At 68.9% G+C, this 56,993-nt stretch carries 50 protein-coding genes and 2 pseudogenes (1 of these 52 cut by a window edge); 26 read left to right on the top strand and 26 right to left on the bottom strand.

Annotation, left to right across the window (positions count from 1 at the left end; translation table 11 throughout):
* Window positions 1-666, bottom strand: partial view of a hypothetical protein gene (locus tag ACIBQ8_RS17950; protein WP_397192472.1) — the 5' portion only. 534 nt of this gene lie to the left of the window's left edge; only the first 666 of its 1,200 coding nucleotides appear in the window; the start codon lies at window positions 664-666; its stop codon lies off the left edge, out of view.
* A gap of 142 nt (window positions 667-808) precedes the next feature.
* Between ACIBQ8_RS17950 and ACIBQ8_RS17945 the strand changes: the two genes are divergently transcribed.
* Together ACIBQ8_RS17945 and ACIBQ8_RS17940 are read left to right on the top strand one after the other, a co-directional pair.
* Entirely contained in the window at window positions 809-2,620 is a 1,812-nt protein-coding gene (locus ACIBQ8_RS17945; protein WP_397192471.1) for an ABC transporter ATP-binding protein, read from the top strand.
* A complete protein-coding gene (locus tag ACIBQ8_RS17940; protein WP_397192470.1) occupies window positions 2,620-4,443 on the top strand; it encodes an ABC transporter ATP-binding protein in 1,824 nt (607 codons plus the stop codon). Before ACIBQ8_RS17945 ends, ACIBQ8_RS17940 begins: the two co-directional genes overlap by 1 nt.
* Before the next feature lie 5 nt (window positions 4,444-4,448).
* Here the strand turns inward: ACIBQ8_RS17940 and ACIBQ8_RS17935 are convergent, their stop codons facing one another.
* The 4 genes from ACIBQ8_RS17935 to ACIBQ8_RS17920 form a co-directional block, all read right to left on the bottom strand.
* On the bottom strand, window positions 4,449-5,660 hold the full coding sequence (locus tag ACIBQ8_RS17935; protein ID WP_397179518.1) for a PP2C family protein-serine/threonine phosphatase: 1,212 nt from the start codon (window positions 5,658-5,660) through the stop codon (window positions 4,449-4,451).
* 100 nt (window positions 5,661-5,760) lie between these two features.
* Entirely contained in the window at window positions 5,761-5,955 is a 195-nt protein-coding gene (locus ACIBQ8_RS17930) for a hypothetical protein (RefSeq protein WP_397179519.1), read from the bottom strand.
* Window positions 5,956-5,969: 14 nt separating this feature from the next.
* Entirely contained in the window at window positions 5,970-6,578 is a 609-nt protein-coding gene (locus ACIBQ8_RS17925; protein ID WP_397192469.1) for a hypothetical protein, read from the bottom strand.
* Between the two features lie 56 nt (window positions 6,579-6,634).
* The gene (locus tag ACIBQ8_RS17920; RefSeq protein WP_397179521.1) at window positions 6,635-7,759 is read right to left on the bottom strand and encodes a hypothetical protein; all 1,125 of its coding nucleotides are present in this window, start codon (window positions 7,757-7,759) and stop codon (window positions 6,635-6,637) included.
* Between the two features lie 431 nt (window positions 7,760-8,190).
* Between ACIBQ8_RS17920 and ACIBQ8_RS17915 the strand changes: the two genes are divergently transcribed.
* Both ACIBQ8_RS17915 and ACIBQ8_RS17910 read left to right on the top strand, forming a co-directional pair.
* The gene (locus tag ACIBQ8_RS17915; RefSeq protein WP_397192468.1) at window positions 8,191-8,487 is read left to right on the top strand and encodes a hypothetical protein; all 297 of its coding nucleotides are present in this window, start codon (window positions 8,191-8,193) and stop codon (window positions 8,485-8,487) included.
* A 169-nt stretch (window positions 8,488-8,656) separates the two neighbouring features.
* Entirely contained in the window at window positions 8,657-8,971 is a 315-nt protein-coding gene (locus tag ACIBQ8_RS17910; protein WP_397179523.1) for a hypothetical protein, read from the top strand.
* 16 nt (window positions 8,972-8,987) lie between these two features.
* Here ACIBQ8_RS17910 and ACIBQ8_RS17905 read toward each other — a convergent pair whose 3' ends face one another.
* Window positions 8,988-9,851 carry a helix-turn-helix transcriptional regulator gene (locus ACIBQ8_RS17905; RefSeq protein ID WP_397192467.1) on the bottom strand — a complete coding sequence of 288 codons (864 nt, stop codon included), beginning with the start codon at window positions 9,849-9,851 and terminating at the stop codon, window positions 8,988-8,990.
* A gap of 158 nt (window positions 9,852-10,009) precedes the next feature.
* Between ACIBQ8_RS17905 and ACIBQ8_RS17900 the strand changes: the two genes are divergently transcribed.
* Both ACIBQ8_RS17900 and ACIBQ8_RS17895 read left to right on the top strand, forming a co-directional pair.
* Window positions 10,010-11,071, top strand: coding sequence for an aldo/keto reductase (locus ACIBQ8_RS17900; RefSeq protein WP_397192466.1), 1,062 nt, complete (start codon window positions 10,010-10,012; stop codon window positions 11,069-11,071).
* The gene (locus ACIBQ8_RS17895; protein WP_397192465.1) at window positions 11,068-11,406 is read left to right on the top strand and encodes a putative quinol monooxygenase; all 339 of its coding nucleotides are present in this window, start codon (window positions 11,068-11,070) and stop codon (window positions 11,404-11,406) included. Before ACIBQ8_RS17900 ends, ACIBQ8_RS17895 begins: the two co-directional genes overlap by 4 nt.
* On the opposite strand, the gene ACIBQ8_RS17890 is transcribed toward ACIBQ8_RS17895, so the two are convergent.
* A complete protein-coding gene (locus ACIBQ8_RS17890; RefSeq protein WP_397179527.1) occupies window positions 11,387-11,668 on the bottom strand; it encodes a hypothetical protein in 282 nt (93 codons plus the stop codon). The genes ACIBQ8_RS17895 and ACIBQ8_RS17890 overlap by 20 nt on opposite strands.
* 237 nt (window positions 11,669-11,905) lie before the next feature.
* Here ACIBQ8_RS17890 and ACIBQ8_RS17885 point away from each other — a divergent pair, with 237 nt between their 5' ends.
* The 5 genes from ACIBQ8_RS17885 to ACIBQ8_RS17865 all read left to right on the top strand — a co-directional run bounded on the left by ACIBQ8_RS17885 (window position 11,906) and on the right by ACIBQ8_RS17865 (window position 16,784).
* Window positions 11,906-12,718: a S1C family serine protease gene (locus ACIBQ8_RS17885; RefSeq protein ID WP_397192464.1), complete on the top strand. Its 813-nt coding sequence runs from the start codon at window positions 11,906-11,908 to the stop codon at window positions 12,716-12,718.
* A gap of 35 nt (window positions 12,719-12,753) precedes the next feature.
* Window positions 12,754-13,731 (top strand): AAA family ATPase, encoded by a 978-nt coding sequence (locus ACIBQ8_RS17880; protein ID WP_397192463.1) that lies wholly within the window; start codon window positions 12,754-12,756, stop codon window positions 13,729-13,731.
* Between the two features lie 6 nt (window positions 13,732-13,737).
* A complete protein-coding gene (locus tag ACIBQ8_RS17875; RefSeq protein ID WP_397179530.1) occupies window positions 13,738-14,658 on the top strand; it encodes a DUF58 domain-containing protein in 921 nt (306 codons plus the stop codon).
* 68 nt (window positions 14,659-14,726) lie between these two features.
* A complete protein-coding gene (locus ACIBQ8_RS17870) occupies window positions 14,727-15,737 on the top strand; it encodes a VWA domain-containing protein (protein ID WP_397192462.1) in 1,011 nt (336 codons plus the stop codon).
* Window positions 15,738-16,784 carry a VWA domain-containing protein gene (locus tag ACIBQ8_RS17865; RefSeq protein WP_397179532.1) on the top strand — a complete coding sequence of 349 codons (1,047 nt, stop codon included), beginning with the start codon at window positions 15,738-15,740 and terminating at the stop codon, window positions 16,782-16,784. It abuts the gene before it with no gap.
* A 16-nt stretch (window positions 16,785-16,800) separates the two neighbouring features.
* Here the strand turns inward: ACIBQ8_RS17865 and ACIBQ8_RS17860 are convergent, their stop codons facing one another.
* Complete coding sequence (locus ACIBQ8_RS17860; protein WP_397179533.1) at window positions 16,801-17,226, bottom strand: DNA-binding protein; 426 nt, start codon at window positions 17,224-17,226, stop codon at window positions 16,801-16,803.
* A gap of 153 nt (window positions 17,227-17,379) precedes the next feature.
* On the opposite strand from ACIBQ8_RS17860, the gene ACIBQ8_RS17855 reads away from it, so the two are divergent.
* Window positions 17,380-18,546, top strand: a complete 1,167-nt coding sequence (locus tag ACIBQ8_RS17855; protein WP_397192461.1) for an erythromycin esterase family protein — start codon at window positions 17,380-17,382, stop codon at window positions 18,544-18,546.
* Between the two features lie 79 nt (window positions 18,547-18,625).
* Here the strand turns inward: ACIBQ8_RS17855 and ACIBQ8_RS17850 are convergent, their stop codons facing one another.
* The 3 genes from ACIBQ8_RS17850 to ACIBQ8_RS17840 all read right to left on the bottom strand — a co-directional run bounded on the left by ACIBQ8_RS17850 (window position 18,626) and on the right by ACIBQ8_RS17840 (window position 24,093).
* A complete protein-coding gene (locus tag ACIBQ8_RS17850) occupies window positions 18,626-21,028 on the bottom strand; it encodes a hypothetical protein (RefSeq protein ID WP_397192460.1) in 2,403 nt (800 codons plus the stop codon).
* A gap of 216 nt (window positions 21,029-21,244) precedes the next feature.
* A complete protein-coding gene (locus ACIBQ8_RS17845; RefSeq protein ID WP_397192459.1) occupies window positions 21,245-22,852 on the bottom strand; it encodes a beta-N-acetylhexosaminidase in 1,608 nt (535 codons plus the stop codon).
* Window positions 22,849-24,093: a Gfo/Idh/MocA family protein gene (locus ACIBQ8_RS17840; protein WP_397192458.1), complete on the bottom strand. Its 1,245-nt coding sequence runs from the start codon at window positions 24,091-24,093 to the stop codon at window positions 22,849-22,851. Before ACIBQ8_RS17840 ends, ACIBQ8_RS17845 begins: the two co-directional genes overlap by 4 nt.
* A 141-nt stretch (window positions 24,094-24,234) precedes the next feature.
* Here ACIBQ8_RS17840 and ACIBQ8_RS17835 point away from each other — a divergent pair, with 141 nt between their 5' ends.
* Window positions 24,235-25,407, top strand: coding sequence for an ROK family protein (locus ACIBQ8_RS17835; RefSeq protein WP_397192457.1), 1,173 nt, complete (start codon window positions 24,235-24,237; stop codon window positions 25,405-25,407).
* A 205-nt stretch (window positions 25,408-25,612) separates the two neighbouring features.
* Complete coding sequence (locus ACIBQ8_RS17830; RefSeq protein ID WP_397179539.1) at window positions 25,613-26,125, top strand: RICIN domain-containing protein; 513 nt, start codon at window positions 25,613-25,615, stop codon at window positions 26,123-26,125.
* Window positions 26,126-26,391: 266 nt separating this feature from the next.
* On the opposite strand, the gene ACIBQ8_RS17825 is transcribed toward ACIBQ8_RS17830, so the two are convergent.
* Window positions 26,392-26,739, bottom strand: coding sequence for a hypothetical protein (locus ACIBQ8_RS17825; protein WP_397179540.1), 348 nt, complete (start codon window positions 26,737-26,739; stop codon window positions 26,392-26,394).
* An 87-nt stretch (window positions 26,740-26,826) separates the two neighbouring features.
* On the opposite strand from ACIBQ8_RS17825, the gene ACIBQ8_RS17820 reads away from it, so the two are divergent.
* Window positions 26,827-27,114 (top strand): sterol carrier protein domain-containing protein, encoded by a 288-nt coding sequence (locus ACIBQ8_RS17820; protein ID WP_397192456.1) that lies wholly within the window; start codon window positions 26,827-26,829, stop codon window positions 27,112-27,114.
* A 44-nt stretch (window positions 27,115-27,158) separates the two neighbouring features.
* On the opposite strand, the gene ACIBQ8_RS17815 is transcribed toward ACIBQ8_RS17820, so the two are convergent.
* Window positions 27,159-27,803 carry a DUF305 domain-containing protein gene (locus ACIBQ8_RS17815; RefSeq protein ID WP_397192455.1) on the bottom strand — a complete coding sequence of 215 codons (645 nt, stop codon included), beginning with the start codon at window positions 27,801-27,803 and terminating at the stop codon, window positions 27,159-27,161.
* A gap of 297 nt (window positions 27,804-28,100) precedes the next feature.
* Between ACIBQ8_RS17815 and ACIBQ8_RS17810 the strand changes: the two genes are divergently transcribed.
* Both ACIBQ8_RS17810 and ACIBQ8_RS17805 read left to right on the top strand, forming a co-directional pair.
* Complete coding sequence (locus tag ACIBQ8_RS17810) at window positions 28,101-28,643, top strand: hypothetical protein (protein WP_397179543.1); 543 nt, start codon at window positions 28,101-28,103, stop codon at window positions 28,641-28,643.
* Between the two features lie 123 nt (window positions 28,644-28,766).
* On the top strand, window positions 28,767-29,234 hold the full coding sequence (locus ACIBQ8_RS17805) for a hypothetical protein (protein WP_397192454.1): 468 nt from the start codon (window positions 28,767-28,769) through the stop codon (window positions 29,232-29,234).
* A gap of 84 nt (window positions 29,235-29,318) precedes the next feature.
* On the opposite strand, the gene ACIBQ8_RS17800 is transcribed toward ACIBQ8_RS17805, so the two are convergent.
* The 6 genes from ACIBQ8_RS17800 to ACIBQ8_RS17775 form a co-directional block, all read right to left on the bottom strand.
* Window positions 29,319-30,473 carry an RNA ligase RtcB family protein gene (locus ACIBQ8_RS17800; protein WP_397179545.1) on the bottom strand — a complete coding sequence of 385 codons (1,155 nt, stop codon included), beginning with the start codon at window positions 30,471-30,473 and terminating at the stop codon, window positions 29,319-29,321.
* A 366-nt stretch (window positions 30,474-30,839) separates the two neighbouring features.
* A complete protein-coding gene (locus ACIBQ8_RS17795) occupies window positions 30,840-31,292 on the bottom strand; it encodes an RNA-binding S4 domain-containing protein (RefSeq protein WP_397192453.1) in 453 nt (150 codons plus the stop codon).
* Window positions 31,293-31,331: 39 nt separating this feature from the next.
* Complete coding sequence (locus ACIBQ8_RS17790; RefSeq protein WP_397192452.1) at window positions 31,332-31,865, bottom strand: hypothetical protein; 534 nt, start codon at window positions 31,863-31,865, stop codon at window positions 31,332-31,334.
* Window positions 31,866-31,908: 43 nt separating this feature from the next.
* The gene (locus ACIBQ8_RS17785; RefSeq protein ID WP_397192451.1) at window positions 31,909-33,966 is read right to left on the bottom strand and encodes a hypothetical protein; all 2,058 of its coding nucleotides are present in this window, start codon (window positions 33,964-33,966) and stop codon (window positions 31,909-31,911) included.
* On the bottom strand, window positions 33,966-34,328 hold the full coding sequence (locus ACIBQ8_RS17780; protein ID WP_397179548.1) for a hypothetical protein: 363 nt from the start codon (window positions 34,326-34,328) through the stop codon (window positions 33,966-33,968). Before ACIBQ8_RS17780 ends, ACIBQ8_RS17785 begins: the two co-directional genes overlap by 1 nt.
* Before the next feature lie 585 nt (window positions 34,329-34,913).
* A complete protein-coding gene (locus ACIBQ8_RS17775) occupies window positions 34,914-36,167 on the bottom strand; it encodes a S1C family serine protease (protein WP_397192450.1) in 1,254 nt (417 codons plus the stop codon).
* A gap of 464 nt (window positions 36,168-36,631) precedes the next feature.
* Between ACIBQ8_RS17775 and ACIBQ8_RS17770 the strand changes: the two genes are divergently transcribed.
* Window positions 36,632-37,045 carry a DUF3105 domain-containing protein gene (locus ACIBQ8_RS17770; RefSeq protein ID WP_397192449.1) on the top strand — a complete coding sequence of 138 codons (414 nt, stop codon included), beginning with the start codon at window positions 36,632-36,634 and terminating at the stop codon, window positions 37,043-37,045.
* 9 nt (window positions 37,046-37,054) lie between these two features.
* On the opposite strand, the gene ACIBQ8_RS17765 is transcribed toward ACIBQ8_RS17770, so the two are convergent.
* Together ACIBQ8_RS17765 and ACIBQ8_RS17760 are read right to left on the bottom strand one after the other, a co-directional pair.
* Window positions 37,055-37,954 (bottom strand): cation diffusion facilitator family transporter, encoded by a 900-nt coding sequence (locus ACIBQ8_RS17765; RefSeq protein WP_397192448.1) that lies wholly within the window; start codon window positions 37,952-37,954, stop codon window positions 37,055-37,057.
* Complete coding sequence (locus tag ACIBQ8_RS17760) at window positions 37,954-38,337, bottom strand: metalloregulator ArsR/SmtB family transcription factor (RefSeq protein ID WP_352361466.1); 384 nt, start codon at window positions 38,335-38,337, stop codon at window positions 37,954-37,956. The genes ACIBQ8_RS17765 and ACIBQ8_RS17760 overlap by 1 nt, the downstream gene beginning before the upstream one ends.
* A 580-nt stretch (window positions 38,338-38,917) precedes the next feature.
* Between ACIBQ8_RS17760 and ACIBQ8_RS17755 the strand changes: the two genes are divergently transcribed.
* Window positions 38,918-39,217, top strand: a complete 300-nt coding sequence (locus tag ACIBQ8_RS17755; protein ID WP_397192447.1) for a hypothetical protein — start codon at window positions 38,918-38,920, stop codon at window positions 39,215-39,217.
* A 248-nt stretch (window positions 39,218-39,465) separates the two neighbouring features.
* Here ACIBQ8_RS17755 and ACIBQ8_RS17750 read toward each other — a convergent pair whose 3' ends face one another.
* The 3 genes from ACIBQ8_RS17750 to ACIBQ8_RS17740 all read right to left on the bottom strand — a co-directional run bounded on the left by ACIBQ8_RS17750 (window position 39,466) and on the right by ACIBQ8_RS17740 (window position 41,597).
* Window positions 39,466-40,320 carry a hypothetical protein gene (locus ACIBQ8_RS17750; RefSeq protein WP_397192446.1) on the bottom strand — a complete coding sequence of 285 codons (855 nt, stop codon included), beginning with the start codon at window positions 40,318-40,320 and terminating at the stop codon, window positions 39,466-39,468.
* Window positions 40,321-40,948: 628 nt separating this feature from the next.
* The gene (locus ACIBQ8_RS17745; protein WP_397192445.1) at window positions 40,949-41,410 is read right to left on the bottom strand and encodes a hypothetical protein; all 462 of its coding nucleotides are present in this window, start codon (window positions 41,408-41,410) and stop codon (window positions 40,949-40,951) included.
* A gap of 7 nt (window positions 41,411-41,417) precedes the next feature.
* Window positions 41,418-41,597, bottom strand: coding sequence for a hypothetical protein (locus ACIBQ8_RS17740; protein ID WP_397179555.1), 180 nt, complete (start codon window positions 41,595-41,597; stop codon window positions 41,418-41,420).
* A 307-nt stretch (window positions 41,598-41,904) separates the two neighbouring features.
* Here ACIBQ8_RS17740 and ACIBQ8_RS17735 point away from each other — a divergent pair, with 307 nt between their 5' ends.
* The 6 genes and pseudogenes from ACIBQ8_RS17735 to ACIBQ8_RS17710 all read left to right on the top strand — a co-directional run bounded on the left by ACIBQ8_RS17735 (window position 41,905) and on the right by ACIBQ8_RS17710 (window position 50,475).
* Window positions 41,905-42,882 (top strand): helix-turn-helix transcriptional regulator, encoded by a 978-nt coding sequence (locus ACIBQ8_RS17735; RefSeq protein WP_397179556.1) that lies wholly within the window; start codon window positions 41,905-41,907, stop codon window positions 42,880-42,882.
* A gap of 1,476 nt (window positions 42,883-44,358) precedes the next feature.
* Window positions 44,359-45,411, top strand: coding sequence for an AAA domain-containing protein (locus ACIBQ8_RS17730; protein ID WP_397192444.1), 1,053 nt, complete (start codon window positions 44,359-44,361; stop codon window positions 45,409-45,411).
* 351 nt (window positions 45,412-45,762) lie between these two features.
* On the top strand, window positions 45,763-46,302 hold the full coding sequence (locus ACIBQ8_RS17725) for a hypothetical protein (protein WP_397192443.1): 540 nt from the start codon (window positions 45,763-45,765) through the stop codon (window positions 46,300-46,302).
* A complete protein-coding gene (locus tag ACIBQ8_RS17720) occupies window positions 46,286-49,315 on the top strand; it encodes a tetratricopeptide repeat protein (protein WP_397192442.1) in 3,030 nt (1,009 codons plus the stop codon). Before ACIBQ8_RS17725 ends, ACIBQ8_RS17720 begins: the two co-directional genes overlap by 17 nt.
* A 277-nt stretch (window positions 49,316-49,592) precedes the next feature.
* Window positions 49,593-50,012 (top strand): annotated as a pseudogene (locus ACIBQ8_RS17715) (transposase family protein); the annotation flags it as partial.
* Between the two features lie 37 nt (window positions 50,013-50,049).
* Window positions 50,050-50,475, top strand: a complete 426-nt coding sequence (locus ACIBQ8_RS17710; RefSeq protein WP_397192441.1) for an NUDIX domain-containing protein — start codon at window positions 50,050-50,052, stop codon at window positions 50,473-50,475.
* Here ACIBQ8_RS17710 and ACIBQ8_RS17705 read toward each other — a convergent pair.
* The gene (locus tag ACIBQ8_RS17705; protein WP_397192440.1) at window positions 50,450-51,277 is read right to left on the bottom strand and encodes a hypothetical protein; all 828 of its coding nucleotides are present in this window, start codon (window positions 51,275-51,277) and stop codon (window positions 50,450-50,452) included. The genes ACIBQ8_RS17710 and ACIBQ8_RS17705 overlap by 26 nt on opposite strands.
* Window positions 51,278-51,562: 285 nt before the next feature.
* Window positions 51,563-52,891, bottom strand: coding sequence for an esterase/lipase family protein (locus ACIBQ8_RS17700; protein ID WP_397192439.1), 1,329 nt, complete (start codon window positions 52,889-52,891; stop codon window positions 51,563-51,565).
* Between the two features lie 109 nt (window positions 52,892-53,000).
* On the opposite strand from ACIBQ8_RS17700, the pseudogene ACIBQ8_RS17695 reads away from it, so the two are divergent.
* Window positions 53,001-56,993: pseudogene (locus tag ACIBQ8_RS17695) on the top strand (hypothetical protein); the annotation flags it as partial.

Here is a 56,993-nt window from a genome sequence, read left to right as displayed (position 1 = left end):
ATCGCGCCCGCCCAGCCAGACGCGCACCTCCTCGGCGCGTTCGTCGTCGTCGTAGGTGCGCAGGGCCCGCAGCAGCGCGGGGGCGTCGGCGCCGGCCGTGCCGCCGTGGACCGGGATGTCCTGGCCGATGAGGGTCTTGAAGAGGTCGAGCGCGCTCCAGGTGCCGAGCGGGGTCAGCGACACCGACGAGCCCTCGCGCCGGATCAGCCGCAACCAGGCCAGCTCGTCGGCCGCCTCGTCGGTCAGCTCGGGGATCTCCGCCACCGGCAGGGCGTCGCGGTGGCTGAGCAGCATCAGCAGGGTGCTCGTGCCCGCGTCGAGCGCGGCGGCGTCGGCCTCGGGGGAGAACAGCGAGTAGAGGATGTCGCCCCACGTGTCCAGCACGTCGTCGGCCGGACCCGACGTCAGCGTCTCGACCGCCGGGCCGGTCGTGGCGGCCCCGTCGCGCACGTCGATGAGCCGGCTGTCCTCGGCCACGCCCCACAGCCGCCCCTGCTCCGGCCGCGCCGCCCCCGGCTCACCGGCGGCGGAGGCCAGGCGGAGCAGGTCGTGGACGACCGGCGTCGCCCGGACCACGGCCGCGAGGTCGTCGGCCGGGAGGAGGCGCACCGGCGGCTGGAGGGTCACGAGCGGCAGCAGGTCCGCTTGATGGAGGAAAGGGTCCACGGTGGGTAAGGTTACTGTCTCATTGCGTGACGCTGCCCGCTCTTTGCCTTCATGCGCGGCCGGAAAACCCCTCGGATTCTGTCGGTGCCCGGTGATACAAACGGGTCCGACGTTCGCCCGCCCTCGGCCAAGGGGTTTCACCGTGACCAGCGGCAGTTCGGAGTTCTCCGTCGAAGGCCCGCGCTACGACCGGCGCGGGCCCGTCCGCTGGCTCTGGTCCCACCTGCGCCGCCACCCGCTCCCCCTGACGGGCTTCCTCGGCGGCTCGCTGGTGATGGTGGTGCTCAACGCGCTGGTCCCCCAGCTCATCGGCTCGGCCTTCGACGCGGTGCTGGGCGGGCGGGGCGCGCCCGCCGCGCTCGGCCTGGTCGCCCTGGTGCTGCTGGCGGTGGTGTCGGCCCGCGGCCTGTTCGACCTCCTCGCCCGGCTGAGCAGCGAGATGCTGGCCAAGCGGCTCGAACGCGACGCCCGCGACGAGCTCTACGCCGGCCTGCTCGGCAAGAGCCAGACCTTCCACAACCGGCAGCGGGTGGGCGACCTGATGGCGCGGGCGGCCAACGACATCCGCCAGCTCTCCATCATGATCAGTCCGGGCGTCGACCTGATCGTCGACTCCGGGCTCACCGGCCTGGTGCCCCTGGTCTTCATCGCCGCGATCGACCCGCGGCTGCTGCTGGTGCCGGTGGTGTTCGGGGTGCTGTTCGCGTTCGCGCTGCGCCACTACATGGGGCAGCTCAACCCGGTGGCCACCCGCATGCGCGACGAGTTCGGCGACCTCAACGCCGGGCTGAGCCAGGCGGTGCGCGGCATCGAGGTCATCAAGGTGACCGCGCAGGAGGAGCAGGAGCGGCTGCGCTTCCGCGCCAACGCCCGGCGCTACCGCGACTCGTTCGTGCGCAACGGCCTCGTCCAGGCCCGCTACCTGCCCACGTTGCTGTTCGCGTGCGCCATGGCGGGGGCGCTGTGGCACGCCCTCCTCCTGCACGCCGCCGGCGCGATCACGATCGGCGACCTGGTGGCCTTCATGGGGCTGATGGGCATGCTCGGCTTCCCGACCCAGATCTCGATCTTCACGTTCTCGCTGGTCCAGATCGGCATCGTGTCCTCCCGCCGGATCCTCGACATCGTGGGCGCCGAGACCGAGCTGGAGCAGCCGGCCGCCGGCCACGTCGCGCCCATCGGGGGCGAGATCGTCTTCGACGACGTCACGTTCGGCTACGGCGAGGGCGAGCCCGTCCTGCGGGGGGTGACGTTCACCGTGCGGCCGGGGGAGACGGTGGCGATCGTCGGCGAGACCGGGGCGGGCAAGAGCTCGCTGACGAAGCTGGTGCCCCGCATCTACGACGTCACCTCGGGCCGGATCCTGGTCGACGGCGTCGACGTCCGCGACTGGGACCTCGACTCGCTGCGCTCCCAGATCTCCACCATCGAGCAGGACGTCGTGCTGTTCTCGCGGTCCGTGGCCGAGAACATCGCCTTCGGCCTCGGCCAGCGGGCCGACCGCGCCGCCGTGGTCAGAGCGGCGGAGGACGCGCAGGCGGCCGAGTTCGTGGCCGAGCTCGACGACGGCTATGACACCGTCATCGGCGAGCGCGGCCTCACGCTGTCCGGCGGCCAGCGCCAGCGGCTGGCCATCGCGCGGGCGCTGCTGACCGACCCGGCGATCCTGGTCCTCGACGACTCCACCAGCGCCATCGACTCCGCCACCGAAGACCGCATCCAGCAGGCCATCGAGCGCATCCAGGAAGGCCGCACGACCCTGATGATCACCCACCGGCTCTCCCAGATCCGCTGGGCCGACAAGGTCCTGCTGCTGCGGCGCGGCGAGGTGGCCGGCTTCGGCACCCACGACGAGCTGATCGCCGGCAGCCCCCTCTACCGCCGCATCTTCGCCCACTACGACGAGGTCCCGGCCGACCAGGGCGCGCTCGACGAGCAGGAAAGGGTCCACTGATGGGCTTCATCATGGACGGCCTCGACGCCGAGGACTACGACCGCACCTACTCCGACCGTGACCTGACGCGCCGGATCCTCGCCTACTTCCGTCCCAAGCTGGGCGCGATGTTCCTGGTGGCGGCCATGATCGTGCTGGTCTCGGCGGCGCAGGCGGCCCTGCCGCTGCTGGCCAGCCAGGGCGTCGACGCCATCCAGGACGGCACGATCGCCGGCGTCGGCCCGCTGCTCGCCGCCGGCATCCTGCTCGCCGGCGCGCTGAGCTGGGCCTTCAACTTCGTCCGCCAGTGGTACAGCGCGCGGGTGACCGGCGACGTCGTGCTGCGCCTGCGCGAGGACGCCTTCGACGCCGTGCTCGAACGCGACCTGTCGTTCTACGACGAGACCCCGTCGGGCCGCATCGTCAGCCGCGTCACCTCCGACACCGACGACTTCGCCACCGTCTCCACCCTGACGATGGACCTGATCAGCCAGGTGCTGATGGTGGGGTTCGTCACCGTCCTGCTGTTCCTGCGCAGCGTCGAGCTGGCGCTGCTGACCCTGCTGGTGGCGCCGGTCGTGATGGGCATGGCGCTGCTGTTCCGGCGGCTGGCCCGCTCCAGCACGCGGCGGGCCCAGCGGTCGCTGAGCCGGGTCAACGCCAACCTGCAGGAGACCATGGGCGGCATCGCCGTGGCCAAGAACTTCCGCCAGGAGCAGCAGGTCTACGACGAGTTCCGGCCGGTCAACGAGCAGAGCTACCGGGTGACGCTGCGCCAGGGCTTCGTCTTCTCGGCCATCTTCCCCCTGCTGTTCCTCGTGGCGGGGCTCGCGACGGTCGCGCTGGTCCGGCTCGGCGGCGCCGAGGTGCTCGGCGGCGACCTGTCGGCGGGCGACTGGTACCTGTTCCTGCAGGGCGTGTCGCTGTTCTGGATGCCGCTCACCTCCATCGCCGCCTTCTGGTCGCAGTTCCAGCAGGGCCTGTCGGCCTCCGAGCGGGTCTTCGCCCTGATCGACGCCCCGCCCCGGGTCGTCCAGACCGGCTCGGCCGACCCGGGCAGGCTCGCCGGGCGCATCGAGTTCGACGACGTCACCTTCGGCTACGACGCGGACCACCCCGTGCTCCGCCGCTTCGACCTGGTCGTCGAGGCGGGCGAGACCGTCGCGCTGGTCGGCCACACCGGCGCCGGCAAGTCCACGCTGGGCAAGCTGATCACCCGCTTCTACGAGTTCCAGGAAGGCCGCCTGCTGATCGACGGCCACGACATCCGCTCGCTCGACCTCGGCGCGTACCGGCGGCAGATCGGCGCGGTGCCGCAGGCGCCGTTCCTGTTCAGCGGCACGGTCGCCGACAACATCCGCTACCCGCGTCCCGACGCGGGCGACGACGAGGTGCTGGCCGCGGCGGCCGCGGTCGGCGGCGGCGACTGGATCGAGGCCCTGCCCCACGGCCTGGCCACCGACGTGGGCGAGCACGGGCGGGCCCTGTCGATGGGCCAGCGGCAGCTCGTCGCGCTGGCCCGCCTGCTCATCCAGGACCCGGCGATCGTCGTCCTCGACGAGGCCACCGCCAGCGTCGACCCGCTGACCGAGGCCCAGATCCAGGAGGGGCTCGACGTGGTGCTGGCCGGCCGCACCTCGATCGTCATCGCCCACCGGCTGTCCACGATCGAGCACGTCGACCGCATCATCGTGCTCGACCACGGCCGGATCGTGGAGGAGGGCGACCACGCCTCGCTGCTGGCCCGCGGCGGCCGCTACTGCCAGGTCTACAACACCTACTTCCGCCACCAGTCGCCCGACTACCGGCCCGACAGTGGGTTCGTCGCTGTCGGCGAGACCTGACGGGCTCACATGACGAGCCGCTGCTGCATGCTGCTGCGCCATTCCACCATCAGCACGGTCGCGTCGTCCTGGAGCCGTCCGTGCTGGTGCTCCATGATGGCCTGCACCAGCCGGCGCAGCGTCTCGGGCGCCGACAGGCCGTCGGCCTCCTGGCGGAGGATGAAGTCGATGAAGCGCTCCAGGCCGAACAGCTCGCCGTCCGGGCTCTGCGCCTCGATGATCCCGTCGGTGTAGAACAACAGCCGGTCGCCGGGCTGGAGCTGGTAGCGCAGCTCCCCGGTGTACGGCCGCAGCAGGAAGCCCATCGGCGGGTCGGGCTCGCTGGACAGCGTGGCCACCTGCTGGCCCTCGCGGATCACCAGCGGCGGATGGTGCCCCCGGTTCACCCAGGTAAGCCAGCCGGTGCTCAGGTCGAGGCAGGCCAGGATGCCGGTGGTGAAGCGGCCGGTGAACTGCTCGGCAATGGCCTCGTCGATCGCCTCGCCCGTGCCGACGAGATCGGCGCCCTGCCGCCGGCTGTTCCGGTTGGCCCCGACGGCGATGGTGGCCGTCAGCCCGGCGGAGGTGTCGTGGCCCATCGAGTCGAAGATCGACACGTGCAGCGTCTCGCCGTCGATGGCGTAGTCGAAGGCGTCCCCGCCCACCTCGTACGCCGGTTCGAGCACGGCGCTGACCACCACGTCGTCGTCGGCGAACGTCCCCGGCGGCAGCAGCGGCACCAGCACCTCGGCCGACAGCGTCATCGGCCGGGCGCGGATCAAGCGCGAGTAGGAGTCGCTGTGCGGCCGCTTGCTGATCACCAGCAGCGCGACCAGCGACGCGAGTTGCTTGGCCCGCCACTCGGCGACCTCGTCGTCCAGCGGCACCGTCACCCCGAGCACGCCGACCCGCTCGGTGCCGTCCAGGAGCGGCAGCCACAGCCGCCGAGCCGTGGCGTCGGGCCCGCCCGGCACGTGCACGACCTCCACGTTACGGAAGGCGATCCCGGCGAGCGTGCCGTCGATCCGCAGGGCAGTCAGCGCCTCGCCGGACGGGCCACGCTGCTCCGGAAGCGGGATGAGCTCCTGCTGCTGCAGGTCGGTGACGTAGATCGCGGTCTCGGCGAAGCCCACCAGCGCGGCGTGCCCGGCGACCACGTGCGGCAGGTCCTCCATCGCGGTCAGGTGATTGGCGGACAGCATGCCGCCCAGCATCAGCTCTCCGCCACTCCGCCGCATCGGCACCCCTTCCTGAGATCTGCCGGGGAACCTACCCACTCGAGTGGCGCTTCCTGCCCGGTCGGCTGCCGCCGACGTCTCCGTACGGGCCGGGCCGCCCTCACTCGGCGGCAGGCGGTCCTTCCGGGTGCTCCGGCTCCGGCGCCCGCCACCGAGCCGCGTCCTGGTAAGCCTTCGTCACCGCGACGATCATGGCTGCCTGGGCGCCGGCCACCGCCGGCCAGAGCATCATGCCGCCGCCTGCGAAGACGCAGAGCACCGGCAGCGCGGCGGACGTGAAGACCCATCCGCTCACCGATCCAGGAATCCTCAAAATCGGCTCTCCCATACGTACCAGGGGCCTTCGAGATGCGTGTAACCCGTGTGGGACTCCTCGGGCGGCTCGCCTCCGGGGCTCCACGCGAAGCCGTACTGGTCGAACAGGCCGGTGTCGCTCACCAGGAACCGCGCTCCGCCCGGCATCCGCTGGATCACCGTCAGCGGGTAGAGGCCCACCCACTGGTCTTCGTGCTCGACGGCCCTGGTGTCCGCGGCCACCGTACGGGCGAACCGCTCCAGCGCCGACTCCGACAGCGCGAACCGGACCTCGGACGGCACCCCGGTGAGCACCAGCGCGGTCACGGTCACGCCCATCAGCGGCGCGGCCGTCCAGCGGACCCAGTGGCGGCGCAGCCCGGGACGTCCGTCGGCGCGCAGCAGGCCCACCGCGAACCGGGCGACCCAGACGACCACGGTGACGACGGCGAGCACGAGACCCGCCAGCAGCAGTGTGAACGAGCCTCCGCCCGGCATGCTCGTGTAGTCGAGCATGATCAGCCCCACCACGGCGACCAGCGGCAGCAGCACCTTGCCGGGCGGCCCGACCAGGGCCCGGGTGAGCGCCGGTAAGGGAGGTCGCTCGGCGACGTTTTCCGACATGCCCGAGAGTACCGTGATCATGGGACCCTCGGCGGAGAAGGGGCCGGGCAGACCCGCTACAGCAGCCGGGAACGGTCCAGCGCCGCCCTCTTCCGCACCTCGGCCAGGAAGACCTCCGTGTGGCGGTGGTGGCGGCGCGGACGGCCGGGCTCGCGGCCGGGCGGGGTGTCGGCGTGCTGGGAGAAGGTCAGCCAGCAGCTGCGGATGCCGTAGAGGAGGTTCTCCAGCAGGTCGAGGGCCGGGCGGGCGGGGTTGAGCGGGGTGATGGGCAGGTAGACGGTGCTGGGGCCGAGGCCGAGCTCGGGATGGTCGGTGCGGGCCTGGGCGATCAGCTCCTCGGCCACGCCGATGCGGTGCTTCGCCTCGGTGACGCCGTACAGGTGGCCCTCGGCGACGTGCAGCGCGTTGCGGATCATCGGCATGACCGCGGCCCTGGGCGAGCCGCCGCCGCTCATCGCGGAGAGCACCTCGGTGAGGCTCTCCTGGGCGGGGGCCTTGATGTTGTCGACCTCGGAGATGGTCTGCATCGGATGCAGGCCGGTGTGCCGGGCGCTGATGGTGGCGGCGGCGTGGAGCCAGTGGGCCGCCGCTATCGCGGCCGCGGTGGGGTCGATCTTGGTGAACAGCGCCTCCGTGCCGAACGGATGCTGGTGCAGCAGGCTGTCGGCCTGGGCGACCTGGAGGGGCGAGGCGTCCTCGCGGCTGAGCATGACGGCCTGCTGGGCGCGCGCGGTCAGGTCGCCGAGCTCGGCGTTCTCGATGGCGGCCAGCTCGGCGGTGACGTCGGTGGCCACGCTGCCGGCCAGCGGGGCGTGGTTGATCGTGTGCAGCGTACGGCCGACGCGGTGGGCGACCTCCTCCACCCGCGTGGAGTAGAGGGTCAAGGCGCCGTTGGCCGGCCGGACGGGCGCCAGCAGGGCCGGGATGACCGAGGCGAACGCGTCGCGCTCGGCCTGCCGCTGCCAGCCGACGCTGTTGGGGCCGTGCTGGTCGGCGGCGCTGGACGGGTGGGTGTAGCAGCGCCAGCAGGCATAGGACAGCTCCGTGAGGCTGGTGGCCAGGCGGAGCACGTCGGGGCTCGAAGGCACCTGTTCCGCCACGGTGGTGGCGATGTCGCCGATCCCCGTACCCCAGGTGGCGATGAGCGCGCGGCGTGAGTGGTCGACGGCGAACCGGGTCACGGAGGCTCCTTACAACGGGGGGTGGGGGAGCGTGATGACATGCTCAGGATGCTTGATCCGGAGTGGTCGCGGAGGGGAATTCGCAGGGTTGCCGGTCCCTGATCTGCGGATTTGCCGTGATATGCGCCAGAAGATTTTTCCAGAGGACGGCCGGTCCCCACGGCCCTGCCACCGGCCGGTACGCGCCCGTCGCGGCGGGCCGCCGTCTCTGCCGTCCTTCCTCCGGCCTGGCCCGGTTTCGGTCCGTCACTTTCGGCGGCAATATCCGCTGGCAGAAAAGAAACTTGGGCGCCGGTGTAATGGAACCCCACCCGGCGATTTCTTGATCATCCCCACGCGGGCGGCCGATGTGTCACCGTTTTCTCAATCCCGGGGCGCCCGCCCGCTCGTCCGGAGCGGGCCCCCGTCCAGCTGCGCAAAGGCAGGAATGTGTGGACCTAGAGACACGGATCCTCAGGCTGCTGTCGCGCCTGCGGAAGCTCAGAGCAGGCAGGCCGACCGGCGACACCACGGCGACCACGACCGGCATCACCCGGATGCAGGCCGACATCGCCGACATCCGTACGGAGATGCGACAGGACTTCGCCGCGCTCGGCGACGAGCTGGCGGCCCTGCGCCACCACATGAACGCCCACTTCACCTCCAGCCGGCCGCGCTGCTGCAAGGAGGCGGCGCCCGGCTGCCCGCAGAGGACGCCTGCGTACGACCCGGACCCGATCAACAACTGACCTGCCGCGCCCGGCTCGGCCTGAGCCCTCCGCGGCCCCGCACCCGTTGCTTGCCGGCGGTCGTGTCGGGTATACACGGGTTGCCACCATGTGCTTACAGCAAGTGGGACCCGGCCGCCCTCCACCACTGGGCCGGTTCCCTACCGACTACCGGCAAAGGTAGGAGTAAGTGGATGTAGAGGCGGAGATCCTGGACATCAGGCTTCGGGTCCAGGCGCTGGAGGCGACACTGTGCGCCGAGGCCGACTGCTCCGAGGCGGTGCTCGGCGTCGCCGAGATGCGCGCCGACCTCGCCGAGACCCGCAGCGAGTCGGGCCAGGACGTCACGACCCTGACCGACGAGCTGCTCGGCCTGCGCGGGCAGACCGACGAACACTTCCAGGCGATCCGGTCGAAGATCCGCCGCCGGCTCGACCTGCTGCGCTGCGAGACCCTCGATCTGGCCATCAGGCTCGACCGCCTGCTGGAGAAGGACGACTCCTAGCGGGCCCCGCCGGAGGTCAGGAGGCGGCGTGGGCCTGGCGGGTCCAGGCGGACAGCAGGCGGAGAGCGGTCTGGGAGGGTGAGCCCTCCTCGGGGGTGTGGGCGATCAACGCCTGGTCGGGGTCGTCGGGCAGGCGGAGGGTCTCGAAGCCGAGGTCGAGCCTGCCGACCACCGGGTGCAGGTAGACGTAGCGTCCGTGGGTCTTGTCCTTGAGCCGGTGCTCGGCCCACAGCTCGCGGAACTCCGGGCTGGCCGCCGACAGCTCCTCGACCAGTTCCGGCGTCCGGGTGTCCTCGGGATGGCGGCCGGCGTCGAGGCGCAGGTAGGCGGCCACGTCGGCGGCCTTGGCGGGCCAGTCGGCGTACAGGTCGCGCATGCCCTCGTCCAGGAACACCAGGCGGGCCAGGTTGCGCTGCTCGGGCGGCAGCGCGCCGAAGTCGGTGATCAGCGCCGCCGCGAGGTGGTTCCAGGCCAGTACGTCGGTGTTGCGGCCGACGACATAGGCCGGCACGTCGGCCGACGCGTCCAGCAGGCGCTGGAGGCCGGGCCGGACGCGTTGCAGCGGGGGCGCGGCCTGCCCGCGGTCGCCGTCGTTCCAGGGGCGGGCCAGGCGGTGGAGGTGCGCGCGCTCGACGTCGTCCAGGCGCAGGGCGCGGGCGACGGCGTCCAGGACCGCTTCGGAGAAGTGCAGGGTACGGCCCTGCTCCAGCCGGACGTAATGGTCCACGCTCACCCCGGCGAGCTGGGCCAGCTCCTCCCTGCGCAGGCCGGGCACGCGTCTGCGGCTGCCGTACTCGGGCAGGCCGAGCTCCTCCGGACGCAGCCGGGCGCGGCGGGATCGGAGGAATTCGCCCAGTTCTGCGCGTCTGTCCAGTGCCATGCGACCAGTATCGCCGTCCGGCGCCGGCACGAGCCTGGTCATGCCGTGCCTAGGCAGCGGCGGGCACTGGGTGGGCCGCGGGCGGCGCGCCAGAGTGGGGCGCACCGGACATCCGTACGGGATGCCCGGCCCCTCGATCCCACAGGGAGCAACGCGACATGAGCACCACCCACCTGCCCACCCGGCCTCTGGGCAGCACCGGCATGGACGTCACCCGCCTCGGCTTCGGCTCCTGGGCGGTGTCGGGAGCCGGCTGGAAGTTCGGCTGGGGCGCGACCGACGACGCCGAGTCGATCGCCGCGATCCGGCGCGCCGTCGCCGGCGGCGTCAACTGGATCGACACCGCGGCCGTGTACGGGCTCGGCCACTCCGAGGAACTGGTCGGCAAGGCCATCGCCGACCTGCCCGACGCCGACCGCCCGTACGTCTTCACCAAAGCGGGCCTGGTCTGGGACCCCGACGACCCGCAGGCGGCCCCGCGCCGGATCATGAAGCCGGCAAGCGTCCGGCGCGAGCTGGAGGACTCGCTGCGCCGCCTGAACGTCGAGCGCGTGGACCTGTACCAGGTGCACTACCCCGACACCGGCGAGTCGCTGGAGTACGCCGGCGGCGGATTCGGCGCGGTGTCGCCCAACGCCACGCCGCTGGAGGAGTACTGGCAGGTCATGGCCGACCTGAAGGCCGAGGGCAAGGTCCGCGCGATCGGCCTGTCCAACCACTCGCCCGAGGAGCTGGCGGCCGCGGAGCGCGTCGCCCACGTGGACGTCGTCCAGCCGCCGTTCTCGGCGATCAACCGGTCGTCGGCGGCCGAGATCGCGTGGGCGCACGCCCACGGCACCGGCGTGATCGCGTACTCGCCGCTGCAGTCGGGCCTGCTCACCGGGACGTTCTCCGCCGAGCGCGTCGCGGGCCTGCCCGCCGGCGACTGGCGGACCGCCCACCACGACTTCACCACCGGGCTGGCGGCCAACCTGCGGCTGGCGGAGGCGCTGCGCCCGGTCGCCGCCCGGCACGGCGTCGGCGTCGCCGAGGTGGCCATCGCGTGGGTCCTGGCCTGGCCGGGCGTCACCGGGGCCATCGTCGGCGCCCGGCGGCCGGAGCAGGTGGACGGCTGGATCGGCGCCGCCGCGGTGGACCTGACGCCGGCCGACCTGGCGGAGATCGCCGCCGCGATCACCGCCTCCGGCGCCGGGACCGGCCCCGCCCGGCCCCTCGCGTGACGGCGCCGGAGACGTCCCTCGTCGTGCTGGCCGAGTACGTGGCCGCGGCCGGGCAGGAGGACCGGCTGCGGACCGCGCTCGAAGCCATGATCGAACCGTCCCTGGACGAGCCCGGCTGCCTGGCCTACCGCGCCTACGGCGATCCGAACCACCCGGCGAGCATGGTGGTGATCGAGGAGTGGGCCGGCGCCGGGGCGCGGGAGCGGCACCTGACCACCCCGCATCACCGTCATGCGGCGCAGGTGCTGGACCTCGTCCTGGCCGAGCCGATGGTCGTGCGCACGCTGGTGACCGCCTCCGGCGCGGGCGGAGCGGTCAGCAACGCTGCCCGTTGACGTAGTCGATCGCCGGGCTGTGCGTCACCGTCTGGCAGAAGTAGCTGCCGGACGGGATGGTGATCGTGCCGTAGGTGCCGCTGCCCGATCCGGTGCAGCCGCTCGCGACGATGACGTACCCGACCAGGTCGGAGATGAGGATGCGTGAGCCGCTGGTGCAGACGTAGGAGGCGTCCATGGCCGCGGCCGGCGCGACGGTCGCCGCCGTCACCAGGGCGGCGGAGGCGGCGACGGTGACCACGCGCTTGAGCAGGGATCTCACGACGTGCCCCTTCCTGCGGGAGGTGCGGACGCCTGCACCTGTACCCGAGCCGCGCCGGGCCCGATCTGGCCGGGGGTGTCCGCAAGAGGCCAATGCGGGGGAGCCGTCAGTGCACGGCGGCGGGGAATCGGTCCTGCCGTATGGGTTGCGGCCCGGCCTGGACGCGTCCGGAGGCGCCGGGCATTTGTGCGTCCTTCTTTATGGTGCTTTTCGGTGCGATTGCTGAGTATGAGGAGCATGGAGCGCGTGCCGCAGGAGGACGGTGCGGCCGGGGCTCGGGAAGCCGGGCGGGCCAGGGCCGGAAGGGTTCGGCGAGCCGCCGCCGGAGGCGGGGTGCTGGTCGTCGTGGCGGCGCTGGCGTACTGGCTGGGCGGCGGCGGCAGCGGCGGCGACGACAGGGCCGGGGGAGGGCCGGGCGGCACGCCGACGCCCACCGCGACCCTCACGGTGCCGGACGTCTTCCGGCGGGTCGGGCCGTCGGTCGTGGTCATCCAGGCGGGCAGGTCGCTCGGCACGGGGGTGATCGCGGCCGAGGACGGGACGATCCTGACCGCCCATCACGTGGTCAAGTCCGCGAAGGACATCGACCTCACGTTCGCGGACGGGACCAGGGCCAAGGCCGTCGTCGCCACCGCGAACCCCAAGCGGGACGTCGCCGTGCTCAAGCCGGTGAGGCTGCCGGAGATCGTCGTGCCCGCGACGCTCGGCGGCGCCGTGGCCGTGGGGGCGCCGGTCGTGGCGATCGGCAATCCGCTGGGCCTGACCTACAGCGTCTCCACCGGGGTGGTGTCCGGCCTCGACCGGACCACCGGCCGGACCGGCAAGGACGCCGGCCTGAACGGGCTGATCCAGTTCGACGCCTCCGTCAACCCGGGCAGCTCCGGCGGCCCCCTGCTGGACGCCCGCGGGCTGGTCGTCGGGATCGTCGTCTCGATCGCCGACCCCGGGGGCGACGACGCGTTCGCCGGCATCGCGTTCGCGGTGCCGATCGGCGCGGCCCTGGGCGGCGACGACGGCGACGGCCCGCCGGGCGACGGACCCCAGATCTGACCGGCACCCCCCGAAGCGCCTACAGAAGGGACATCATGCCCCCGGCCCAGGCTCATCCGCTCGAACAGGTCCTCTTCGAGGTCAAACGCACCATCGTCGGTCAGGACGTGCTGCTCGAACGCATGGCCGTCGCGCTGATCGCCGACGGTCACCTGCTGGTGGAAGGCGTGCCGGGCCTGGCCAAGACCCTGGCCGTCCGGTCGCTGGCCGCGGCGATCACCGGCGGCTTCCAGCGCGTGCAGTTCACCCCCGACCTGGTCCCCGCCGACCTCGTCGGCACGCGGGTCTACCACCAGCACTCCGGCGAGTTCCGGACGGAGCTCGGCCCGGTGTTCACGAACCTGCTGCTCGCCGACGAGATCAACCGCGCCCCCGCCAAGGTGCAGAGCGCCCTGCTGGAGGTGATGCAGGAGCACCAGGTGACGATCGGCCGCGAGACGTTCCAGGTGCCGGAGCCGTTCCTGGTGATGGCGACGGAGAACCCGATCGAGTCCGAAGGCACGTACCCGCTGCCCGAGGCGCAGGTGGACCGGTTCATGATGAAGGTGGTCGTCGGCTATCCCGCCCGGAACGAGGAGCAGGCGATCGTCGAGCGCGCGCTGCGCCCGCCGGACCCGCCGCAGCCGACGGTCACGACCGCCGAGCTGATGGAGATGCGGGCCCGCGCCCGGCAGGTGTACGTCGATCCGTCGATCGTCGACTACGCCGTCCGCGTGGTCGCCGTGACCCGCTCGCCGGGCACGGCCGGGCTGGGGGAGCTGGAGCGGTACGTCACGTACGGGGCCAGCCCGCGCGCGTCCATCGCGCTCGTCACGGGCGCCCGCGCGCTGGCGTTCCTGCGCGGTCGCGACTACGTCCTGCCGGACGACCTGTCCGAACTCGCGCTCGACGTGCTGCGCCACCGTCTCGTGCTGTCCTACGAGGCCCTGGCGGACGACGTCGACGCCGACACGATCATCAGCAGGGTGCTCGGGGCCGTCCGGACGCCCGACGTCGTCCTGCGGAACCGCTGAGCCGTCATGGCCACCGCCCCCGAAAGACTCCTGCTCCGCCTGGAGTGGAAGGTCGTCCGCAGGCTGGACGGCCGCCTCCAGGGCGCCCACCGCACCGCGCACCGCGGCTCCGGCGTCGACTTCACCGGCCTGCGCCGCTACGCCGACGGCGACGACGCCCGGCACATCGACTGGAACGTCACCGCCCGCCTGGACGAGCCCCATCTGCGCGTGTTCACCGAGGACCGCGAGCTGACGGTGTGGCTGGTGCTCGACCGGTCGGCCTCGATGACGGCCGGGCGGCCGGGGCGCGGCAAGCACGACGTCCTGGCCGAGCTGGCGCTCGTCCTCGCCCGGCTGTTCGGGCGGGGCGGCGACCGGGTCGGGGCGCTGCTGTTCGACACCGGGGTGGTTCGGGTCGTGCCGCCGGGCACGTCCCGGCGGCACGCGCTGCGGATCGGCGCCGAGCTGGAGCGCACCGCCGGCCCGCGCGCCGGCGCCACCACCGACCTGGCCCTGATGCTCGACGCGGCCGGACGGCTGGCGCGCCGCCGCGCGCTCGTCGTCGTCCTGTCGGACTTCATCGGCGAGGGCGACTGGGAACGCTCGCTCCAGCGCCTGGCCCGGCGGCACGAGGTCGTCGCCCTGCGCGTCGTGGACGCGGCCGACGACGCGCTGCCCGAGGCCGGGCTGATCGTGGTCGAGGACGCCGAGACCGGCGAGCAGCTCGTCGTCGACTCCGCCGACCCGCTGCTGCGGGTCCGCTTCCGCGAGGCCGTGGACGCCCGCGACGCCCGGCTCGCGGCGGGCATGCGCCGGGCGGGGGTGCCGGTCCACCGCGTCGCCACCGACCACGACCTGACCGACACGCTCGTCGAGATCACGGCCCGCACGGGAAAGCGGTCGTCACGAGCGGGTTCGGGACCGCGCGGGGAGTGGTCGCCGTGATCGGGGTCGGTCCGGGTCTACGGTCGGCCGCCATGAACGGGGTCGGTCCGGGTCTCCGATCGGTCGCCATGATCGGGGTCGGTCCCCGTTTCCGGTCGGTCGCCGTGAGCGGGGTCGCCGGGGATCGGTTGACGCTGTCGTCCCCGCTGGTGCTGGCCGTGGGGCTGCTCGTGACGGCGGCGCTGGCCTGGGCGGTCGTCGTCTCGGCCCGCCGCCGGAGGTCGGCGCTGGCCGCGGCCGGGGTCGCCGGGCCGGGCGGGCGCGGCGCGTACCTCGGGACCGGCCTGACGATCGCCGGGGTCGGCGTGCTCGCGGTCGCCGCCGCGGGACCGGCGGCGATGCTGCCGGTGCCGCGGACCGCGGGCACGGTCATCCTCGCCGTCGACGTCTCCAACAGCATGGGCGCCGGCGACGTCGCGCCGACCAGGCTGGCCGCCGCGCAGCGGGCGGCCCGCGCGTTCGTGGCGGCGCAGCCCGACAGCGTGGACATCGGGGTCGTCGCGTTCGAACGCGGCGCGCTCACCACCGCCCGGCCCGACGCCGACCACTCCGTCGCGCTCAGGGCCATCGACCGCCTGAGGATCACCGGCGGCACCTCGCTCGCGGCGGCCATCACGGCCTCGCTGACGGCCATCACCGGCAGGCAGGTGGTCATCGGCCGCGACGGGACGCCGCCCGACCTCGGCTACTGGCCGTCGGCCACGATCGTGATGTTCTCCGACGGCCAGAACCAGGGCGGCGACGTCGGACGGGCCGCCGCCGCGGCCCAGAAGGCGGGCGTGCGCGTCCACACCGTGGGGGTCGGCACCGCGGCCGGGGCGGCGGTGCAGGTCGACGGCTACCACCTGCAGACCTCGCTCGACGAGGACACCCTCACCACGATCGCGCGGACCACCGGCGGCGCCTACCACCCGGCCGCCGACGCCGCGCGGCTCGACGACGTCGCCGACGCGATCGACCTGCGGCTCACGGTCTCCGACGAGCCGCTGCCGCTCGCCGGCGGGCTGATCGGGCTCGCCCTCGTGCTGCTCGCCGCGGGCGCGGCGGTCACCGTGTTCCGGTCGGGGCGGGTGATCTGAATGTCGTTGTCCTGGCCGTGGGCGCTGCTGTCCGCGCTGGTCATCCCGTTGATCTTCGCGATCCGCTGGTGGGCGGGCCGCCGGCGGCGGCGGGTGGTCGTGCGCGTCACCTCGATCGCGCTCGTACGGGCCGCCCTTCCCGGGCGTACGCGCTGGACGCGGCGCATCCCCGTGGCGCTCTTCGTCGCCGGGCTGGCGCTGCTCGCGGCGGGGGCGGCGCGGCCGCAGGCGTCGGTGCCGGTGCCGATGCGGTCGGCGACGATCCTGCTCGCGCTCGACACCTCCGGCTCCATGTGCTCCACCGACGTCGATCCCAACCGCCTCACCGCCGCCAGGAAGGCCGCCGCCGGCTTCATCGAGTCGCAGCGCGGCGGGCCGCGCATCGGCCTGGTCACCTTCGCCGGCACCGCGGGCCTGCTCGTCCCGCCCACCGACGACACCGACGCCCTGATCGAGGCCCTGGACGGGCTCACCGTCGCCCGCGGCACCGCGATCGGCCAGGCCATGCTGACCTCGATCGACGCGATCGCCGAGGTGGACCCCTCGGTCGCCGCCACCGCCGCCACGCCGCCCGCCGCGACCTCCGGGTACGCCGGCGCCGCGATCGTCGTGCTCACCGACGGCGCCAACACCCAGGGCGTCGACCCGCAGCGGGCCGCCCAGGAGGCGGCGTTGCGCCGCGTACGCGTGTTCACCATCGGCTTCGGCACCACGAACGTGGTCCCGATGGTGTGCGACAACTCCCAGTTCGACGGCCGCGGCTTCGGCAACTGGGGCGGCGGGTCCGGCGGCGGCTTCGACCGGGGCCGCAACCCCCGGGTCATCGACGAGCCGGCGCTCCGGCAGATCGCCCGGACGACCGGCGGCTCCTACCACCGGGCCGAGAACGCCGACCAGCTCGCGACCGCCCTCGACGCCCTTCCCGGCACCTTCACGGTCGTCCGCGAACGGGTGGACACGGCCGCCGCCTTCGCCGGGGCCGGCGCCCTGCTGGTGGTCGCGGCGCTGTCGCTCTCCCTCTGGTGGAACCGCCCGCGCCGCGCCTGACCCCCTGGCCGGCGGCCTAGTCGAGGGTCGTCGCCGACCGTTCGGCGAGCCGTTCGTGGCGCTGCCGGGCGGCCTGCGCGGTGCCCAGGCCGAGCCCGAAGGCGATCTCCTGCCAGGTCATGCCGCGCCCCCGGGCCATCGCCAGCAGCCCGGCCTCCAGCGCGTCGAGCTCTCCGCGAACCAGCGGGACGAGGCTCAACGCCGCCGTGATGTCGGCCTGGTCGACCTCCGGCTCGCCGTCGTCGAGCTGCGCGGCCCCGCTGAGCAGGAACGACACCAGCCGGACGGCCTCGTGCGGCCCGATGACCGACGGGTGGGCCTGCCTGAGCCGCTGCTCGCCGGTGGCCGCGTGCCGCTCGGCGATCCGGAACAGGGACGCGTGCACCCGCCGGGCGCGCGCCTGCTCGGGGTCCGGCGGGGAGAAGGGGTGATCGATGGACATGCAGGCAACGATGTCGCGGGAACCTTTTGATGTCAACAGCTTGTTTTGAACAAACCGTTCAAAGCGTGGAGCGCCGGTTGAAGGTTTGCGGGAGATCAGTGAGGGATTCGGCGGCAAAGGCTACACCGAAAGTTCAACGATAGCGTTGAAGGCATGGATATGAAGGACATCGCCTGGCCGGTCGATGGCGCGGGTCTCTCGGCGTTCCTGGGGACGCTTCCCGCCAGGCCGCTGCTGCTCGGCCTCGGTGAGGCCCGGCACTTCGTGGGGGAACTGGGCGAGCTGCGCAACGAGATCTTCCGGCACCTCGTCGAGAACGAGGGCTACCGGTCGTTCGCCATCGAGAGCGACTGCCTCAAGGGCCTCCTGGTGGACGACTACGTCACGACCGGCGCCGGCACCCTCGACGACGTCATGGACCGCGGCTTCAGCCACGGTTTCGGCGCCCTGCCGGCCAACCGCGAGCTCGTCCGATGGATGCGCGCCCACAACGAGGAGCACGACGAGAAGCTGCGCTTCTTCGGGGTCGACGGCCCGCTGGAGTACTGGGCGGCGAGCCCGCGCGAGGCGCTCACCGGCCTGTACGACCTGCTCGACGGCCCGCTCCCCGCCGCGGTGGTGACCAGGGACACCCTCGACGCGCTGCTCGGCCAGGACGACCGGTGGTCCGACGAGGCCACGGCCATGGACCCGGCGAAGTCGATCGGCCAGTCCGCCGACGCCCAGCGGCTCCGGGTGATCGCCGACGACCTGGCGGCGCTGCTCGACACGCAGTCGCCGCAGCTCGGCGCCCGGGACAGGGAACGCGCGCACCTGTACGCGCGCACCGCCACCGGCCTGCTGCGCTACCACCACTGGATGGCCGACGCCTCCCCGGCGCGCTGGACCCGGCTGTCGGCCCTGCGGGACGCGATGATGGCGGCCAACCTGCGTGCCGTCGCCGAGCACGGCCCGGCCCTGGTCTTCTCCTCCAACCTGCACCTCCAGCGCGACAGGACGGTCATGTCGTTCGGCGACCAGCGGCTGGAGTGGTGGAGCGCGGGGGCGATCGCCGCCGCCCGCCTGGGCGACCGGTACGCCTACCTGGCCTCCGCCTTCGGCACGACCGGCGACGACGCCCCGCCGGAGGACACCGTCGAGGGCGCGTTGTCCGCGCTCCCGTGGGAGCACTCGGTGATCGACGCCCGCCGCCTGGCCGAGGCCGTCGCCGGCCCGGCGAAGCGCGTGTCCCAGGATTTCGCCTACTTCCCGCTGGAGCCGTCCCACCTGGGCGCGATCGACGGCGTCGTCTTCCTCAAGCGGGTCGGCGCCTGGGGGTGAGCGTCCGGGGGCGGGCAGCACGATGGTCCCTCCCCGCGGGGAGGGACCATCAGGTTGACGCGGATGGGAAGAGGGCTACCTACATGGAGGTTTCCCAGGGCATCGGCATGTCGCCCGTCTCCCGGTAGGAACGTTCCATGTACGGGTCGTCCGTCATGTCCTCAGGCCGAGGCTCGTAGGACTCGTCCATGGAGTGGCCCATGTCCCGCTCGTCCTTGTCCGCGTGCTCCGGGACGCATCCCGATTCGGCGGTCTTGCCGTCGTACGGCATCTTGCCGGGCGGGCACTGGTGGTCGTAGCCGTGGTCGTACCTGTGGTCGTACCCGTGGTCGTGACCGTGGTCGTGACCGTGGTGACGGCCGTGGCCGTGGTGGTGGTGCGGCTTCTTGCCGGGACGGCAGTGGTGGTTCTTCTTGCCCGGCCGGCACGGCGGCCGCGGGTGCTGCGACTTCTGCACGACCCGGATGGTCGCCGTCGCCGGAGCGGAGGTCAGGCCGTCCGCCCGCGCCACGGCGGTGTTGGTGATGGTGAAGCGGCAGCCCTTCCGGCAGTCCTTGTTGCCGCCGGGACGGCTCGGCACGACGAAGACGCCCGTGCACGTGGTGGTCTCGCCGGGCTCCAGAGTGGTGGTCCGGCAGACGATGTTCGTCACCCGGTTGTCGTTGATCCGGAGGTTCTCCACCGTCTCGTCGGAGTTGTTCCTGACCTCGTAGCGGTAGGTGACCCGCTCGCCCGGCCGGTACGTGCGGGTGTCGTCCACGGTCTTCTCCAGCAGGAGCGTCCCGCGCTCGCCCATGACGTCGATGGTCGCCTCCGACGGCGGCGAGCTCACCTCCGTGTCGTCGATCATGCCCACCGCGGTGGCGGTGTTGGTGACCGAGCCGTGGGCGGCGTCCTCTTCGGTGACCGTGTAGGTGCCCGTGCAGAGCGTGGACTCGCCGGGCTCCAGGGTGGTGGTCTCGCAGACGATGTCCGACACCCGGTTGTCGTCGATCCGCAGGTCCGTCACGGTCTCCCGGAACGTGTTCCGCACGACGTAGCGGTAGGTGACCCGGTCGCCGGGGCGGTACGTGCGGGAGTCGTCGACGCGCTTGTCCAGCTCCAGCATCCCGCGCTCGTCCGTGACGCCGATGGTGACCTCGGACGGCGGCGAGGTGACCTCGTTGCCGTCGGCCCGGCCCATCGCGGTGGCGACGTTGGTGACCGAGCCGCGCTCGGCGTCCTCCTCCGTGACCGTGTACGAGCCGCGGCAGATGACCCGCTCGCCCACGTTCAAGGTGGTCTGCGGGCAGGTGACCTCTTCGACGACGTCGTCGTCCACCATCAGGTCGGCGATGTTCATGTTGCCGGTGTTGGTGACCACGTACTCGTAGGGCACCTCCGTGCCCACCGGCACCGGGTCGGGCAGGTCGGCATCCTCGGCGACGCGCTTCCTGAGCGACAGCTCAGGCCGCTCGGCCACCGGACGGACGACCACGTTCCGGATCAGGTGCACATCGCTGAACAGGCCGGTGGACGCACCGAACCCGAACTTGTAGGTCGCCGGGACCGGCTGCGGCGCGGGCAGCGACAGCACCTCCTGCATCCCGTTGCCGTCGTTGAAGTCGATCGAGACGGTGATCTCGGGGTTCGGCGCCGGCGTGATCCGGACGTTGACCGTGCGCTTCGACTCCTCCAGCACGGCCTGGGCCGCCCGCGGGTCGTTGGGCACCGACATCGTGGGGCCCTGCAACTGGCCCGGCAGCGTCGAGGGCCACGGCCCCGTCGTGGTGAAGTTGCTGGTGGTGGCGGTCAGGAAGCAGTAGCCCGCGGTGCCGTTGCCGGGCCCGCGCACCGTCACCATGTTCGGCCCGGGAGCCGGGACGCGGAACCCGGTGCCGGCCGGTGAGCGCTCGGCGCAGGTGCGGCCGCGCTGCTCCCAGTCCCCGAAGTAGTTGCCGAGGACGTCCAGGCCGACGCCGATGTAGCCCTGGTTGACCCCCGGCTCGAACGGGTTCGCCGGGTCGTCGTCGGGCAGCTTCTGGGCGTAGCCGAGGCTGCCGCCGAACGCGCCCGGACGGTCCAGCGAGGCTTCCCCGTTGATCAGGAAGAAGGAGATGCCGTCCGCGGGCACCGCCGTGGTGTTGCCGTACTGCCACTGCTCGAACGTCACGTCCAGGCCCTCTTCGGCCGGGATCGGCTCGTTGTAGAGGGCGGCCGCCGTCTGGTCCAGGTCGGCGCTGGTGAGCTGGAGATAGCCGTACGGCGCTCCTCCGGTCGGCGGGACGGGACCCGCCGCGTTGGCGGGGCAGCCCCCGAGCGGATGGTCGCCGGGCCCGGCGGGCGGAGCCGACGGCGCGCCGGTCAGGCAGGCCGATCCCACGCCGATGAACTGCGGGATCGCGGTGGCCCCGGTGAAGTCCTCCTCGACCAGCGGAACCGGTTGCGCCGCCGCTGGACGGGCAGGTTGCAGCGCGACCGACACCGCGCTCAGAAGGAGCATGGTGGAAATGGCCGCACGTTTAGGGCCCGATGAGCTGTTTCCCGGCCCCGCGGGGCCAGATCGTATCTTCACGAATACTGAAGGTAACCATGCGCACTTGTGAACAGCTCGATCGACATAGCAAATGATCAACCACGAATGACACCGTCCCTCTTTGCAGGCATTCCGGGTTGAGGTAGCAGCGCGTTCGGCCTGGTCCCACGACGGGGAGGGGGTTCAGAGCCGCAGGCTGGACGTCCAGCGGGCGAGCTGGGCGTCGATCTCCGCCCTGGTCCGGGGATGACCGGGGGCGTCGGGACGGCGCTGCCAGGGGTGCGGCCCGCCCGCCGGCCGGTACTCCACGCCCAGCGCGTCGAGGCGTCTTTCGTGCACGGCGAGCCGCGCCAGGAAGTCCTCGAAGTCGCGCGCGCCGCTCCACATCGCCTCGGCGAAGGCGGCCAGCCGCGGGAAGGCCATGTAGTCGAGCAGCCGGGGGGAGTCGATGTGCTCGGTCCACAGAGCGGCCTGCGCGCCGAGGATCCTGCCGCGCTCCTCGTCGCCGAGGCCGCCGGGGACGGGGTCGAAGGCGTGGACCGCGCGCAGGGACGTCACGCTGCCGATCGGCACCGGCTCCTGGTCGCCGTCGGCCTGGCGGAAGTCCAGGTACGTCTCGCTGAACGGCGAGACGACCACGTCGTGACCGGCCCGCACGGCCAGCACCGCGCACTTGTCGCCGCGCCAGGCCGCGACGGTGACGCCGGGCGGCAGGCCGCCTTCCAGGAGCTCGTCCCAGCCGAGCGGGCTGCGCCCGCGGGCCAGCAGGTAGTCGGTGAAGTGGCGCATGAGCCAGCTCTGCAGCTCGTCGGCGTCGTGCAGGCCGAGCTCGCGGATGCGCTCCTTGGCCGGGACGCTCTCGTTCCACTGGGTCTTCGGCACCTCGTCGCCGCCGACGCAGACGTACCGGCCGGGGAAGAGCTCCAGGACCTCGTCCAGGACGTCGGTGAAGAAGGCGATCGTGGCGTCGGCGACGTTGAGCACGTTCTCGCCGACCCCCCACTCGGTGCGGACCGGCAGGCGCTCGTCGAGGTTGCCGAGCTCGGGGTAGGCGGCTATGGCGGCCTGCGTGTGGCCGGGCAGGTCGATCTCCGGCACGATCGTGACGAACCGGTCGGCGGCGTAGGAGACGATCTCGCGGATGTCGTCCTGGCTGTAGAAGCCGCCGTGCGGGCGCCCGTCGAACCGCTGGTGCCGCGCGGCGCCCACCGGCGACTCGCGCCGCCACGCGCCGACCTCCGTGAGCCTGGGGTACTTCCTGATCTCCAGCCGCCAGCCCTGGTCGTCGGTCAGGTGCAGGTGCAGGACGTTGAGCTTGTGCGCGGCCAGCAGTTCGATGTACCGCAGCAGGTCGTTCTTCGGCAGGAAGTGCCTGGCCACGTCGATGAGGCAGCCGCGCCAGCCGTACTGCGGCGCGTCGGCGATCTCGACGGCGGGGATGCTCCACGCCCTGTCCCCGGTGCGTCCGGCCCGGAAGGCGGCGGGGTCGAGGAGCTGGCGCAGCGTCTGCGCCCCGTAGAAGGCGCCGGCCGGGCCCGTCGCCTCGATCAGCACCGACCCGGACGTGGCGGTGAGCCGGTACTCCTCGGGCCCGAGGCCCGCGACGAGCCGGAGCTCCACCCCGCCCGGCCCCTCAGGGAGCGGCAGGCCGGTGGCCGGGGTGAGGGCCCCGCGAAGCCATTGCGCGGCCCCGGCCAGCGCCGGGTCGGCGGACAGCGGGGTCGTGGCGGTGAAGGTGAACCGGCCCTCGCCGGGCGTGCGGCGGGCGGGCGCCGGGATCGTCGCGTTCACAGGGCCTGCACGGTACGGGTCTCGCGGGCGCGCTCGGCGGCCCAGACGACCAGGTGCCCGGACAGGGCCTCGGCCGGGCCGGCGCCCAGCGGCGCCTGGTCCCCGGCGGCGACGGCGTCGATGAACGCCTTGGTGAGGCCCCCGTCGCCGCCGCCGTGGCCGTCGGCCAGCGACGCGCCCGCCGACGTCTCGGTGTCGATCAGCTCCTCGGCGCCGGTCACGAAGTCGACGACCCTGATCTCGCGCCCGTCGCCCTCGGCGTACCCGCGGGTGCCGAAGATCCGGGTCCTGCGGTGCTCCAGCGGCGTGAACGCCGTCATGGTGAACGACACGGTCGCGCCCTTCGCGAACTCCAGCGTGACGACCTGCTGGTCGACCACGTCGTTGTCGCAGTCGTAGACGCAGCGGCCGTACGGGCCGGTCTCCAGCGCGTGCGTGACGCCCGCCACGGTGGCGTCGGAGGTGACGGCGCCGAGCGGCCAGAACTCCCGGCGCGGGTCGCCGAGGCAGCTCAGGTACAGACGCTTGGCGGAGTAGGCGCAGTCGGGCTCGACGGCGCAGCTCACACACCGCGTGCTCGCGCCCTCGGGCCGGTTCTCCGGCCGGAAGTGGGTCAGCGAGCCGAAGGACGACACCGCGACCGGCTGCTCGCCGAGGATGTGGAGCAACCAGTCGATGTCATGGCAGGACTTGGTCAGCAGCATCGGCCCCGATTCGGCCGCGTTCCGCCAGGCGCCCCGCACGAAGGAGTGGGCCATGTGCCACCAGCCCACCGGCTCCAGGTGCTGCACGCTGGAGATCGTGCCCAACCGGCCGCTGTCCAGGAGCTTCTTCAACGCCCTGGTGTAGGCCGTGTAGCGGAGCACGTGACAGACCGCGAACAGCACGCCGTTGCGCTCGACCGCCTCGACGATGCGGCGGGCCTCCGGCTCCGTCGGGGCCATCGGCTTCTCCAGCAGGATGGCGTAACCGAGGTCGGCGAAGGCCACGGCCGGCTCGACGTGCAACCGGTCCTGGGTCGCGATCACCACGGCGTCCGCGAGCTTCGGCACGGCGGCCAGTTCGTCCCATCCGGCGAAGCAGGCGCTGTCCGGCAGGTCGTGGTCGGCGGCCACCTTGGCCCGGCGGGCCGGGTCCGGGTCGGCCACTGCCACGATGCGCGCCCGGCCGTCCGCGGCGGCGGCCCTGGCGTAGATCTGGCCGCGGGATCCGGCCCCGACGATGGCTATGGTCACGGTCATTTCGCAAACTCCTTTATGAAGGTCTCCATAGATAGTCACGAGAATGACCTTGCCGTCAAGCCTCTGCTCGCAGGGCACATGCAGCTAGAAGAGGGGATGGGCCGAAGGGATATAGTTCAGAGACCAGTGATAGTGAGGAGTGTGACCGTGCAGGTCAGTGGCGGCGACCTTCAGCGGCTACGCCAGCTGAACTCCCTGAGCAGCATCCGCGCCCTGCGCGAGGCGCGCGAGCCACTGACGCTCACCGAGCTGTCCGCCCGCACCGGGCTGTCGCGGGCCTCCGTCGTGGACGTCGTCACGGATCTGGAGCAGCGCGGCTGGATCGGCGAGGTGCCGCCCGCGCCGGGCGCCATGGGCCGGCCCGCCAAGCGCTACCGGTTCCGTACCGACGCGGGGCACGTGCTCGGCATCGACGTGGGCGTGCACAAGGTGCTGGCGGTGATCACCGACCTGGCCGGCCGGGTCGTGGCCAGCGGGCGAGTCGCCGTAGACCGGCACACCGCCCAGCGGGAGCGGCTGGAGGCGGTGTGGCGGGCCGTCGACGCCGCGCTCCTCGCGGGCGGGCTGAGCGCGTCCGACATGTGGGGCGTCACCGCGGGCAGCACCGGCGTCGTCAACCGCGAAGGGCTCGTCACCATGGTCAACGACCTGCCCGACTGGGCCGGCGTCGACCTCGTCGGACACCTCGGGCAGCGGCTCGCCTGCCCGATCGCCATCGAGAACGACAGCAAGCTCGCCGCGCTCGCCGAGCAGCGGCTCGGGGTGGCCGCGGGCGTCCAGCACCTCGTCTACCTGCACGTCGGCCGCCGGCCCGGCGCCGCGCTGATCATCGACGGGCGCCTGCACCACGGGTTCAGCGGGGCCACCGGCGAGGTCGGGCTCATGAAGATCACGGGCTGGAGCACCATGGCCGAGCTCCTGGAGAGCGGCCCGGCGGCCAAGGGCGCCTCGCCCGAGGAGGCCGCCCGGCAGGTCTTCGGCGCGGCCCGGGCCGGCGACCCGGAGGCCAGGGCCGCGGTCGACGCGTATGCCCGCCATCTCGCGCTCGGCACCGCCGCGATGGTGCTGACGCTCGACCCCGAACTGGTCGTGCTCGGCGGCGGGTTCTCCCGCTCGGCCGACGTCCTGCTGCCCGCGCTGCGCCGGGCGCTCGAACCCCACTGTGTACGCGTGCCCGACATCCGCCCCTCGACGCTCGGCGAGGAGTGCGTCGCCCTGGGCGGGGCCTGTCTGGCGCTCGACCACGTGGACGATCGGTTCTTCTCCCCTGAGGGTTCCCTCTCCAGCCCCGCCGCTCCGCAGCGACCTTCCTGACTTCTCCCGGCCGCACGAGAAACTTCGGGGCGTCGGCCAGGGATGCGTCACCTTTTCGTCAGGTCACTTTGTGCAATCGGAAGATTACTTTCTGTATGCATTGTTCGTGGTCGTCGCCGGCCTCCCGAGCCGGCCGATCATCTCGCGGGCCCGCCCGCCGTCGAGGCCGGCGCCCGCCCGCCCACCGCTTCAGTGGAGGTAACCCATGCCCGCCAGCCCCGTCGCCCGCCTGACGGCCGCATCCGCCGTCGCCCTGGTGGCCGCCGCCATCGCCCCCACCTCGACGGCCCACGCCGCCCAGGCCGGCCCGCCGGTCTGCCTGGACGCCACCAACAGCCGCGCCGACAACACCAACGTGCGGCTGTGGACGTGCCTGGACCATCCCAACCAGAAGTGGGTGATCCAGGGCGGCCAGATCAAGGTCGAGGACACCGTCGGCAGCGGCCGGGAGGTCTGCCTGGACGCCACCAACAGCCGCGCCAACAACACCAACGTGCGCCTGTGGACGTGCCTGAACCACCCGAACCAGAAGTGGGTGATCCGAGGCGGCCAGATCAAGGTCGAGGACACCGTCGGCACCGGCCGCGAGGTCTGCCTCGACACCACCAACAGCCGCGCCAACAACACCGTGGTGCGGCTCTGGACGTGCCTGAACCACCCCAACCAGAAGTGGGTCGTCCAGGGCGGCCAGATCAAGGTCGAGGACACCCTGACCTGACCTGACCGACCCCGGGTCACGGCGTGGTCGTGGCGGATCCCGCCCGTCCTTCGCGGAACGCGATGGCCGCCGCCTCGGTACGGGGGGCTGTGCCCGGTTTCGCCAGGATGTGGGGACGTGCACGCCCGCCGTGCTGGGCTAGATGTGCAACCGGGCGGCGATCTGCCGGTTGCCAACCCGTCGGCGATCAGGACGAGCACATCGCGCTCTCGCTCGCGCTCGGTGAACCCGTCCTGCGCCGGTCGGGGCCGTCCGAGCCGGGCGATCTACCGGGCGCGCGGCGCCCGGCTCACGGGCCGGCCGCGCGGTTTCCCTGAGCCGGGCCGTTCTGCTGGGCCGTTCTGCCGGGTCGGTCGCCCGCCGCCGGAGCGGCCCGCGCGTCGTGGAACAGGCTCAGCGCCCGGCTCGTAGGGCTGCCCCAGGTCCCGCCAGGCGGCCGCCGCGTCGTCCCAGTCGGCGTCCTCGACCAGTACGCGCAGCATGGACTGCCTGGCCCGGTCGAACGGCCCGTCCACGCCGAGCATCGCATCGGCCGCGGCGAGTTCGGCCTGCCGGGCCGCGACCCGCCTCGCGGGGCGCGCCGCGAGCCGGCCGCCCCCGCTGCGCCAGGACACCGGCGACCAGGACCGGCCGGGGCGTCACCACGATCGATAACCTCTGGGTCCGCCTGGTGGACGTCGACCGGTACTTGACCCCCGGACGTGGTCCTGGAGGTCCAGGACCCGTTCTGCCCCTGGAACGCCGGACGCCACCGCCTGCGGGCCGACGGCGACTCCGTCACCTGCGAACCCACCCCGGCCCACCCCGACCTGCGGCTGACCTGCGCCGAGCTGGGGGCGGCCTACCGGGGCGGCACCACGCTGTCGTCCCTGGCCGCGACGGGCCGGGGCGAGGAACTGCGGCCCGGCGTGGTCACCGCCGCCTCGCTCGCCTTCCGCAGGGAGCGGGCGCCCTTCCACCTGTCGAGCTGGGCGTTTCCTACCTTCTGACCCGCCGTGTCCCTTGGCCCACGGACGTAGCGGCCGGGATGTCGTCAGGACGTGTCGGTGGTGGGTGTCATGTCACTCAGGTGCGGCTCTGGCGTCATGTCGGTCATGTGCGGCTCCGGCGTCATGTCGGACATGTGCGGCCCTGGCGTCATGTCCGGCATCTGTGGCTCCGGTGTCATACCGGGCGTCTGTGGCTCGGGTGTCATGCCGGGCATGTGTGGGATGCAGGGCATGCTCTGCTCGCCGAACCACTGGACCAGGTACCGCCGCATCGTGGCGACCTCGGCCCGCTGGTCGTCGCGCACCTTGCGGGCGAAGTCGGCGACCTGGGGATGCAGCGCCTCGCCGTGCACCAGGAGCTGCTGCGACATCATGATCGCCATCATGTGGTGCGGGATCATGTGCTGCAGGAACGCCTTGTCGAGCTGATTCCCCGAGAGCCCCGACAGGTCGGGCATCGTGGTCCCGCTCGGGCTCGGCGCCGGGCTCTGCGGGTACCACTGCCGCAGCCAGCCCTTCATCCTGGCGACCTCGGCCGTCTGCGTCGTGACGATCGACTGCCCGAGCTGCCGCATCTCCGGCCTGCTGGACCGCTGCAACTGACGGGCCGCGGCGATGGCGTCCTGGTGGTGCGGGACCATCTGCGACAGGTAGTCGTACTCGCTGGTCACGCGATGCATCTGCCCCATGCCTGGGCACGTGGGCTGCGTTCCGTCAGGGCTCGGGGACGGCGCCGGCGGAGATGCCATGGCCGCCGCGGTGGCCCCCGAAGTGGCCCCAGACGCGGTGGCGATGGCGGCCAGGAATGCCCCTGCGGCCATCGCTGTCTTCGTGGAGCGTCGCTTCATGCGTACCCCCAACGCCGATTCGACACCTACTCCCACGGTAGCCCCACCGCTCAGGCCGGCCCCCAGGGAGGCCCGCGCTGCCCCGCGCCGACGGAACGGCGGTAAGTCGAGGATTCTCGACCTTATGATGATCCCCCTATGCAGGGAAAAATCTTGATATTCGCGGTTTTATTACTGACGGGCTGTTCGACGAACGAGCCGAAGGACTGGCTGCTCAAGGATCCGAGCCGCTGGCCGCTGGCATCCTTGCCGGCCGCGGCCTCCAAATCGGGCATGCCGGACGGGGCGGACAAGGTGCTGGCGCGCATCCAGGTCGGGAAGTACGACATGGTCCCCTGGATCAGCAGCAAGGGCGTGTGCGGCCTCGCCGACCAGGGCTCCTCCAGCGTGAACTTCAACATGAGCCAGGATCTGACCAAGTCCGAGGGCAACGTCGCCACCACGGATGAAGGCTTCGCCGGGCCCGAGGAACGCATGGCCGGCACCAGTTCGGAGAGCACCGTGACCCTGTGGTGCACCCCCACCCGGATGTTCGTCACCGTCAAGGCGAAAAACCTCGGAAAGGTGGAGCTTTACGGGAACGCGGCGGCAAAGAAGACCCAGGAAAAACTGACGGTCGTCGTGGGCACGCCGGAGGCGGTCAAGCAGTCACTCCCCGGCGCGACCCTGATCGGTCGCTGACTCCGTCCTTCCCCAGGCCGGCACCTCCATTTCAGCCCGCCTGAACAGATCCTCAACAAATGCTCAACACCGCCGGCGTCAATCTCGACCACAGATCCGAGCCATGCGAAGGGAGACGTGCAAATGACGCACATCCTCGGGAACGCCGCGGCCACGCTCGCCGGGGCCGGCCTGGCGCTCGCCCTGCTGACGTCCACCGCGCACGCCACCACGGCCGCCACCACGGCCGCCCCGGCGCACAGCGTCCGGTCGAGCTGCACGATGAGCGATGGCGAGACGGCGTACTTCGAGATGAAGTACCGGACGACCGGCGGGTACCACCGCGTTTCCGACATCTTCTACCGATGGAACTCCAAGGCGCCGATCCGCCTGAAGACCGTGCACCTCAACCTGATGGTCGAACGCCCCGGCAAGGACAGAAAGGTCCACGGGGAGACGCTTCACGAGAAGAAAGCACTCACCGACCTCTCCTACGACGTCATCATCGACGTCAAGGTCCCGGCCAAGAAGAAGCTCTACCTCCTCGCGGACGCCACGTTCGTGAAGAAGGGCGACACCCTGCGCTGCGTGGGACGCACTTCCGGCGTCTGACGCCTCCCGGCCATCCACCACCTGATCTCCGGCATATCAGCCCGCCGGCACAGGGCGGTGGCCCAGCCGGCAGGCGGACGACGTTCACGGCCGCCCCCGCTTGCGGCGGTCCTTCCGGGAGTCCGGTCCGAGATCGGGTGTCTTGTAGGTGACCAGGGGGATCGTGGTGGCGATGGGCGTGGCCAGGCCGTGGTCGACGAGGTCGTCGATCACCTGCTCGATGCGTTTGTAGGCCGTGGGCGCCTCCTCGAAGAGGAGCTGACGGTCGCCGCACACCACCACCGACCCCATCGGCGTGCGGCGCAGCTCCTCGACGGTGTGCTTGGCCCGGCCGCGGCGCAGGGCGTCCGCGCGCGACATCTTGCGGCCCGCGCCGTGCGCCACGGAGTGGCCGGCGTCCGGACCGGCGTGGGCGGCCACCAGGTAGGACGGGGTGCCGCGGGTGCCGGCGATGAGCACGTCCCGGCCGTCGCCCGGCGCCGCTCCCTTGCGGTGCAGGTAGCCGCCGTCGCGCAGTTCGACCAGGTTGTGGCACTGGTCGAGGATCGGCTCGGCGGGCTCGAACCCCAGCGCGTGGGCGACCCGCGCGGCCAGCAGCCGCCGGTTGAGCGACCCCCACCGTACGGCCTGGTCGTGCCTGGCCAGGTAGGCGCCGGGATCAGGGGCGGGCCCCGCGCCGTGGACGTCGGTGTGCTCGCGCAGGATCCGTTCGCCCAGCCCCCGTGAACCGCTGTGGACGACGAGGACCAGGTCACCGGCGTCGAGGCCGAGCCGGGCGGCGTGGCCGGGTTCGAAGACGGTCCCGATCCGGGCCAGCTCGACGAAGTGGTTGCCGCGGCCGACCGTCCCGAGGCCCTCGACGTGACCGGCGGGGATGTCGTCCTTCATGACGGCCCAGGCGGGATCGTCGGCATCACGTTCGGGATCCAGCGCACGATCGAGGTCGGGAAAGCGGGCGGCGAGCTTCTCGGGCACGGCGCGCTTGAGCCTGACCGGGAACACGGCGATGCCGCACCCGATGTCCGAGCCCACCAGGAACGGATACAGGACGGCCGACGCCATGGCGGCCCCGACGGGCGCGCCCTTGCCGGGGTGCAGGTCGGGCATGGCGGCGACGTGCGTCATGCCGTCGAGCGCGGCCACCTGACGGCACTGCGCGACGGCGTCGGACTCGATCCAGCTGGTGGGGGAGGCGAACACGGTGACGGTGGCCCCCGTGGCCGGGCGTTGCTGAGACAAAGACGTTCTCTTCCCTGCAGAACGGTATGGACAGGCGGCATCACGACGCGAACCGGCGTCGCGGCCTCTCGGCGAGCGGGGTGTCTGTCGTCAGAGCCTCATGGGGATCACGTTCTCGAACCCCGGCCATCCCAGGCAACCGATTTTCAGCCCGTCCCCTGCGAGCACGACGCAGTGCTAAGCCGGCCCAGGCTTCGGGTTCGCCGACCCGACCGGCAGCCCATTGCGAGCCGACCGTTGCAGACATCGGCTGGATCGCGGGCCAGCGTCCAGCAACTGTCTGACGGATCTCGCCGCATCCGCGCGAGCACACCACTGCGCGGTGTCAGAATGCCGCACGGATCCGGTACGGCGAGACCTGCCTGGTCAATCCGGGCGTGCCCGGCCGCCCCGCCGCTCTTCCACCACCGGCCGCGCGAGCAGCTTGTCGATGCTGCGGCGCTCGCGCTTGGTGGGACGCCCCGCGCCACGAGCTCGGACGGCCACCACCACGGTCTCCTCGCGAGGAGGAGGCGGCGGGCTCTTGTCGACGTAGCACTCGGCGGCCACGGCGGCGCCGACGCGCTTGGTGATGGCACGGGAGACCACCACGATGCGCTCGCGCCCGTCGTGCCGCAGCCGGATCTCGTCCCCGGCCCGTACGGCCTGCGCAGGCTTGACCCGCACCCCGTTGACCCGGACGTGACCGCCCCGGCAGGCGTCGGCCGCCATCGAACGGGTCTTGGTGAGCCGTACCGCCCAGATCCAGCTGTCCACCCGCACACTCAGCTGCTCACCCACCACCCCGCCACTGTACTGAGAACACCACACCAGCGACATCCACTGATTGTCCGGTTCATGAAGCAGCCGCCGCGCAGGCTATGCCGCTGCCGGGACGCAGTCATGCAGTCGTCCGTAGCGTTCGCGGGCGATCCGGAGCAGGTCGGTGAAGTCCTTGACCAGATCCCGGCCTTGCGCCACCTGCGAAACATCCATTCCCATCCAGGGCCGGTCGTTGCCGCACCGGAACAGCATGAACGCCACGTACGGCTTCGTCCTAGGGCTGTTCCCCGTGAAGGCGATCAGCCCTTTTCCGAGATCCGCCGGCAGTTCGGACAGCCGTTTCTTCCCGAAGTTCTCGCGGGCGAGCTCAAGCGCTCCTTCTCCATCACGAATGGACCAGTTGAGTGAGAAGCGGTTGTACTCGTTCCTCAGCGAGCAGGCGCCATGCGTGGCGGGAACGCCGTCCTTGTTCTCTTCCAACGGTATGGCCAAGCCGCTGATCGTCCGTATTGCTTCCTGTGGGACGACGTCGCACCAGTAGGGGCCGGAGTCGCTCACCGGCTGTGGCGAGGCAGTTGGCTCCGGCGGAGAGGGGTTCTGCTGGGCGCAGCCGACGCTCAGCGTCAGCACGAGAAGAGTGCAGAGGGCGGCCATCGTGGCGCGTGTGGACATGTCAGTACCGCTCGATGCCGAGATTGCTGTGCACGTCGAACAGGGCGCTGTTGTCCATGGCTTCCTTGACGGTCTGAGTGCTGCTCTCGACCTTGGTGTGCCAGCGCGCCCATTCGATGAACTTGTCGAAGGTCTCCGGGTCGGCGACGATCTCGTCGAGCGGTTTCAGTTTGGGGGGATCGCCGTTCGTGGCGAAGGGAGAGCCCTTGGCGTCGTCGAGCGCGCTGCGACTCCACCGGCCGTTCGCGATGCTGCTGCCGAGAACCATCTTGTGGACCATCCACATGGCCATCTCGCGATCGTTGCCCGCCTCCTGCAGGGCCGACTCCGAGGAGAGGCCCTGTTTCATCAGCCGGTCGGCCAGGAATGCCGAGAGCTTGTCGAACCCCATGGGCGTGAGCTTCTCGTGTGCCTTGTCGCCCCAGAACCCGAATCGCGTGGCGAGTTTGCCCACCGGCCCGGTCGCCTCACCGAGCACACCGCTGATCAGGCTCTTCATTTCCTCTTTGGCCTGCTCATCGCTCTTGGCCTGCGAGAGGAGGAACAGGCGTCGAGTTTCGAGCAGATGTCCCATGAAGCGTGCCTCGGGGAGCAGCACCTCGTTCAGGTTCTCCCCGCCGTCCCGCCGGTAGGACTCCTGAACCTTCAGCAACATTCTCTCGACCTCCGCTCCCACAAGCGCCTTGGTGGCGGCCTCGTCACGGCCGACGAAGAGCAGCAGGCGATCCATCTCGGCACGGTCGATGTCTTTGAGCTCGGGTGTCTTGTCGTCGAAGACTCCGAAGATCTCGTCGACATGGGCGGCCATGACCGTTCCTATCGGTCCGCTGAGAAAGGACAGCCGGTCCAGTTGCTTCCGGTCGAGAATCTCCAGTTTGCCGTCGCCACCCCGTCCGACAACCCCGTCGAGCTCCTTCTTGAGAAGCACGAGCGCTTCGTTGGCGTGCTCGAATGACTCCTTGTCCTTGCCGCTGAGCGCTTTCTGCAGCAGGCCGGCGAACGGGGCCTGGTTGCGTGTGTTGTTGAAGCCGTCCAGCCGGTCGGTGAGCAGATACTCCATGATGGACTTCGTCCACCCCTTCGGAGTGTGGAAGAGCAACGCCTGTGCCGCCGGCAACGAGTACTTTCCGGCCTGCGAGAGATCGTCGATGACGCTGGCCTTGATCTGTTCCCCCGGCTGCCCCATACGAGGGCCGCCGGGTTGCATGGAGTCGCTGATGCCGAGCACCGTGGCCAGATCGAGGCTGTTGGCGTACTGGCCGCGGGAATCCGACAGCTCCTTCTGGTGCACAACCACGTCCCGGCCCACTACTTCCATGAACCGCTTCGAGAACGGTGGCTTGCCCTCGCCGGCTCGCCAGATCAGCGCTTGAGCCTGATAGCCGACGTAGGTCACCTCAAGCGCCTTGTGCTCGGCACGGCCTTCCTTCACAAGCTGGTCCAGATACGTCTGTCCCATATACGCCTTGTCGGCGGGGTCGGTGCCCTTGGCCAGGGCCACGGACAGCAGCTTCATCACCTGTTCGACCTGCTTGACCTGTCGCGGATCACGTCGGGACATGGCGTTGGCCCGCACTTGCAGCCCCAGCACGGCCGGTAGCTCGGTGATGCCCTTGACACCCAGCTTCGCCAGGAAAACCTTGACGAACTCCGGATCGTCCGCCCTGTCGGCATACCCCTGCAGCCCGGCCAGCGCCGCCTTGTCCCCGCGGCCGGCGGCAACCGCCGCGTTCGCGGCCAACGTGCCATCCAGGAGCCCCTGCGCGGCGGCCGTCGAATCCGGGACGGCGATCATGGTCCCGTCCGGTGTGCAGTCACGGTGGACGACCTTCGTCCGTTCCATCTCCTGGACGATGTGCTGACGGCGTCGCAGATCGTCCACCTCCGCACTGACTTCCTTCGCCATGCTGCGGATGCGCAGGGCCGGCTCGGTGCTCAGCCCTGCCGCGGAGAGCTCGCCGTGCAGCATCGCGGCCAAGTCCTCCAGTTGCAGCGCCGCAGCGGTGTGGCGGGCGACCAGAGTGTCGAACTCGGGTCGCTTGACCCCGCTGTAGCTCATCACATGCTCGCCAACTCGTCGTTCGCAGCCGCGACGGCTTGGGCCAACATCGCACGCAGCTCGCGCTGGCGACTGAGCAAGGCCTGCTGAAAGCGGCTCCCGCTCGGTCCCACCCAGGCCCGGGCATCCATCAATGTGCAAGAAGGGTGCAGCGTCCACCAGTGGTCGTCAGACAACTTCTGGATGCGCACCACCGCTGCCTGCATCGCCTCGCGATCAAGCCCAGGCATCCCGGATCCCCTCGGTACGGCTTCAAGGCCCCCGATGACGATAACCCGAACTGAGTCGATCGCTTCGGGAAACCGACCCATTTGCGATTGCCGGGAAATCCATCGAGCCGAATCAAAGTCCAGTGCGTACATTCGTAGCGAGCCGTTGCCCATACCAGTGTTTGGGACGTTTTGAGCCGCGGACCGCCTGCTTATCCCTCATGACGTGACAAAAGCTGGTTCCACAACTCATCCAACTCTGCAACTTCGTCAACCCGGGCCGCGGATGCTCCAACGGCACCCTCAGCACCGGCTCGGTGGCGTCCACATATAGGAAAGCGTGCAGCAGAACAGCCGCGGCAGCCCGCCGCCTGCGTCAACAGAGCGTCGGAGCGCTGAGCACTACCGCGCTTGATCGAAAGCGGTTTCTCCCAGAGCGCGGTTCAGGCGGTCGCGGACGAATGGCGACCCGCGACGGGGCGCAAGGGGCCCCGGGCGCGGGGCCTCCTGACCGCGAACTACGGCGTCGGCGACGATCCCGGCGTACAGCCGACGGACACTGCCTATACGGATGCCTGCCCGTGTTCTTGCCGGTAGGCATGACGAGCGGAGATGCGATCTCGGGGACGGCGCGGCGCGTCCGCCCCCGATCGCCATCCGACGGATGCCGTCATCCGAATCTGGATCCCGGTGCCGTCGTCGGGGGCGTGGCCGTTCAATGGCCATGTGGGCGTCGGGTCAGGTCTTCTCCTGGAGGGTGACGTTGACGTCGCGCGCCTGGCCGTCCCTCAGGTAGGTGATTTTGACCTGTTGGCCCGGCTTGAAGCTTCTGACCTGTCCGACGACGGTCTCGCCCGCGTCGACCGGCGTGTTGCCGATCTTCGTGATCAGGTCGCCTTGCTTCAGTCCGGCCTTCTCCGCCGGGCTTCCCGCTATGACCTGGCTGATCAGGGCGCCGGGCACGTCGCCGGTCGCGTCGGTGACGCTCACCCCGAGGACCGCGTGACGGACCTTGCCGGTGGCGATGAGCTGGTCGGAGACCTGCTTGGCGGTGTTGACCGGGATGGCGAAGCCCACGCCGCCGCCGGCGGCGTTCGAGGCGATGGCGGTGTTGATGCCGACCAGCTCGCCCGCGGCGTTGACCAGCGCGCCGCCGGAGTTGCCCGGGTTGATCGAGGCGTCGGTCTGGATGGCGCCGCCGATCGTCGTGCCGGCGCTTTGCCGGCTCTGCTCCTGCCCCCAGCCGGGAGGCACCTGCTGCCGCTGGTCAGGGCCGGTGGTGAGGGTACGGTCAAGCGCGCTGACGATGCCCGCCGTCACGGATCCGTCCAGGCCGAGGGGGCTGCCGATGGCCAGTACGGCGTCACCGACCTTGAGCGCGTCGCTGTCGCCGAGCGTCGCCTTGGTCAGCCCGGACACGTCCGCAGCCCTGATGACGGCCAGGTCGGTGGCCGGATCGGTGCCGACGATGCTCGCCTTGGCCGTCTTGCCGTCGCTGAACTTCACGCTCATCTGCCCGCCGCCCTGGCTAGCACCCTCGACCACGTGGTTGTTGGTGAGGATGAGGCCGTCCGCCGACAGCACGACGCCTGAGCCCTCGCCGGTCTGCCCCTGGATCATCACGACGGTCGGCTGCACCTTGGCCGCGACGTCCGCCACGGTGAGCGACCCGGAGGCCGGCTTGAGGACGGGACTGGGAACGTGGCTGGTGGTGGCGACGGGCGCGGGCTGGAAGGAGGTCGCCGCGACGGCGCCGACCACCCCGCCGACGATCGCCATGGCCGCCAGTGCGAGCCCGGCCACCGCCTTCTGGCCGGCGGTGAAACGTGCCTTCAAGGTCGGCGCCGGCGGAGGCGGGGGCGGCGGCTGCTCCGTGACGATCGGGTCACGGCGGGGGAAGCCTCCGACGGTCGGTGGCGTGGTGCCGAACTGGCTCCACCCGCCGTTGCCCTGCGCTCCAGGGTCCTGCTCGTGAGGCTCGTGCGCGTTCATCTGTCATCTCCCTCAAGTTCTGCTGCCTCACGGTGCCAACTCCGGCGTAAGACCCGGCTAAGCCCTTGATCCCGGAACCGAGCCTCCTCCTCATGGCGGCCTTATCGATCCAGGTCGGGCGGGCATGAGTCGCCGACATTCATTTCTACAAGTTGTCGAACATCACCGCCCGAACCGGCGCATCCGACCCTGACGAGCGCAACCCGACTCGCGGCGGCGAGCCGAGGGCCGTGAGCACGACCACGGCGCCTGTCGAAGACGTCCGCTTACGGCGGCCAAATTCTACGCACTGTAGAAGTTCTACGGATCGTAGAAGAGCGTAGGTCGGAGGTGGCGGATGGACAAGAACGCCGAGGGCGCGCGCAGGGAGCGGCTCTCCGCGCTGCAGGCCGAGCAGCGCGATCACGGCGTTCGTCCTGGACGACCGGGCCGGACGTTCGCCGGTCGCGGTCCAGACGATCGACGTGAGCAGTCGCAACCACACCGACAAGGTCGTCAGCTACCCGCAGGCCCCGCCGGTCGGCGGCGACCATGCGCCGGAGCGGCAGAACTGCGGCATCTACAGCAAGCCCCTGCGCAACGAGAACGTCGTCCACAGCCAGGAGCACGGAGCCGTCTGGATCGCCGTCCGGCCGGGGCTGCCGAAGGAGCAACTGGAGACCCTGTACAAGCAGGCCCAGGGACGCGACTTCGTCGTGCTGTCGCGGTACACGGGGCTGTCCGCGCCGGTCGTGCTCAGCGCGTGGGGCAAGCAGCTGAAGCTCGACAGCGCCGACGACCCGCGGCTGACGGCGTTCCCGCGCGCCAACGTCAACGGCCCCGGGACGCCCGAGCCGGGCGCGTCCTGCAGCGGCGGGATCGGGGAGCCGTCGGCGTGAGGCTCACGGCTACCAGCCGATCTCGTCGCAGCCGGTGTGTCCGTCCGGCTCCACCTGCAAGGTCGCGTGCGCGACCCCATGACGGGTGCGCAGCAGGTCGCGGGCCTGATCGAGGACGGCGTGGTTGTCGCTCTGGTCGCCCGTGACGAGGTGGGCGGTGGCGACGTTCATGCCGGAGGTCAGCGTCCACAGGTGCAGGTCGTGCACGTCGCGCACGCCCTCGATGGCCGCCAGGTCGGCCGCCACGACGGAGGCGTCCATGCCCTCGGGCACGTGCTGGCCGAGCACCGCGAACACCTGCCGGCCGAGCGAGATCGCGCGCACGGCGACGAACACGCCGATGGCCAGCGCGATGACCGTGTCCCAGAACACCTGGCCGGTCGCCGTGATCAGCCACCCCGCCGCGATGACGCCGACCGAACCCGCCGTGTCGGCCACCACCTCCAGGTACGCGCCCTTGACGTTGAGACTCTCACTGGCGCCGGACCGCAGCAGGAACAGCGCGATCAGGTTGACCACCAGCCCGAGCGCACCCACCACGAGCATCGGCCCGGAGGACACCTCGGACGAGCCGCCGATCCTGCCGATCGCCTCGACGACCACGTAGACGGCGACGGCCAGCATGAGGACCACGGCCAGCAGCGAGGCGAACACCTCGGCTCGGTAGGAGCCGTAGCTGCGCCGGCCGGTGGTGTCGGGGCGGGCGGCGATCCTGGTGGCGACCAGCGCCGCGCCGAGCGTGACGACGTCGGCGGCCATGTGCCCGGCGTCCGACATCAGGGCCAGCGACCCGGAGATCAGTCCGTAGACCAGCTCGACCAGGAAGAATCCGCCGATCAGCACGAACGAGACCGCCAGCCGCCAGCGGTGCCGGGCCCCGGCGTGCCCGTGCCCATGCCCGTGACCCATCAGCGTTCGCCCTCCCGTTCCGGGTGGATGGCCTCGGTGTGCTCGGTGTGGGCCAGCGCCAGGTCCAGCAGCATCCGCACGTGCGGATCCTCCAGCCGGTAGTAGGCCATCCGGCCCGAGCGGCGGGCGGCCACGATGCGATGGGCGCGCAGCAGTCGCAGCGCGTGGGAGACCGCCGACTCGCTCTGCCCGGTCACCGCCGCCAGGTCGCACACGCACAGCTCGCCGTCCAGCAGGGCGACCAGCAACTTCAGTCGGTTGGGGTCGGACAGCAGGCCGAAGATGTCCGCCGTGTCCGTGAGGTCCTCGGCAGCGGGCATCCGCTCGCACACCGCGGACACCCGGTCGGCATCCACGACCTTGACGGCGCAGCCGTCCACCATCAACACATTCTCAGCTGAAGAACTGTTCATATGTGTATTTTGTCGCCCATGCAGCGAATGTCAACAACGACAACTCCCCCACACCGCACCTACGCCGGGACGAACCCCGAGGCGGCGTCGTCCCGGTCAGCGGCGCTGGCCCTTCGGTAGGGAAGGGGCAGCGGGATCGTGGCCGTCCGGTCGGGATCGTCCGTGGTCGGAGCGCAGCCGGCGTCGGTGCTGTCTGCGGATCAAGAACAGCTGCAGGAGTCTCCTGGACCGAGTTCGGCGGCTCGGCCACCATCGGAACATGACCGGAAGCGGATCAGCGGGGGCGGGCGGCGGGGGAACGGGCTCGCGCCTGAACTGGACGGCAGTGAGCGCTCTGGCTGGTTCGATCGCAGCCGTGGTCGCGCTCTTGGCTTACCTGATGCCACCCAAGACCCCGCCCGGCACAGTGGTTTCCAGTCCGTCCCCGCCGCCGTCCTCGCCGGGTCGGGTCGTCACTCGCCACCCACCATCGCCAGTGGATTCATCGCCTGAGCCCAGCACGTCCCAATCACCGAGCCGCACGCGAGCGGTCCAGAAATCCCCTCCAGCGGTGCCGGAGGTCCGGTCTGTCGGCTGTGACGAGACGGCGGCGGCCCTGACCGCCTACACCAGGAATGCCGGAACCAGCCGCCGCGGCCAGGCGGCCGCGGCTCAGCAGACGTACAGCGACTTGATGGGCGCGGGACTCAACGCGCAGGGAGCGGTGGGGGTGAAGATCAGGCGACTGGCCGCGGAGTTCCAGGAACTGAGCTTCCGCCTGACGGGCATGACCGGCGGCGACCCCAACCAGGTGATCGCGGACATCAATACGGACGTCGCGGAGTTCAACAGGTTGTGCGCAATCGGCTGATCGCACGACAGGTCGCTCTACCGCGACGGCACACGGACATGAAGTTCAGTCCTCAAGAGCGGTCGTCGGCACCCACACGGAGGAGTCGGTCGCCTCCTGCAAATGTGCAGGCATGCATAAGACCCGCCGAGAGACCAAGGCGCTGGTGGCCGGCCTGTCATGAAGTCGGGGCCGCTCGTTCATGAGGGCAGGGGTTCTGACGTTCTGGCGTCATGTGGAAAGCGACGATCAGGCTTCTGGACGAGCGGTCAATGAACAGCGGTGAGGTCGACGACCACGAACTTGTCGCCGCGGCCGAAGAGGGCGATGTTGCCGCCGGCCGGGGCGCGGTAGCGGGTCCGGGTGTCGATGCCGCGGATCTCGGCGGACACCCCTGACTGCACGTCGTGCACCAGCGCGCGATCCGGCAGTTGGGCGGACAGGAAGCGGTCCCGCTGGAGAGGCTGCGGCGCGACTCCCGTCATATCCATCTCGTGTCGTGCTCGTCCGTCCCGGCCCTGGACCCGTGCCATCGCGGATCGGGCGGGGTGCGTGACGCAGAGCGTGATGCCGCAGGCCACAGGGCTGCCTGACTGCAAGCCGGTCTGGGCGCGCTTCTCGCCGGTCTCGATGTTCATGACGGACTGGAAGGGGGCTTCGTTGCCGCCGAACGTCCCGGGTGATCCGACCCAGGGCCAGTTCAGGATGTGCTGTCCCTGCGTGCCTTCTACGCGCTGCGGTTGCCCGCCGTTGACGTCGACGGTGAAGACGCCCTCGTTCCCAGCTGACCAGGCGAGACGGCCACGGGTGACGGCGATTCCCGTGACTAAGCCAGCCGATGAGGCGGGCGGCAGGGGAGCGGAGGTGACGAGCTGCGGTTTGCCGCCGGTCGTCGGGACGGTCCAGATGTCGGCGGTTCGTTTGTCGTCGGCGCCGCGGGCGGTCCACCAGGCGATCCGGCCTTGGCCTGCGGTGAAGCCGTCGGGGAAGAGGGTGGTGCCGGCCGGGAGGGTGATGTCGGCGAGTTTGGCCATCTCGCCGCTGTTCACGTCGTAGGTGTAGAGCCCGTTCGCCTTCTCGAAGCCGCCTTCGGCGGTCAGGAGAACCTTGGTGGCATCCACCATCAGTCGCGGCCGGACCTTCCTGCCGTCGGGGTTCGTGCACTGCTGTAGGCCACAGTTTCTCGATGGGTTCAGGCGCCGAGCTGACGGAAGCGGTTCCACTGCTGGCTGAGGAGGTTTCCGGCTTGGACAGAACGTACGTTGTGACTGTGACGATTGCCGCGACGGCTACTCCGCTCGCGACCGCTGCGGTAAGCGTGCTGCGGCGGGAACGCTTGGAACGACGGTTGAGCTGAACCTGCGCGTAGTCCGGCGTATCGGCCATTTGGCGTCCTTGGTGAGCGGCTGAGTTCACGAGGCGGGTGCGGAGAAAGATTCATACAAGAGTGCACGACCAAGGGCCCGGGCGAGGGGACGTCGGCAAATCCTCCGGTCGGCGCCCTCCGCGAAGGACAAATGCCGGTCGAGACCCAGCTGCTGCAGTTGAGCACTCTGATGGTGCCGTTGGACAGCCTGTTTGTGTGCCGACCGCGACGTGGGCAACCAAGCTGTCGCGTTCCTGAGTCGGCCGGGTCGGGATTGGGGAATGCCACGGGGTTCGGAGGGGACCCCGTGGCATTCTGGAGTGGCGCGGGGTTGGCCGGCCATCAGGCGGTGTCGAGGGCCTCAGTGATCTTACGGGCTATGTCGGTCACGGTCGGGCTGGGCTCGCCTTCTGGGACTCGACGGCGACGGTGACAGGGCGGCGGAAGTTGTCGGCCTCCTCCGGAGCCTGCTGCTTGCGCAGGTTGATGGAGGTGGTCAGGGCAGGCAGCACCTGGTCGGCGAGCGTGGCGACGGTCTTGCCTGTCAGGCTCTTGGGAGCCTTGACCAGGACGTGCCGCTCAGACCGGTGGCGGAAGCCAGGGCGATGGAGCCGTTGGTGGCGGCCTTGTGGGCCGAGCCTGGCAGCGCCGGCGGCCGACATCAGCGAGACGGCGCCCCAGCCGGCGAGGCGGAGCGTGAGTTGGTCCTGATCGGAGAGGGGGATGGCCATGATGGGGATGTTCCTCAGCGTTGCGGTAAGGAACGGGCGGGCGTAGCACCCGTTCATGGCGTTTTCGATCGCCGACTGCTCTGATTTCGGACTGTCGCCGGGCTGACGCGACTCCATGAGTGGCTCATGGACGCTTGCTCTTGTCGATCAGGCTGGAGACGCCGATCAGGGTGCCACCTCCCGCTCCCAGCCCCACGATGAGAGCGTTCGGCCACGTGGCTTTGTCGGCGAGCATCAGGCCCGTGGTGATCGCCATGGCGATGATTGCGCACAGGAAGGTGAGGAGGGTGCGTTCAGACAGCACTGGTGCCTCCGATGAACACGGTGATGTGGTCGAAGCGAGCGTCGCAGCGGGGCGGGGGCGGCACGGCGTCGAGATGGCTTGCCATGTGGTTCCCTTCTGTCTCTTGAGTCACATCAGTACGGCGATGTCGCTCAGGACATAGGCGGCCACATCGGCATAACCCTCGTTTGGGGCGTTAGGAAGATTTTTCTCAACAGAGCGGGGGAAAATCGCCGCGGGCTGCATAGAGCAGGTGCGTACACCCTCAATCATGTCCCCCGGACCGTGGCTGTCCCTGCGGTCCTCCAACCCCTCGAGGGGAGCGGGTATGTCGATGGCCCACGAACAGCCCGACCCAGGCGGCGCCTGCCACGACGGTGACTCCTGCGGTCCAGCGGTGACGACGTGGGAAGACGACGCAGGCGGCAGGGACGACGAACCGGCCGCCGAGGAACTGGCGTCACCGATCGACAGCGAGTTCGTTGCGGACGCCGAGAGACAGCTTGCGGAAGATGTTGAGCCCGAGAGTGACGAGGCGCGGCAGGCGAGACTGGAGAACGATCACAAGATCGTGATGCTGCTGAGGGCCGACCTGGCGGCAGGCCGCCGTGACCGATTCGACAGAGTGGCGGAGCAGTTGGTCCGCTACGCCTTGCCGATCTTGGGGATGTGGGTGGCGCGAGGGGAGATTTTCGCAAAGGTCAACCAGCGGCGGGAGCAGGCGAACCAGACCCGGGCCGGCCAAGGTAAGAGTCCGCTCCCGAAGATCACCCGCGATCCGTTCGACTGGCGAGCGTGGGATCGGGACGAGGTTGAGGAGTTCGTGCACGACCTTGCTGGGGAGGGCGTGGAGAGGTTCCGCCGCGCGGTCGAGGAAGGCCAGTGCGATCCGCGTCGGGGGGCGTCGATGCGTACGTACTTCATCGGAGGATGTCTGTTCGCCTTCGAGAAGGTCTACCGCCACAGATGCCGGCAGCAACGACTCGAGCGTGCGCTCGTCTCTGCGGGCCTCGCCCATGACGTCGCGGCGTTGGAGCCGGTACGGCAATTCGCGCTAACCCCGGGACCGGAGCGCCAGGTCATCGTGCGTGACGAGATTTCCCGTGCCATGGCGCAGATCCCGGCACCTGAGATGCATCAGGTCCTGTGGTACAGCGCACTCGGCTACACCCAGCAGGAGGCCGCGGAGAAGGCAGGCCTCACCCCCAAGGCGCTCGAAGGCCGGCTGAGGCGGGTTCGTCAGAAGTTCGACAGGAGAAACACGGCCGCGCAGACCACGACAGACCCCGATGACGCGGAGAGGTGACGGTCATGAGTCAGACAGAAGACCGGTGGACCCCACGGGCACGCGTAGAACCTGGCGGGCCCGAAGCGCATGCCCGAGATGAACTGGACGATCTGCTGGCAGGCTCGTCGCTGGGCAGCCCCGTGGTCAAGCGAATTCAGGCGCTGGTTCCCGCCGAGACAGCTCGGCGGGCCCGCATCCACCACCCTTCTCCCAGCGCCGGGTTCGACGTCAACGAACTGGTCTCCCGGATTCTGGCAGCGATGTGTCGGCAAGCCGCGACGCATAGAACCGGTGCGCGACTCGCCGAGGGGAACACGACAGGCGATCTGTGGTGGCCCCGTGCCGATGCGTTGGCCCACGCCGTGCCCCGCCCGATTTGCCCAACTGACGTCTGGAGATCGCCGGGCAGCATCGTCCTGAGGGTGCCACCACGGATGCGTGCAGCCCTGAGAGTGATCGAACAACCGGGCGGTCCGGATCGCGTCCTTCGCCAACTCGTGGATGACGGCGTGCTGAGAGAGGTTCGCGATGATGTCGCCAGGCGGATCGCGTTGCTCGCCGCGGCGCTCATCGACGACGCCCCGCCCGGACTCCTGCGGGCGTACGCGGTGGTTCTGGAGCTGCAATCAACCGAAGAGCGACCACCGCTTGCCGCGAGTGATCCCGGGCCAAAGAGTCTGCGAGACGGCGACCGGCTCGCGAAGGATTCAACCCGGCTTACGTTCCCATCGGAACGTCCGCGACCGTCGCGGAGATACTTTCAGACTCATGATTGGTACGGCGGCAATCCGACACCCTTTTCTCCATTCATGCGGTTCGCCTGGCCGACACAATTTTCCGATCTCTTCCGCTTCTTCCTCCACCGTCATAGTGAGTCTGATCCGTCATGCACTCCTGACATCGCGACTCGTTCGGACATTCTCTACGCCGGTTTCCTGAATGGCCATTCACACGATGTTGGCAAATGGAATCGCTCCTTCCAGAGGGCTCTTCGCTGCCGGAGGCAACGCGAAGCGTGGGAGCGGTGTCCGGAATGTCAGCGGCAGTGGGCTGCCGGGTTGCCCTCGTCGACAATCAACCTGCGAGCTGCTCAGCACATGCTCACCGGTTGCGCACCCGCCGACCTCGACAAAGTGTTAGAAATGACGCGGCATCGTCTGCTCCGCATATTGGGTTATCGATCCGAGTCGGTCCGACCTCGCGTTTTTCTGGACCCATTTGTCCGTGATTTCTGCGGATTGTCGGTGGTAGTTGGTGGCAGGGAGCTTCTTCACCGAGAGCTACGGCAACGTGTACGGAAGGGAGAGGGCGGGGCGGGCAGCGAAGTAGCAGGAACATCGGCGTCTTCGCGCTCCGTGCGCGCATTCCTGGGTGGAATCACCGCGCCAGGAAACAGTCCGTGCTCGAAAAGTTCCAAGGCGTAGTCGCGATGGGTATGTTCCTGAGCCTGCACGGTACGCCCACCTCCTCCTCCTCCGTCCTCCCGGGAGCGCGATGGTCAGCCCCGCCGCACAGCAGAGGCCCTATCCCGTCGATGAGCTGGCGCGAGCCGTCCGCTTGGAAATCGCCGCTGAACTCCGCGTGGATGGCGAGGGCGAAAAGGTCTCCTTGGCCGCCGGCCGCCGCACCGGCGGGAGCAGCGAGTCCCGCGAGTACGTGTTCACTTGCAAGGCGTGGAAGGACGCCTTCTCCGGTGAGAAACTGCTCATCCGGCTGTCCCGCTCCCGAGCGCCATGGGAACCTGCAGAGGCGGCGCGAATGCCCGACGGCAAGGTCAGAGTTCGTACGTCCGCCGACCTCGGTAGCGATCCCGCAAACGCCCAACTGCGCAGGGATGAAACGGCAGGACTGGAGGCTCTGCTCGATCGGATGGAGGGGGCGAACGGCGGCGACAACAGCCCGGTCAACCTCACGACCGCAGGTTGGGTGCTAGGCCAGGGCAAGCCGCGCCACGCTCGCTGCACCACTCCCGACCACTTCATCCGTGGCTACCGAAACCGCACGCTCAACGCGAACCAACGGCAGGCGATCGAAAGTGCTCTGGGCAGCGACCTGACTTTCGTCTGGGGCCCGCCGGGAACCGGCAAGACGGACGTGGTTGCCGCCATCGTCGAGGGCTGCTATCGGCAAGGACTGCGGGTCCTGTTTCTCGCCCCGACCAAGGTCGCCGTGGACCAGGCGCTTGAACGCATCTGCGACCTGTTGTCGGGCGAAGAGTCGTTCGATGGCGGCCTGGTGCAGCGCGCCGGCGACATCGAGCTGTCCTCCCTGGCCGCGAAGTTCGGCGGTCAGATCGACTCGGCGAAAATCGCTGAACGGATGTCGATGACGGTGGCGGGCCAGATCGCTGCCATCCGCGAGCAGTTGTCGGCCAACCAAGAGCTGCTCGCCGTCCATGCGGACGCCGAACGCGTCGAAGAGGCACTGCGAGCCACATACGCCCGACGGGACGATGCGAGCCGGGGCGGGTACCGGCGAACGCGGCGGCCTAGAATGTGGTTCGACCTGGGGAAACGTCATCAAGATCATTCCGCGCATGTCCCCTGATCATGGTCTTACGGTTGCATGCGGGCACCGTCTGCTGCCTACCGAGGACACAAAACAAAAGACTCGCGCCTGTGAAACCGCAGGTCAGAGGCCTGAAATGCCGATCTAGGTGAGTGCCCCCGGCAGGATTCGAACCTGCGGCACCCGCTTTAGGAGAGTGGAGGCCGTTCCGATTGCTTAGGCGGGTTGAACTGGGCAGATGGCTGACGTGGCGCATGGCTCATGCAAGATCATCCCGCGTATGTCCCCCAGCCCGATCGCATGAGAAACCAGTGACCCACAGGCTCACCATCGCGGTCACTGTCCGTAGGTACCAATCGTTCGGCCAGCGTCCGAGAGGCGAAATCGACTGTGCCCGGTTGGCATGTCGCCGGTCAGCCGGACTCCGCGCTCCAGTTCCACGACGGCGAGCACCAGAGGCGGCAGGTCACCGTCTGCCTCGCCCTCGTCGTCGGCCGGGCGCAGCAGGGCAGCGACTACGTCGTGAGCACGCCGCAGTCGTCGTCCGATGGACGGGACAACAGCTCGGCTTTCGTTGATGATGGTGCCATGGCCTTTCCCTCCTCGCCGAAGCGGGTGACTCTACTAGCAGGGGCGGCGATCTTGCCAGTGGCGGTCGCAGTCGCCAGCAACCAGATACTCAATGAGGAGATCTGGAACTGGTGGTGGGTTGGCATCGCGCTCGTTTTCAGTGTGGCCCTCACTGTGACGACATATCGGCTGACCGGTGCGCCAGTCTCCTCCGACACGCCAGCCAACGACCCACCCCCTTCCGAACCTACCTACCATGGTGACCATATCGACTTCGGCGGCAGCACCTTCTACGGTCCCGTCACTGGCAAGGTCGTAAATCCAGCACCCCGCCGGGATACCCATGATGACCAGGCATGACCCAACTGAACCTGGCCATAGTCCCGGTATTGGCTCGGGGACAGGGCATCTTCGCTATGAAGGCGATCATGTCGATTATTCTCATGGCGTATTCCACGGCCCAGTCGCTGGGAAGGTCGAAGGCGACCTACATCAGATTTTCATACAGTGGGCCGCTACGACAGAAACGCGCCCGCAGCAGATCATTGAGGGAGACATTCCAGAAAAACCGCGCGCGTTCCAAGCGCGTGAGGAATTCCTGAACCGCTTGCATGATCAAATATCCGACTCCGGTGCTGCGGTGATATCAGCAGTTACCGGCACCCCGGGTATTGGGAAGACCCTGCTGGCAGCCGCGTATGCTTGGACCTGCCAGCAGGCTCAGTGGCCGCTGATTGCCTGGATCGTTGCTGAGACAACCGACCAGATCATCATGGGACTGGCAGGACTTGCCGATCGGCTCGGCTTGCGTCGCCCCGATGATGATGCCGCGACCGCTGCACGCCGAGTACGCACGCATCTGGCCGCATCGACACAACCGGGCCTACTGGTGTTCGACAACGCAACCAGTGTGACTGATGTCCGCGACTGGATCCCGACTACGGGTGCTACTCGCGTAGTCATCACCTCACGTAACCGCGCTTTTAGCCACGTATACCCTCCGGTTGAGGTCGAGGTCTTCACCCCTGCACAAGCCGTGATGTTCCTGGACGAACGCACAGGCTTGGATGACGCCGAAGGCGCCGCAGAACTGGCTGACGAACTGGGCTTCCTACCATTGGCCTTGGCGCAAGCCGCTGCGCTGATTGCCCGCCGTCGTCTCGACTATGCCATCTACCTAGAGTTGCTGCGTAGTTTTCCGCTGGAGCGGTACCTGACTCGGTCAGATTATGATCCGTATCCAGCCGGCACTGCAGAAACCATCCTGTTGTCAGTCATGCAATTCGAAGCTTCCCGCCAGGACGGTTCCTTGCTCCTGTCGGTGCTCGGAGTATTAGCACCCTCCGGAGTTCCCCGTTCGATCCTGTATGGCTCCATTGCGCCTGACCCAGCCGAGCGCGAGCTTTGGGACAGCCTGTTGGCGGATCTGGCGGACACCTCACTAGTGAGCTTCAGTGAGGACGGCAGGGCTGTGCTGATGCATCGCCTGATTCAACGAGTCCTCCGTGAACGCGCCGATCGCCAAGGGCAACTCCAAGGCGTGCTGAACAGTGCCACCATCGTGCTTCGCCGGTTCATTGAAGATCTGCCAGAAGAAGTTGAACGCCCGTTTGTTGAGATCGTATTCGAGCAGACTGTCGCAGTGCATGCTGTTGCCGTGGCCGTCGACATCATCTCACTAAACTTGCTTACGTTGCGCTCTTGGTGTGGCGGATATCTAGCGGAGCTAGTCGATTTTGATCGGGCTATTCCCCTGTTGCAGGAAACGCTTGCCGACTGCGAGCGCGTTTTAGGTCCCACGCACACCTGTACCCTCACTTGCCGCAGCCGCCTCGCAAATGCCTATCAGGTGGCAGGGCGATTGGCCGAGGCAATCCAACTGCACAAGGCGACACTGAACGACATGGAGCAAGTCTTAGGGCCCGTGCATCCTGATACTCTCGCTAGCCGTAATAACCTCGCATACAGTTACGAGGTGGCAGGGCGCTTAGATGAGGCGATTCGGCTACATGAGGCGACGTTGGCGGATTATGGACAAGTAATGGGCCCTGATCACCCTGCTACCTTGACCAGTCGTAGCAATCTTGCACGTGCCTACCAGGCAGCGGGACGATTGACTGAGGCAACTAAACTACACGAGGTCACGTTGAGGACGCGGGAGCGGCTGCTGGGCCTCGACCATCCCCATACCCTGGCAAGTCGTTATAACCTCGCACGTGCTTACGAGTCAGGTGGCCAACTCAGCGAAGCGATCCAGCTGTACGAGACCGCCTTGGGCGGCTTTGATGAGGTCCTAGGAGGCGATCACCCTTACACTTTGGCCAGCCGTCAGAATCTCGCGGGAGCCTACCAGGCGGTAGGACGCAAGGACGAGGCGATCCGACTACTTGAGGCAGTGCTGATCGAGAGTGAAAGGCTCCTCGGCCCTGAGCATCCCCAGACTGTGGACGGTAGACACAACCTCGCACACGCCTACCACGCATCAGGGCGCTTGGACGAGGCGATCGAGCTGTATGAGGCGACGTTGACCAGCCGTGAGCGCCTCTTGGATCCCGACCATCCTCATATCCTTGCCAACCGCAACAACTTGGCTGGCGCTTACCAGGCAGCGGGACGATTCGCCGAGGCGATCCAGTTACTCGAAGCTACGTTGAGGACACGGGAACGGCTCCTCGGCGCTGAGCATCCCCAGACTGTGGACGGCCGCCATAACCTTGCATACGTCTACCAGGCATCAGGGCGCTTGGATGAGGCGATCGAGCTGTATGAGGCGACGTTGACCAGCCGTGAGCGCCTCTTGGATCCCGATCACCCCCATATCCTCATCAACCGCCAAAACCTTGTGGTCGCTTACCAGGCGGCGGGACGCATGGACGAAGCGATCCGACTATATGAGGCAATCCTGAGCCAACATGAACGGCTCCTCGGCGCTGAGCATCTCCAGACGGTGGACAGTCGTCATGATCTCGCGGCTGCCTACCGGGCATCAGGGCGCTTGGACGAGGCGATCGAGCTGTATGAGGCGACGTTGACCAGCCGTGAGCGCCTCTTGGATCCCGACCATCCCCATATCCTTAGCACCCGCAACAGCCTCGCGGTCGCTTACCAGGCGGCGGGACGCACGGGCGAGGCGATCCGACTACATGAGGCGACGCTGAGGAGGCGGGAACAGACCCTGGGTGCCGAACACCCCGATGCTTTGGCCAGCGGTCACAATCTCGCGGCCGCCTATGAAGCAGCGGGACGCTTGGATGAGGCGATCCAGCTGTATGAATCGACGCTAGCTAAATGCGAACGGCTTTTTGAGCCCAGCCACAATCTTATTCGCAGTGTGCGCTCTAAACTTGAGCGTATCCGTTCTGGATCGCAGTAGTCATTGCAGCGGTAATGAACAGATGAGGTCGAAATTCTATCGAGCACCAGTAAGGGCCTCCTCTATGAGGTCCGATCTGCTGAATGTGCGCTTCGAAAGAGAGGGCGCTGAACTCTTTCCAACCTGACGGCGCTGGTCACGATGGGCGTGCACAGAACGGTGGCGTTGAGAGGAAGCTCCCGGTAAGACAGCAGTCGACCAAGATCCGATGCCCTAACCGGGAGCCTGGTTGCTGTCTTACCGTGCCTCGATTCCGCACCACCGCCTAGTGCTATTCCGCGAAGCCGTCGACCTTGTGACCGCCCTAGCCGGCGACGTGCGGGCTGCGGTCCAGCGCGCGGCCCGGCTGGCCTATGCCATCTTGGACGGCACCCTCATCCCGATTGACCGCCTGGCCGACCCGGTGGGCCGGCTGGTGTGGGCTTCACCAGCGCTGCCGGGCGCCATTCACGACATCTCCCCAGCTCGGACGGTCGGTCTGATCGACACCTTGACGAGTGCTGGCGTGAAGACCTTCGCGGACAAGTGCTATCAAGGAGCGGGCGGCACGATTCGCACACCGTTCAAGCGGCATCGCTATCGGCCCTGGCTGTCACGCGGCTAGCGAGACGTCAACCGCGCCCATGCTCGCATCCGAGCCATCGGCGAGCGTGCCGTTGCGACCCTGAAGAGCTGGAAGGCACTGACCAAGCTGCGCGGCTGACCGGAATCTCCGTGGCCCTCAGAATTTGCTGGTGAACCTGTCTTACAAGCTGGACTGGGTCCCTCCCGGCGGCATGCCCGAGGCCAATGAGTCTCCTGCTGCCGCAGCACGACGGGAGATCAAGGAGGAGCTGGGGCTCGATATCAGGGTTGGCCGGTTGCTTGCGGTGGACTGGGTCTCACCGCACGGGCCCCGGGACAACTCGTTGATGTTCATCTTCGACGGAGGGACACTGAGCGGCCCCGTCACCCCCTGGACGATGAGCTGGATGAGGTGCGCTTTTTCGCTGCGGACGAAGCCGGGAAACTACTCAGGCCATATGTCTGGGCACGGGTGCGTGAGGCACTGGCGAGCGACGGGTACCGGGAGCAGGGACAGCGTTCGTCGCTGCACGACGCATGAGCTCGCCGTGCCATCTCATCTGACACCCATCAGGGCACGATCTCGAACCTGCTGAGATCGGCGAGAAACTCGGCCCGCACGCCAGGCGGCACCTGGGGCAGACCCTTGGTGAAACGGGTAGCGATAACCTTCCTCACCAGCGGTTTGCCTCCCTCGAGCGTGCGGAGGGCCGCCAGAACCTCGTCCAGCCGGGTACGGCGGAGTTTGAAAAAAGCCGGACCCGGGTTGAACCAGCTCAGCTCTTCGGGCAGAGGTGCGGTGACCGGCAGGTCCGAGACCGGCAGCATGTCCCAGGACGCCTTGACGATCCCCTTCAGGGAAGGCCGCACGGGAGCGTCCTGGTATATCAGCGATGACATCGCCTGCAGAGTCCGCTGATAGACGCTGCCTTCGCGGTCTGTGAGCTTCGCTACATCACCAGGCAGCCAGACGAGGTTGGGAACGAAGGTATACAGCGCAGGGATACGGCTGGCTAACTGATGGTGCCGAACCACGCGCCAAATGTGGGCAGCGACGAAGCCACCCCGGAGACGCTTCCCGTTGATACACCTGTCCGGGCTACGCACGCTTACGGTCCGCACGAGACCCTTAACCATCGTGTTGTCGTCAAGGAAGTGGCCCGTCGGGGCCGGGCTCGACCAGATGTCCGGCCTGTCCCGCTTATTCCCTCGACAGCCCAGGTCTCGGAGCGCCCATGGCAGCATGATGGGCCATTCCCGGTACACCTCTAGGGGTAGCCAGAGGCTAACCTTCTCCAACAATGGCTGCACTGGCGCCGAGAGTAGATCATGGCCGGGGAAGTTGGTCCGGAGGACATGGTCGAGCAGGTCATCGCCACGAACGACGTTGGTCGTCATGCTGGTTCCTATCCGGGCAGGATCGAAGGGCTAGCCGCACCAGAAAGCGCAGATGGGACCTCTGTAGTCGGCGGGCGCAGGCCTCGACGAGGAGCGACTGGACTCTGGCATCGCAGAATTCGCGTCGCGTCAAGCGGCCAATGACACGCAGCGCGGACCAAGAGTGTGTGGCCGGTCACCACGAAACTAGCCGCCAGAGATAAAGGTCTTCACTCCTCCGCGAATCACACATCCGGGTCATTCGTCCTACAGCCTGGTGACGGCGCCGGGTGCCGTACGACAGATCTACATCGGGTCCACCGCCATGACGATGTCGCTCACAGGCTCGACCGGTATCCGACCAGGGGCGCTTACAGTGACGCGCCACGCGCCGGGCTTCGGCAAGATCAGGTCCGTGGCATAGCGGCCATCCCCCAGATTCCGCAGCAGCAATCCACGCACAATTTCTCCCGTCTCATAGTGGGCAGCGCTGGCGATGAGAGCAAGGCGGTTGTCCGCCGCCTCGACCTCGATTGGCACGGCCTCGCCCATGGGGACAAGTTCGGGTAGATCGAGGCCGAGGCCCAGTTCCCGGCCCTGGTACTTGCGGATCGGCTGCGACGTGAGAATCGCATGAAGAGCGTCGAGCAGGTGCTTGGCGCCGGCGAGGACGGAATGACGGTCGCCGGAGTAGCGGACGTCTGTGTCGGAGGTCGCCTCAGGGAGCGCCGTAGCGAATCGGGGCACGGTGCCGTCGCCTCTGACGGCTTCACCGTTCCAGGTATGTAGCGGAACTACTTGTGCGGAGGTGAGCTGAAGGCTAAGCACGGTTTTGTGCCTGTGACCGCCAAACAGATAAGTCTCGTGCAGGCTGGGGCCGTTTTTCTGGGCCGCCAAGGCGATATCGCGGTGGAACGTCGCTCCCTCACGAATACGCGAGGTGTCGATGGGGACGCCGGATCCAAGGAGGTGGCGGAGCTCACCGGTACCGTCGTCGACGCAACGGTAGGTGGGCAACAGCTCGTACACCGAGGGAAAGGTCCGAACGACCTCGTCCAAGTCGTCTAGGACCCGGCCGAAACGTCCGACCCTGGCCCGCGCCCCGGGAGCGAGGCCCAGACATAGGGCCGCGGCGGCCTTGGCGGCACCCTGGTGGGGCGTTCCAATGGTGATCAGTCGGCGTGCGGAGGCTCGGCCACCTAGGACCTCCAGGTAGTAGCGGGCTATCAGGCCTCCCATTGAGTGACATATGTACGTCACCTTGGCGGTAGGCACATGTTCCCGAAGACGGGTCAGTTCCCGTTCCACGGTGACGCCAAGTCTGCGCGCATTAACCGCACACGACAGACGCCAGTCGTAGGGGAAGGAGATCAGGTTGCCACGACTGACGTCGAACTGCCGGCGAAGGTAGCCCAAGAGCGGGCCATAACCATCGATACCCCAGAGGCCGGGCACGATGTGCAGCCCGTTGATCAAGCCGACCGGTCGCACGTCATCGCCATCATCGAGGCTAAGCGCAGAGACCAACCTACGAGGCGGCAACACATGGCGCATCGCCGCAAGGGAGTGGTCCCAGATCCGTTTCCCGCCGCGCTCCAAGACGCTGCCGAGGATACCTGGGATGACGACGATCAAGTCGTCAATACGATCCGGCATCGGTTGCCCCCATCGCGGATGCGGTATGTTCACCGCACGCCATCATGGCAGCAACGAGTTCGTCAAGTAACCGTCGAGGAGTCCGGCAGTGAGCGAGGTCCCCACTGGCCGTGGCTCGTTCATCGTCGTCGGCATGGTCTCCTATGACCACCACGACAACCTGGAACATGTCCGGCATTTGGTGCCGACACTGTGTGAAACATTGTCAGCTGGAGGGTTCAATCACGAACTGCCCAGCTTGGCTTACGGCGGCACCCACGCGCGAGTATTGGAACTACTTGGCAACGGGCCCGAGGAGTCCGACGCACTGGTCATCTACTGGGCAGGACATGGAGTGCGTCGGCCCGCAGGAGAGTTCCTTCTGGTACAGGATTCTCCTGAAGAGGAATCGCGGATCAACGCATCTAACGCGATCAGCGCGAATGCGCTTGTGACCCTGCTCGTCACCTGGCATTTCCGCTATGCAGTCATCGTTCTTGACACCTGTTACTCGGGCGCTTCTGCCCAGGAGGTGACGCAGGCCGTAGGTAAGGCGCTGGTTGAACTCACCACTCCCGAGGGCCGACCTGCCGTATCAGTCATCTCCTCCTGCGGACCATACGAGCAGACCCAGGATGGCCACTTCATCGAGCGGTTTGTCGATGTGCTGCGCGGAGGTGGCACTGGTCACGCCTGGGCGCCAGGCAACGAACGGGTGAAACCCGAGGAGGTGTTGGAAGCTGTCGTGATGGGCCAGACGACGGAGCCAACAGCTCATTTCTGGACCGACGGTCTCCAACATCGCGTCTTCCTCAATCCCCGTGCGGTCCCAGGTCTGCCCACTGCCGACGCACACACGCAGATTCAGCGGCAGCGTCGCATCCTCGACCTCGGGCTAAAGGATCATTTTCGGGAGGCCGCGCGTGGGGTAGAGGTCGACGAGACCGGGTGGTTCTTCTTTGGCCGCACCCTGCTACTCGCCGATCTGGTTTTCTGGCTCAGGGAAGGACCACCCGGCCTACGGGTCGTCACTGGATCACCCGGGGCAGGGAAATCGGCGGTGCTCGGGCGAATCGCGACCCTGTCCGATCCTGCATACCGGCGGATCGCTGAGGCCGAGGGTGCACTAGCGGATGCCGAAGCGGACACGATTCCACCTGTGGGTCTGATCGACGTCGCCATCCACGCCAAGAACAAGTCGCTGGCTCAGTGCCAGGACGTGCTAGCCGCCGGGCTGGGCATCGCCACTCCTGCTGGAGGCTGGCGGGCGGGCAAGGAACTGATGGAGTCGGTGCAACGGCTGGGCCGCCGGGTACGAGTGATCGTCGATGCGCTCGACGAAGCGCGGCCGGACTCCGTCCTCGCCATCGTGACCGACCTGATCCGACCTCTCACCGCGCTGCCCGAAGCCCAAGTCGTGGTCGGGACCCGTGCACACATCGCGGGGAAGGAACCCGCTGGCGGAATGGTTGGACAAGGGCCGCTCCTCGAGCTGCTGGACCCAGGCCAGGAGAACGTGCACATCCTGGACAGCGATCCGGGGACCGAGGCGGCAATCGCTGCCTATGTCAAGCGGCGCCTTACAACGGCGACTTCTCCTTACAGCACGGATGCTCAGGGGGCCGAGACCGTGGCACACGCGGTGGCCAAGGCCAGCGGGCAGGTTTTCCTGTTCGCCAGGATTGTCGCCCATGCGCTCGCCGCACGGGCGACCCGGCTCGATCTCGGCTCGGCCGAGGCGGCCGACTACCTTCATGGACAGGTTCAAGACGTCTTCGCCCGAGACCTCGCACGGTTCGGACCTGACGAAATACGAGTGCGGGAACTCCTTACTCCCCTGGCTTGGGCGGAGGGCGCTGGGTTCCCAAGGCAGTTGTGGGCATTGGCGGCCACGGCGCTGGCGACTCCCGGAACGACCTATGGGGTCGAAGATGTCGACTGGCTTCTTGACCATGCCGGCTACCACGTGAGCCAGTCCAGCGAGGACGGACAGGCCGTCTACCGGCTCTACCATCAGGCGTTCGCCGACTACTTCAAGAGGCGCTCCATGAATGAGCGCAAGATCCAACGGGCGATCACCGATGCCCTTCTCCGCAGCGTCGCCCCGTCGGCCGAGCAATCCGGGGAGGGGCCGCCCCGCCGGGATTGGGCCGATGCCGACCCCTATGTGCTACGCCATCTGGCTGCGCACGCCGCTCCCGCCGAGCGCCTCGGAGAGGTGAGTGGGGAACCGGGCTATCTCGCGTATGCTGACTCCGAGCGACTCATCGAAGTGCTAGGTGCTGTCAACTCATGCCGGCATGCGCAGACCCAAGTTTACTGGCGGGCCGCCCATAACCTCGCCATGGCCAGTCCCGACGAACGAGCGGGGATCCTACGACTCACAGCCCTAGCGTATGCCCCCCATATCGCCAGCGTCTTCCCGCCAACACATCGGTTGGTGCTACGGCCCCGCTGGGCACATGTGATGCCGTCCGCTTTCCACAGAACTCTCACAGGGCATAATGATGCGGTAAACGCGATCTCCTTCGGCACCCTGCCCGACGGCACCCCCTTACTCGCCACCGGTAGCCACGACGGCACCGTCCGCCTGTGGGACCCCACAACTGGCCTCACGTCCGGTAGCTTGACCGGCCACACCAGCACAATCTCCGCCGTCGCCTTCGGCACCCTGCCCGACGGCACCCTTCTACTCGCCACCGGTAGCCACGACGGCACCGTCCGCCTGTGGGACCCCACAACTGGCCTCACGTCCGGTAGCTTGACCGGCCACACCAGCACAATCTCCGCCGTCGCCTTCGGCACCCTGCCCGACGGCACCCTTCTACTCGCCACCGGTAGCCACGACGGCACCGTCCGCCTGTGGGACCCCACAACTGGCCTCACGTCCGGTAGCTTGACCGGCCACACCAGCACAATCTCCGCCGTCGCCTTCGGCACCCTGCCCGACGGCACCCCTCTACTCGCCACCGGTAGCCACGACGGCCAGGTGCGGCTGTGGGACCCGGCCACTGGCCAGCAACTCACCACCCCGACCGGCCACAACAACAAGGTCTCCGCCGTCGCCTTCGGCACCCTGCCCGACGGCACCCCCTTACTCGCCACCGGTAGCCACGACGGCACCGTCCGCCTGTGGGACCCCACAACTGGCCTCACGTCCGGTAGCTTGACCGGCCACACCAGCACAATCTCCGCCGTCGCCTTCGGCACCCTGCCCGACGGCACCCTTCTACTCGCCACCGGTAGCCACGACGGCACCGTCCGCCTGTGGAACCCGGCCACCGGCGCACACCACACCACTCTCACTGGTAGCGCCAGCCCGGTGCACGCGATCGCCTTCGGCACCCTGCCCGACGGCGTCCCTCTACTCGCCACCGGTAGCCACGACGGCACCGTCCGCCTGTGGAACTCGGCTACCGACACACACCACACCACGATGACTGGCCACACCGGCCCAGTATCCGCACTCGCCTTCACCATCGTCCCCGACGGCACCTCGATGCTGGCAACTGGTAGCCACGACCATACGGTGCGACTGTGGGACTCCACCAGCGTCACCAGCGCAGATGGTCCGCCCGACCATACAAGCGGGGTCTCTGCAGTAGTGTTTGGCACCCTGGAAGACGGCGCCTCAATACTGGCCACGAACAGCCAAGACGGCGGCGCGGTCCGACTGTGGGACCCGGTTACCGGGCGCCGTCACACCACTCTGACTGGCCACACCAGCCTGGTGTATGCGATTGCCTTTGCGACACTCCCCGACGGCACCCCGCTGCTGGCCACCGGCAGCCGCGATGGCCGGGTGCGCCTGTGGGACCCCACCACCGGGCACCGCCGCGCCACTCTGACCGGCAACACAAGCCCGGTATACGCGATTGCCTTTGCGACACTCCCCGACGGCACCCCGCTGCTGGCCACCGGCAGCCGCGATGGCCGGGTGCGCCTGTGGGACCCCACCAACGGCTCCGCCGTAGGTAGCCTGACCGGCCACACAAGCGCGGTGTCCGCGATTGCCTTTGCGACACTCCCCGACGGCACCCCGCTGCTGGCCACCGGCAGCCGCGATGGCCGGGTGCGCCTGTGGGACCCCACCAACGGCTCC

It is taken from the genome of Nonomuraea sp. NPDC049646, from assembly GCF_044465525.1.
In the GTDB taxonomy this organism is placed as follows: Bacteria; Actinomycetota; Actinomycetes; order Streptosporangiales; family Streptosporangiaceae; genus Nonomuraea.
This window is presented reverse-complemented; position numbering and strand designations above follow the sequence as displayed.

Bases quoted from the DNA above. Each gene is read 5' to 3' on its own strand.
- ACIBQ8_RS17940 (WP_397192470.1), top strand. From the start codon at position 2,620: ATGGGCTTCATCATGGACGGCCTCGACGCCGAGGACTACGACCGCACC.
- ACIBQ8_RS17935 (WP_397179518.1), bottom strand. From the start codon at position 5,660: ATGCGGCGGAGTGGCGGAGAGCTGATGCTGGGCGGCATGCTGTCCGCC.
- ACIBQ8_RS17925 (WP_397192469.1), bottom strand. From the start codon at position 6,578: ATGTCGGAAAACGTCGCCGAGCGACCTCCCTTACCGGCGCTCACCCGG.
- ACIBQ8_RS17905 (WP_397192467.1), bottom strand. From the start codon at position 9,851: ATGGCACTGGACAGACGCGCAGAACTGGGCGAATTCCTCCGATCCCGC.
- ACIBQ8_RS17900 (WP_397192466.1), top strand. From the start codon at position 10,010: ATGAGCACCACCCACCTGCCCACCCGGCCTCTGGGCAGCACCGGCATG.
- ACIBQ8_RS17885 (WP_397192464.1), top strand. From the start codon at position 11,906: ATGGAGCGCGTGCCGCAGGAGGACGGTGCGGCCGGGGCTCGGGAAGCC.
- ACIBQ8_RS17880 (WP_397192463.1), top strand. From the start codon at position 12,754: ATGCCCCCGGCCCAGGCTCATCCGCTCGAACAGGTCCTCTTCGAGGTC.
- ACIBQ8_RS17875 (WP_397179530.1), top strand. From the start codon at position 13,738: ATGGCCACCGCCCCCGAAAGACTCCTGCTCCGCCTGGAGTGGAAGGTC.
- ACIBQ8_RS17870 (WP_397192462.1), top strand. From the start codon at position 14,727: ATGATCGGGGTCGGTCCCCGTTTCCGGTCGGTCGCCGTGAGCGGGGTC.
- ACIBQ8_RS17865 (WP_397179532.1), top strand. From the start codon at position 15,738: ATGTCGTTGTCCTGGCCGTGGGCGCTGCTGTCCGCGCTGGTCATCCCG.
- ACIBQ8_RS17860 (WP_397179533.1), bottom strand. From the start codon at position 17,226: ATGTCCATCGATCACCCCTTCTCCCCGCCGGACCCCGAGCAGGCGCGC.
- ACIBQ8_RS17855 (WP_397192461.1), top strand. From the start codon at position 17,380: ATGGATATGAAGGACATCGCCTGGCCGGTCGATGGCGCGGGTCTCTCG.
- ACIBQ8_RS17850 (WP_397192460.1), bottom strand. From the start codon at position 21,028: ATGCTCCTTCTGAGCGCGGTGTCGGTCGCGCTGCAACCTGCCCGTCCA.
- ACIBQ8_RS17840 (WP_397192458.1), bottom strand. From the start codon at position 24,093: ATGACCGTGACCATAGCCATCGTCGGGGCCGGATCCCGCGGCCAGATC.
- ACIBQ8_RS17830 (WP_397179539.1), top strand. From the start codon at position 25,613: ATGCCCGCCAGCCCCGTCGCCCGCCTGACGGCCGCATCCGCCGTCGCC.
- ACIBQ8_RS17815 (WP_397192455.1), bottom strand. From the start codon at position 27,803: ATGGGGCAGATGCATCGCGTGACCAGCGAGTACGACTACCTGTCGCAG.
- ACIBQ8_RS17810 (WP_397179543.1), top strand. From the start codon at position 28,101: ATGCAGGGAAAAATCTTGATATTCGCGGTTTTATTACTGACGGGCTGT.
- ACIBQ8_RS17805 (WP_397192454.1), top strand. From the start codon at position 28,767: ATGACGCACATCCTCGGGAACGCCGCGGCCACGCTCGCCGGGGCCGGC.
- ACIBQ8_RS17795 (WP_397192453.1), bottom strand. From the start codon at position 31,292: ATGTCGCTGGTGTGGTGTTCTCAGTACAGTGGCGGGGTGGTGGGTGAG.
- ACIBQ8_RS17785 (WP_397192451.1), bottom strand. From the start codon at position 33,966: ATGAGCTACAGCGGGGTCAAGCGACCCGAGTTCGACACTCTGGTCGCC.
- ACIBQ8_RS17780 (WP_397179548.1), bottom strand. From the start codon at position 34,328: ATGTACGCACTGGACTTTGATTCGGCTCGATGGATTTCCCGGCAATCG.
- ACIBQ8_RS17775 (WP_397192450.1), bottom strand. From the start codon at position 36,167: ATGAACGCGCACGAGCCTCACGAGCAGGACCCTGGAGCGCAGGGCAAC.
- ACIBQ8_RS17765 (WP_397192448.1), bottom strand. From the start codon at position 37,954: ATGGGTCACGGGCATGGGCACGGGCACGCCGGGGCCCGGCACCGCTGG.
- ACIBQ8_RS17760 (WP_352361466.1), bottom strand. From the start codon at position 38,337: ATGGTGGACGGCTGCGCCGTCAAGGTCGTGGATGCCGACCGGGTGTCC.
- ACIBQ8_RS17750 (WP_397192446.1), bottom strand. From the start codon at position 40,320: ATGGTGGATGCCACCAAGGTTCTCCTGACCGCCGAAGGCGGCTTCGAG.
- ACIBQ8_RS17745 (WP_397192445.1), bottom strand. From the start codon at position 41,410: ATGGAGTCGCGTCAGCCCGGCGACAGTCCGAAATCAGAGCAGTCGGCG.
- ACIBQ8_RS17735 (WP_397179556.1), top strand. From the start codon at position 41,905: ATGTCGATGGCCCACGAACAGCCCGACCCAGGCGGCGCCTGCCACGAC.
- ACIBQ8_RS17730 (WP_397192444.1), top strand. From the start codon at position 44,359: ATGGTCAGCCCCGCCGCACAGCAGAGGCCCTATCCCGTCGATGAGCTG.
- ACIBQ8_RS17720 (WP_397192442.1), top strand. From the start codon at position 46,286: ATGATGACCAGGCATGACCCAACTGAACCTGGCCATAGTCCCGGTATT.
- ACIBQ8_RS17705 (WP_397192440.1), bottom strand. From the start codon at position 51,277: ATGACGACCAACGTCGTTCGTGGCGATGACCTGCTCGACCATGTCCTC.